Here is a 45,304-nt window from a genome sequence, read left to right as displayed (position 1 = left end):
GCTCTTCGAGCAGGGGGGACCCCCAGGGCGGCACGGGTGGGCGATGGGGGTCCCCCCTGCTCGAACGAAGTTGAGAGCTTGGGGGAGGCACCCCGCAACGCCGGGCTGCGCGACCACCCCCCGCCCAGCCCCAGCACCGTTCACCCCCCTACCCCGGCCGCTCCTCCACCGCCTCCCCCGCCGAAGCCAACGCAGTCAACGCGGCCACCTCCGCCCGAAGCCCCCGTACCTCCGCGGCCAAGGACTCGATCGCCTCGGTCTGCCGCCGCTCCTCCACATCGTCCTTCTCGAACCGCGCGATGAACCACGCGGCGATGTTCGCGGTCACCACACCCAGCAACGCGATCCCGGACAGCATCAGCCCGACCGCGATCATCCGCCCCAGCCCGGTGGTCGGCGCATGATCCCCATAGCCGACGGTCGTCATCGTCGTGAACGACCACCACACGGCGTCACCCAGCGTCCGGATGTTCCCGTTCGGCGACTCCCGCTCCACCGACAGCACGGCCAGCGACCCGAACATCAGCAACCCGACGACCGACCCCGCGACATACGTCGTCAGCCGGATCTGCGAGGCCATCCGCGCCCGCCGCCCCACCAGCAGCAGCGTCGAGACGAGCCGCAGCAGCCGCAGCGGCTGGAGGATCGGCAGTATCACCGCGCACAGGTCCAGCCAGTGCGTCCATACGAACTCCTTGCGCCCGCGCGCGAGGGCCAGCCGCATCAGATAGTCCGTGGCGAAGGAGCCCCACACCACCCACTCCACGACCGTGCACGCGGCCGTCAGGGAGTGCCCCGCCGAACTGTCCACGATCGGCACGGCATAGGCGACGGCGAAGGCCACCGCGAGCGCCAGCAGGGGCCGTTGGGTGTGCCGCTCCCATCGCGCCTGCGCCGATTGTTCCTCCATGCCCGCATCGTAAGGAAAACGCGGGGGCGGTGGAGCATCGAGCCCCACCGCCCCTCAGCAGCTCAAGAGCCGCTCAAGCCGCGCAACCGCGGCGCTACGCGTCGCCGCCGGCCGCTCCCGGGTCCGCCGCCGACACGTCGAGCAGCTGGTACCGGTCGATGGCCTGCTTCAGCACCGAACGGTCGACCTTGCCCTCCCGCGCCAGCTCGGTCAGCACCGCCACCACGATCGACTGCGCGTCGATGTGGAAGAAGCGGCGAGCCGCGCCCCGCGTGTCCGCGAAGCCGAAGCCGTCCGCACCGAGGGACTGGTACGTCCCCGGCACCCACCGGGCGATCTGGTCCGGAACCGACCGCATCCAGTCGGACACGGCCACGAACGGCCCCTCCGAGCCGCTGAGCTTGCGCGTGACGTACGGCGTGAGCTGCTCCTCCTCCGGGTGCAGCAGGTTGTGCTGCTCGCACGCCACGGCCTCGCGCCGCAGCTCGTTCCAGGAGGTCGCCGACCAGACGTCGGCCCGTACGTCCCAGTCCTCCGCGAGGATCCGCTGCGCCTCGACCGCCCACGGCACCGCCACGCCGGACGCCATGATCTGCGCCGTGACGGAGCCCGCCGTGCCCGCGCCGATCCGGTGGATGCCCTTGAGGATGCCCTCGACGTCCACGTCCGCCGGCTCGGCCGGGTGCTGGATGGGCTCGTTGTAGACGGTGAGGTAGTAGAAGACGTCCTCGCCGTGCGGGTGCTGCGCGTCGCTGCCGTACATACGGCGCAGGCCGTCCTGCACGATGTGCGCGATCTCGTACGAGTACGCCGGGTCGTAGGCGACACAGCCGGGGTTCGTGGAAGCGAGCAGCTGTGAGTGGCCGTCCGCGTGCTGCAGACCCTCACCGGTCAGCGTCGTACGGCCGGCGGTCGCGCCGAGAACGAAACCGCGCGCCAGCTGGTCGGCCATCTGCCAGAACTGGTCACCCGTGCGCTGGAAACCGAACATCGAGTAGAAGACGTACACCGGGATCAGCGGCTCGCCGTGTGTCGCGTAGGCCGAGCCGGCCGCGATCAGGGAGGCCGTGCAGCCCGCCTCGGAGATGCCGTCGTGCAGCATCTGGCCCGTCGGCGACTCCTTGTACGCGAGCAGCAGGTCGCGGTCCACCGCCTCGTACTGCTGGCCGAGCGGGTTGTAGATCTTCGCGCTCGGGAAGAAGGAGTCCATGCCGAACGTGCGGTACTCGTCCGGTGCGATCAGCACGAACCGCCTGCCCAGCTCTTTGTCCCGCATGAGGTCCTTGAGGAGCCGGACAAAGGCCATGGTCGTCGCGATCGACTGCTGACCCGAGCCCTTCTTCACACCCGCGTACGTCTTGTCGTCGGGCAGCGCGAGCGGCTTGGAGCGCACGACGCGCGTCGGGACGTACCCGCCGCACTTCTTGCGCTGGTCGTGCATGTACTGGATCTCCTCCGAGTTCCGGCCCGGGTGGTAGTACGGCGGCAGGCCGGACTCCAGCTCCTTGTCGGAGATCGGCAGGTGCAGCCGGTCGCGGAAGCCCTTGAGGTCGGTGACCGTCAGCTTCTTCATCTGGTGCGTGGCGTTGCGGCCCTCGAAGTTCGGGCCGAGCGTCCAGCCCTTGATCGTCTTGGCCAGGATCACCGTCGGCTGGCCCTTGTGCGCCTTGGCCGCCGAGAACGCCGCGAAGATCTTCCGGTGGTCGTGACCGCCACGGCCCAGGTGCAGGATCTGGTCGTCGGTCATGTGCTCGACCATCGCGCGCAGCCGGTGGTCGTCGCCGAAGAAGTGGTCGCGGATGTACGCGCCGGACTCGGTCGCATACGTCTGGAACTGGCCGTCGGGCGTGGTGTTCATCCTGTTGACCAGCACGCCGTCGCGGTCCTGGGCGAGCAGCGGGTCCCAGGTGCGGTCCCAGACCAGCTTGATCACGTTCCAGCCGGCGCCCCGGAAGACCGACTCCAGCTCCTGGATGATCTTGCCGTTGCCGCGCACCGGGCCGTCGAGCCGCTGCAGGTTGCAGTTGACCACGAAGGTGAGGTTGTCCAGGCCCTCGCGCGCCGCGATGGACAGCTGGCCGAGCGACTCCGGCTCGTCCATCTCGCCGTCGCCGAGGAACGCCCACACATGCGACTTGGAGGTGTCCGCGATGCCGCGCGCCTCCATGTAGCGGTTCATCCGGGCCTGGTAGATCGCGGCCAGCGGGCCGAGGCCCATGGAGACCGTCGGGAACTCCCAGAAGTCCGGCATGGAGCGCGGGTGCGGGTAGCTGGAGAGCCCGTTCGGGTACTTCGACTTCTCCTGGCGGAAGCCGTCCAGCTGCAGCTCGGTGAGCCGGTCGAGCAGGTAGGCGCGTGCGTAGATGCCGGGGGAGGCGTGTCCCTGGAAGAAGACCTGGTCGCCGCCGTCGCCCTCGTCCTTGCCGCGGAAGAAGTGGTTGAAGCCCACGTCGTAGAGCGAGGCGGAGGAGGCGAACGTGGCGATGTGGCCGCCGACGCCGATGCCGGGGCGCTGCGCGCGGGACACCATCACCGCGGCGTTCCAGCGGGTCGCGTTCAGGATGCGGCGCTCGATCTCCTCGTTGCCGGGGAAGAACGGCTCGTCCTTGGTCGCGATCGTGTTGACGTAGTCCGTGCTGCGCATCTCGGGTACGGCCACGCGCTTCTCGCGGGCGCGCTCGATCAGGCGGAGCATCAGATAGCGGGCCCGCTCCCGGCCGCGCTCGTCCACGGCGGCGTCGAGGGAGTCGAGCCACTCCTGGGTCTCTTCGGGATCGAAGTCAGGTACCTGACTCGGAAGGCCGCCAATGATGATCGGGTTGCGATCGGATCCGGAAGCCACGCTGTTCCTTACCTGTCAGAGGGCCGCTTCTGCTTGGGCTTTTTTCTCGGGCGTATCCCTTGTGCCAGCACCGTCCCCCATCGTGTACCTCGGGGAGGCCCACGTCATCTCTACTCGGTGGTAACCGAGACGTCCGTACGGTCTCCCTCAAGCCGTACTCGGGCGGCTCGGGCCAAAACGCAACGCTACGCCCAGCGTATGACGTGATTGGCAAAGGCGTTCGAGCGCCGCACTACCGGGTGATTCACAGAGGGTTCCTAAGCTCGCAAAGCGGGCACAAGGGTGCAGAAGAATGTGGTGTGGGTCACCCTGGGTTTGGGAGGGCTGCCAGGAGTTGCGGCGACACGGCCGGGATCGTCACCGTTTCGGCGGTCTGAACGGCCGGGTACTTGCGCGATCCGTCCCGCCCGTGTGGACTACGGCCAATGCTTCGCGCACGCGCGTGGCTGAGATAGTTACCAAGACATGATCAGGAGGCAACCCGTGAGCGCGACCGCGGACCACGCGGAGGAGCGGACGAGCCCTGCCGTCAGGCTGGGGTTCCAGCCCGAGCAGGTGGTCCAGGAGATCGGCTACGACGACGACGTCGACCAGGAGCTCCGCGAGTCCATCGAGGAAGTCATCGGCAGCGAACTCGTGGACGAGGAGTACGACGACGTCGCGGACGCCGTGGTGCTGTGGTTCCGCGACGAGGACGGCGACCTGACGGATGTGCTGGTGGACGCCACCACGTACATCGAGGAGGGCGGCGCGATCCTGCTTCTCACGCCGAAGACCGGCCGTGACGGGTACGTGGAGCCGAGCGACATCTCGGAAGCCGCCGTGACGGCGGGGCTGTCGGCCTCCAAGAGCGTCAGTGTGGGCAAGGACTGGAGCGGCTCGCGTCTGGTGACGCCGAAGGCCGCGAAGTCCAAGCGCTGATCGAGCAGTGACCGCCGTCCCTCGCCGGACGGGCTGATGTCAGCCGGGCTGGGCCGAAAGCCCAGCCCGGCGCCGCCGCGCCCCGGGGGCGGCTGCGTAGGGTGGTGCCACCCGAACAGCCCCTCCGAAGGGATGCACGACGATGGCGATCCAGGTCGGCGACAAGGCGCCCGACTTCGAACTCAAGGACAACCACGGCCGCACCGTGAAGCTCTCCGACTTCCGGGGCGAGAAGAACGTGGTGCTGCTCTTCTACCCCTTCGCCTTCACCGGCGTGTGCACCGGTGAGCTGTGCGAGCTGCGGGACAACCTGCCCAGGTTCGAGGACCGCGGCACCCAGGTGCTCGCCGTCTCCAACGACTCCGTCCCCACCCTGCGCGTCTTCGCCGAGCAGGAGGGCCTGGAGTACCCCCTGCTGAGCGATTTCTGGCCGCACGGCAACATTTCGCGCGCCTACGGCGTCTTCGCCGAGGACAAGGGTTGCGCCGTCCGCGGGACCTTCATCATCGACAAGGAAGGCGTCGTGCGGTGGACCGTGCTCAACGGCCTGCCGGACGCGCGGGACCTGAACGAGTACGTGAAGGCGCTCGACACCCTGTGATTCTTCGGGGTCAGGGCCTGCGGGCAGCGGGAACCCCTCACTAGGATCGAATCGTTGATCCGGTATCCGAAGCACCTCGGGGCTCCCCGCCCCTGGACACGACATGGAGGGACTCGTGGGAGTCAGCCTCAGCAAGGGCGGCAACGTATCCCTGACCAAGGAGGCCCCGGGTCTGACCGCGGTCCTCATCGGTCTTGGCTGGGACGTCCGCACCACGACCGGTACCGACTTCGACCTCGACGCCAGCGCCCTGCTGCTGGACACGTCGGGCAAGGTCGGCAGCGACCAGAACTTCGTCTTCTTCAACAACCTGAAGAGCCCGGACGGCTCGGTGGAGCACACCGGCGACAACCTCACCGGTGAGGGCGAGGGCGACGACGAGGTGATCAAGGTCAACCTGGCGACGGTCCCGGCCGACGTGGACAAGATCGTCTTCCCGGTGTCGATCTACGACGCCGAGAACCGTCAGCAGTCCTTCGGCCAGGTCCGCAACGCCTTCATCCGGGTCGTCAACCAGGCCGGCGGCGCCGAGATCGCCCGCTACGACCTGAGCGAGGACGCGTCCACCGAGACGGCCATGGTCTTCGGCGAGCTCTATCGGCACGGCCCGGAGTGGAAGTTCCGTGCCATCGGCCAGGGCTACGCCTCGGGCCTGCGCGGCATCGCGCAGGACTTCGGCGTCAACGTCTGAGATGTGACCGCCTCGTCCGGCGCCGCACCGTTTACGGTCGGCGCCGGACGTGCAGGACAACCGAAGAAGCACCACCTAGGGGAGGACCAGCATCATGGGCGTCACGCTCGCCAAGGGGGGCAACGTCTCCCTGTCCAAAGCCGCACCGAATCTCACGAACGTGCTGATCGGGCTCGGCTGGGACGCACGCTCCACCACCGGAGCCCCCTTCGACCTGGACGCCAGCGCGCTGCTGTGCCAGGGCCAGCGGGTGCTCGGCGATGAGTGGTTCGTCTTCTACAACCAGCTCAAGAGCCCGGACGGTTCGGTGGAGCACACCGGAGACAACCTCACTGGTGAGGGCGAGGGCGACGACGAATCGATTCTGGTCGACCTGCTGAAGGTCCCGGCCGTCTGCGACAAGATCATTTTCCCGGTCTCGATCCATATGGCGGACGAGCGCGGCCAGACCTTCGGCCAGGTCTCCAACGCCTTCATCCGGGTCGTCAACCAGGCCGACGGCCAGGAGCTCGCGCGCTACGACCTCAGCGAGGACGCCTCCACCGAGACGGCCATGATCTTCGGCGAGCTGTACCGCTACGGCGGCGAATGGAAGTTCCGGGCCGTCGGACAGGGGTACGCGTCGGGGCTGCGGGGCATCGCCCTGGACTTCGGGGTCAACGTCTCGTAGAGGGCCCCGACGGCTGGCCACACCATCTCGGACCTGTGTGTTCCGGAGCCGGGCGCCCCTCCTGGCCCCGTTTGAGGGGCAGGCCCTACACTTCGGGGTCAACAATGAGTAAAGCCGAGTACGGCGCGGGGGAGACCCGTACACACACGATTGGGTAGCCAGTGCTTCTGAAAACCTTCGGCTGGTCGTTCGCGATTACCGCGCTCGGTCTGGTCGCGGCGGTCTTCTACGGGGGGTGGGAGGCCTTCGGTATCGTGGCGATCCTCTCCGTCCTGGAGATCTCCCTGTCGTTCGACAACGCGGTGGTCAACGCCGGAATCCTGAAGAAGATGAATGCCTTCTGGCAGAAGATCTTCCTCACGGTCGGTGTGCTCATCGCGGTCTTCGGCATGCGACTGGTCTTCCCGGTCGTGATCGTCGCCATCAGCGCCAAGATGGGCCCCGTCGAGGCCGTCGACCTCGCTCTCAACAACAAGGACCGCTACCAGGAACTGGTGACCGACGCCCACCCGGCGATCGCCGCCTTCGGTGGCATGTTCCTGCTGATGATCTTCCTCGACTTCATCTTCGAGGACCGGGACATCCAGTGGCTGCGCTGGATCGAGCGGCCGCTGGCCAAGCTCGGCAAGGTCGACATGCTGTCGGTCTGCATCTCCCTGATCGTCCTGCTGATCACCTCCTTCACCTTCGCCACCCACGCCCACCAGCACGGCGGCGCGCATGTCGACAAGGCGCAGACGGTGCTGATCGCCGGTATCGCCGGTCTGATCACATACATGATCGTCGGCGGTCTCTCCGGCTACTTCGAGGACAAGCTGGAGGAAGAGGAGGAGCGGGAGCACGAGGAGGAGGAAGAGGCCGCGCGCACCGGCAAGAAACGCTCGCCCGTGGTGCTGGCCGGCCAGGCCGCGTTCTTCATGTTCCTCTACCTGGAGGTCCTGGACGCGTCCTTCTCCTTCGACGGCGTGATCGGCGCCTTCGCCATCACCAACGACATCGTCCTGATGGCGCTGGGCCTGGGCATCGGCGCGATGTACGTCCGGTCGCTCACCGTCTACCTGGTCCGCCAGGGCACCCTCGACGACTACGTCTACCTGGAGCACGGCGCCCACTACGCGATCGGCGCGCTGGCCGTGATCCTCATGGTCACCATCCAGCACCAGATCAACGAGGTCATCACCGGCCTCGTCGGCGTCGTCCTGATCGCCTGGTCCTTCTGGTCCTCCGTCCGCCGCAACCGCGCTCTGGCGGAGACCGAGGGAAAAGAGGGCTCGGACGAGAAGGCTGAGGTGTCTGTCTAGGACACGGTTCACATCCGGGGTGTCTCACGTTCAGGTGTGATCACCTTCCGGGTGAGGAACGCTCACAGCGGGGCGGCCGACGGCGGCCGCCCCGCGGTTTTGTGTCATGGGTACGCAGGCGGGCATGGGGGCGGGAATGGGTTTCTTCGACGGGCTGCTGGGCGGCCGGGCTGCCGACTTCGACTCGGGCAGTGCCGCCACCAACTCGATCCAGCTCACCAAGCGGCACCAGCAGGTGTCCCTGACCAAGCAGGACGCGGCCACCGGGCATCTGCGCGTCAATCTGACCTGGCGCATGCGCACGTCCGACTTCGGCGGCATCCAGCGCACCAGTCTGTTCCGGCACCCCTTCAAGGCGCTCAAGCCGGCGGAGGTGCTGGGCCACGGGCAGAGCATGGTCAACGTCGACCTCGACCTGGGCTGCCTGTACGAGCTCACGGACGGCACCAGGGGGGTCGTCCAGCCGCTCGGCAACTACCTCGGGGACGTCAACTCACCGCCGTACGTCAAACTCAGCGGCGACGACCGGTTCGGGTCGGCGTCCGGCGAGACGATGTACGTCAACCTGGACCACCGCGAGGAGATAAAGAGGCTGCTGGTCTTCGTCTACATCTACGACCAGACCCCGGCCTTCGACCGCACCCACGCCATCGTCACGCTCTACCCCAGCAACGGCCCGCGCATCGAGATCGGCCTGGACGAACGGCACCCCCAGGCCCGCTCCTGCGCCGTCGTGCTGATCGAGAACGTCAAGGGCGAACTGATCGTCCGCCGCGAGGTGAAGTTCGTCTACGGCTTCCAGGGCGAGCTGGACCGGCTCTACGGCTGGGGGCTGCAGTGGGGCCGGGGCTACAAGACCAAGGCGGTGGAGTGACCCTCAGCGGCCGATGAACTGCGGGCCCTGCGGGGGCAGCCTGAAGTCCGGGTTCGGGGCCGCCGTCACCGGAGGGGGATAGCCGTAGCCGGACTGGGCCGACGTGGCCGCCGCGGCCGGTGCCTGGGGATAGCCGTACGCGGGCCCGCCGGCGGGCTGCGGATAGCCGTAGGCCGGCTGGGGCTGGGCCACCTGCGAGGTCCCCTGCTGCGGATAGCCGTACGCCGACTGCGCCGCCTGCGTCGGCAGCATCGTCGGCTGCTCCGGCGGCAGGGGCAGCGACTGGGGCGGCTCCTCGGCCCCCTCGGACTCGTCCACCGAGATGCCGAAGTCGGTCGCCAGGCCCTTCAGACCGTTGGAGTAGCCCTCGCCGAGCGCCCGGAACTTCCAGCCCTCGCCGCGCCGGTACAGCTCCCCGCAGATCAGCGCGGTCTCGGCGCCGGTCTCCGGCTTGATGTCGAAGAGGGCCAGCGGCTCGCCGTCGACGGTGGACGCGTCGTACAGCACGATGCGCAGCGCGTGTACGTGCTCGAAGGTGACGCCGTCCGCCGAGGCGACCAGGAGAATACGGCTGACGCCGGTCTCGACACCGGCGAGATCCGTCTGGATCGTGTCGGTCAGGCCCTCGGCGATACGCTTCTTGCCGAGCCGCCACACCTTCCCGGAGGGGTGCCGGGGCTGGTTGTAGAAGACGAAGTCCTCGTCGGAGCGCACACGACCGTCGGGGCCGAGGAGCAGCGCGGAGGCATCGACATCCGGGACCCCCTGCCCGGGCGTCCAGCGCAGCACGGCGCGCACCGTCGTGGCTTCCAGCGGGACGTTCGACCCCTTCAACATCGCGTGCGTCATGCGGTCATCCTGCCTTCTCGGTCCTGCTCACGACAATGCGGGGTAACCACGACCGACAGAGCTGTGTTTGCCGGCGTTACCGGAAATTCATGCCTGGCGGGAACCCATGACATGGAGCCGTACGTACTATTACCGGCCACCTGTCCACCAAATCCAGTTGCTTGCCTTGCGCCACGGGGGAGTTCTATGCGTCATTTCGGGCACATCGCCCCTGAGGTGCGGCAGCGCCTCTTCCACCAGGAGCCGTGCGAGTTCACCGCCGACTCCCCGGCCCGGCTGCTCTCCGCCGCCCTGGGCGCCACGCTGTACAGCCCGGCCACCAGGCCGAGGCTCGCCGACGACATCGTCAAGCAGGCCTCACTGGGCGTGGTCTCGATGGTGCTGTGCCTGGAGGACTCGATCGGGGACGAGGACGTGCTGGAGGGCGAGCAGAACCTCGTACGCCAGTTCGCCGACCTCGACTCCCGGGCCGACGTGGACCTGCCCCTGCTCTTCATCCGGGTCCGCAACCCGGAACAGATCTCCGACCTCGTACGACGCCTGGGTGCGACCGTCCGGCTGCTGTCCGGATTCGTGTTCCCGAAGTTCACCGAGGAGCGCGGCATCCCCTTCCTGGAGGCGCTGGCCGCTGCGGAGACGGCCAGCGGGCGCCGGCTGTTCGGCATGCCGGTCCTGGAGACGCCCGAGCTGATGTACCGGGAATCGCGCGTGGACGCCCTGGAGGGCATCGCCCGCGCCGTCGACAAGTACCGCGACCGGGTGCTGGCGCTGCGCCTGGGCGTCACGGACTTCTGCTCCTCGTACGGACTGCGCCGCGCCCCCGACATGACGGCGTACGACGTCCAGATCATCGCCTCGGTGATCGCCGACGTGGTGAACATGCTGGGGCGGGCCGACGGCACCGGGTTCACGGTGACCGGTCCGGTGTGGGAGTACTTCCGGGTCCCCGAGCGCATGTTCAAGCCGATGCTGCGGCACAGCCCCTTCCTGGAGGGGCAGGCCGTCGAGCTGCGCGAGAGACTGATCGAGCACGCGATGGACGGGCTGCTGAGGGAGATCTCCCTGGACCAGGCCAACGGACTGCTCGGCAAGACCTGCATCCACCCCTCGCACGTCCTGCCGGTGCACGCACTGTCAGTGGTCAGTCACGAAGAGTTCAGTGACGCCCAGGACATTCTGCGGCCGGAACGCGGCGGCGGGGGTGTACTCAGGTCCGCCTACACGAACAAGATGAACGAAGTGAAGCCGCACCGCGCCTGGGCCGAGCGGACCATGCTGCGCGCCGAGGTGTTCGGTGTCGCCAACGAGGACGTCGGCTTCGTGGAGCTGCTCGCCGCCGGGATCCCCGGCTGACCACCGCCCAACCCAAGGAACGCATGAACAAGGCAGTGAACAACGGGGCCTGGTCCGGCAGTTGGGTCGCCGAGCGACTCGGGGTCGGACTGACGGGCGACGACACGCTGACGGGCCTGCTCGGGCTCGCGCTGCGCCGCAACCCCAAGCGCGCGCACCTGCTCGTCTCCAATGTGCTGGGCAAGCACGTGCCGCAGTCGCCGGGTGTGGTGTACGGGCACGGGTTCGCCCTGGGCCGCAGGGTGCGCGAGCTCCTCGGCGACGAGGAGGCGGCCAGGGCCGTCGTCCTGGGCTACGCGGAGACCGCCACCGGCCTCGGCCACTCGGTCGCCGACGGCCTGGGCCTCGCCCCCTATCTGCACTCCACCCGCCGCCCGGTCGCGGGTGTCGCCCGGGCGGGCGGCTTCGAGGAGTCGCACTCGCACGCCACCTCGCACCTGCTGCTCCCGGAGGACCCGGCGCTGCTGGCCGGCGACGGCCCGCTGGTCCTCGTCGACGACGAGTTCTCCACCGGCAACACGGTCCTGAACACCATCCGCGACCTGCACGAGCGCTACCCGCGCGGGCGGTACGTCGTGGTCGCCCTCGTCGACATGCGCTCACCCGCGGACGCCGGACGCCTGGCGGCCTTCGCCCGGGAGATCGGCGCCCGCGTGGACCTGGTCGCCGCCGCCTCGGGAACCGTACGACTGCCCGAGGGGGTGCTGGAGAAGGGGCAGGAGCTGGTCGCCCGCCACGAGTCCCGGGAGGCGCCCGCAGCGGGGGCCGAGGACGGCCGGATCACCCGCGTCGACCTCCACTGGCCGCGCGCTCTGCCCGACGGCGGACGGCACGGGTTCACACCCGCCCACCGGGCCCGTCTGGAGGGCGCCCTGCCCGCCATGGCCGCGCGGCTCGCCGAGGCGATACCCGCCGGCGCCCGCCGTGTCCTGGTCCTCGGCTTCGAGGAACTGATGTACGCGCCCCTGCGGCTGGCCCGCGAGCTGGAGCAGGTCGCGAACGTCGAGGTGCGCTACTCCACCACCACCCGCTCGCCCGTCCTCGCCGTCGACGACCCCGGCTACGCGATACGCACCCGCCTGGTCTTCCCGGCCCACGACGACCCGGCCGACGGCCCCGGCGAGCGCTACGCCTACAACGTCGCGGGCGCCGGTTTCGACGCCGTCGTCGCGGTGGTCGACTCGGCCGCCGACACGCCCCGACTGCACGCCCCCGACGGCCTGCTGGCCCAACTGGCCGCGCACACACCGCACGTTCTGCTCGCCGTCGTACCGTCGTACGTGCCCGAGCCCCTGTACGTACCCGAAAGGCCCGCCATGCTGCCCGAGCCCCTCCGCGGCCCCGCCTTCTCCTCGTACGCGCCCGACGAGGTCGGCTGGCTGCTGCAGGACCTCTCGGACGTGACGCTGGAGGCGCCGACCGAGGAGCGCGAGGAGGCGATCCAGAGCGGCGGCGCGCACTACGCCGAGTCGCTGCCGGTGGAGTACCAGCCGAGCGAGCAGTACCAGGAGCTGTTCCACGCGGCCCTGGAGGCCTCGGCCGAACGGATCGCCCGGGCGGTCGGCGTGGTCACGGAGGCGGTGATCGCCGAGCGGTCGCCCCGGCCGGTGCTGGTCTCCCTGGCCCGCGCGGGCACCCCGGTCGGTGTGCTGATGCGCCGCTGGGCCAGGTTCCGGCACGGGCTCGATCTGCCGCACTACGCCGTGTCCATCGTGCGCGGGCGCGGCATCGACGCCAACGCGCTGCGCTGGCTGGCCGCGCACCACGACCCGCGGGACGTCGTCTTCGTCGACGGCTGGACCGGCAAGGGCGCGATCACCCGCGAACTCGCCGACGCCATCGAGGAGTTCGAGGCGGGCGACGGGATCACCGGCTTCGACCCGGAGATCGCGGTGCTCGCCGACCCGGGCTCGTGCGTGCGGACGTACGGCACCCGCGAGGACTTCCTCATCCCGTCGGCCTGCCTCAACTCGACGGTCTCGGGCCTGATCTCACGCACCGTCCTGCGCGCCGACCTGGTCGGCCCGAACGACTTCCACGGCGCCAAGTTCTACCGCGAACTCGCCGGCGTGGACGTGTCGGTGGCCTTCCTGGACGCCGTCGCCGCGCGCTTCCCCGAGGTCGGCGACACCGTGGACACGGCGGTCAAGGAACTCCTCGCCGCCGACCGCACCCCGACCTGGGAGGGCTGGGCCGCGGTCGAGAGGATCAGCAAGGAGTACGGCATCAACGACGTGAACCTCGTCAAGCCCGGTGTCGGCGAGACCACCCGGGTGCTGCTGCGCCGGGTGCCCTGGAAGATCCTCGCCCGCGCCGGGGCGGGCCCGGACCTGGAGCATGTCCGGCTGCTGGCCGAGCAGAGAGGGGTGCCCGTCGAGGAGGTCGGCGAACTGCCGTACACCTGCGTGGGGCTGATCCACCCGCGGTACACGCGCGGCGCGACCGGCGCCGACGGCAAGGCGGTGACGGTCTGATGCCGATGCTGGTGGCGAGCGACCTCGACCGTACGCTGATCTACTCCGCCGCGGCCCTCGCGCTGACCATGCCGGACGCGCGGGCGCCCCGGCTGCTGTGCGTGGAGGTGCACGAGAGCAGGCCGCTGTCCTATATGACGGAGACCGCGGCGCAGCTGCTCGCCGACCTCGGCGACGCGGCGGTGTTCATGCCGACGACCACCCGGACCCGCAAGCAGTATCTGCGCATCAACCTGCCGGGCCCGCCGCCGAAGTACGCGATCTGTGCCAACGGCGGCCATCTGCTGGTGGACGGCGTCTCGGACCCCGACTGGCACGCGCGCGTGCAGGACCGACTGGCCGACGAGTGCGCGCCGCTGGAGGAGGTGCGCGCACATCTGGCCGAGACCGCCGACCCCGCCTGGGTGCGCAAGCACCGGATCGCCGAGGACCTCTTCGCCTATCTGGTGGTCGAGCGCGAGCTGCTGCCCGAGGAGTGGGTCAAGGAACTCGCGGTCTGGGCGGAGAACCGGGGCTGGACGGTCTCCCTGCAGGGCCGCAAGATCTACGCCGTGCCGAAGCCGCTCACCAAGAGCGCGGCGGTCCGTGAGGTCGCCCGCCGCACCGGCGCCGACCTCACGCTGGCGGCCGGCGACTCCCTGCTCGACGCCGACCTGCTGCTCGCGGCCGACCGGGGCTGGCGCCCGGCGCACGGCGAGCTGGCCGACGCCGACTGGACCGCACCGGCGATCAGCGCGCTGCCCGAGCGGGGCGTGCTGGCCGGGGAGCGGATCCTGCGGGAGTTCCTGCGGACGGTACGGCGGCCGTCCTAGGCTGCCTCACCGGGAAGCGTCAGCCGCAGCAGCCCCCGCCGCAGCAGCCGCCTCCGCCGCCGCCCGCACGGGGTGCGGGGGCGGGTGCGGAGGCCGAACCCGCCACGGCTACCGTTGACAGCAGCTTGACCGTGTCGTCGTGGCCGGCGGGGCAGGCGGCGGGGGCGGAGGACTGTGCCATGGGACGGCTCAGTTCGAACGTGTCGCCGCAGGTCCGGCAGCGGTACTCGTAGCGAGGCATAAGCACAGGTTAACCGGCGTGACAGTAATCACTACACCTCAGAATTTCATGAGTGTTCGACTCTGTCCGATACTTGTGCGGAGATTTTGAAAAGATCGCTGATAATTTAGGCAGGCCGCGAGGAGCCGTAAGACCGGGGGAACAGGGGGGCTCGTGACGCTGCGCCCACCGCGGCTGTGCCACCCGCTGAGTCTCAACCCACGCGCGCAAGACCGAGTGCGAGGGGAGACGTAGTCGTGACCGACGCATCACAGCGGACGGGCGACCCGGAGGGCGAGGATCACGCCCGGGCCGGGGCCCGTGTGCCGTTGGATCCGGACGAGACCCTTCATCTGAAGGTCGACGCCCTGCGCGCGGACGCCACCATGCAGATCCGCGTGCCGCCTCCACCGCCGCCCACCGCCTCCGGCGGCCGCGCCGACCGCCGGCGCAGCGCCCGCCCCACTCCCCGGGGCCGCCTCGTCGCCGCGCTCACCGGCCTGCGTGACACCCTGGGCCCCCGGCTCGCGCCGCTCGCCCCGTACGCCCGCCGCCTCAGACCCCGCTATCCGCGCCCCGGCCGCAGCGGCTGGCGCCGCTGGGTGCCCTCCTGGCGCCAGTGGCTGGGCGCCTGGCTGACGTCCTTCGGTCTGCTCAGCCTGTTCCTGGTCGTCGCCTACGCCGCCACGGACATACCGACCAACCTGAACACGTACGCCACCCAGCAGGACAACGTCTACTTCTGGTCCGACGGGACGCCGATGGCCCGCACCGGCTGGGTGCAGCGGCAGGCCATGCCGCTCAAGGACATACCCGAGGACGTGCGCTGGGCCGTGCTGGCGGCGGAGAACGAGAGCTTCTACTCCGACCCCGGAATCTCCGTCAAGGGCATCACCCGCGCGCTGTGGAGAACGGTCGGCCAGGGGGACACCGAGGGTGGCTCCACCATTACCCAGCAGTACGTCAAGAACGTCTATCTGAACCAGAACCAGACCATCAGCCGCAAATTCACCGAGGCGATGATCGCCCTCAAGCTCGACAACAAGATGAGCAAGGACGAGATCCTCGAGGGCTACCTCAACACCAGCTGGTTCGGCCGCGGCACGTACGGCATCCAGCGCGCGTCACAGGCCTACTACGGCAAGGACGTCAGCAAGCTCAACGCCAGCGAGGCCGCCATGCTGGCCTCCCTGCTGAAGGGCGCGGGACTCTACGACCCCACGCTCAGCGCGGCCAACCACAAGCGGGCCGAGGAGCGCTGGACCTGGATCCTCGACCGCATGGTCAAGATCGGCAAGCTGTCGCCGGCGGAGCGGGCCAAGTACCGGACGTTCCCCGAACCGCTCAAGACGGCCCGGGTCTACGACACCGGCAAGCAGAGCGACTACCTGGTGGAGCTGGCCCAGCAGTACGCCAAGAAGTCCGCGCACATCTCGGACAAGCAGTTCGACCTCGGCGGCTACCAGATCTACACGACCTTCGACCGCAAGCGGGAGTCCCGGCTCACCGACGCCGTCACCAAGGCCCGCAAGCAGGCGAAGCAGGACGACCCGAAGGGCGTGAAGACCGCGCACTACGGCGCCGCCTCGGTGGCCACCGACGGCCGGATCATCGCCGTGTACGGCGGCCCCGACCACCGTACGCAGGGCTTCAACGAGTCCAACGCGTCCACCGTCAAGGCCGGTTCGGCCTTCCTGCCGTTCGTCTACGCCGCCGGTCTGGAGCACGGCGTCCACAAGACCCGCAGCGGCCCCGCGACCCCGGTCACCCCGCAGACCCTCTACAACGGCGACAACGGCGTCCCGGTCACCACACCTGAGGGGCCGTACTGGGACCGCAGCGGCAAGCGGGTCGCCGCCCACAACGACGGCGGGCAGTCCTACGGGCAGATCAGCCTGGGCAAGGCGCTCGCCCAGTCGGTGAACACGCCGTTCATGCAGCTCGGCATGGACACCGGCCTGGCCAAGGTCCGGCAGACCGCCGAGGCGGCCGGCCTGCTCCCCTCCAGCATGGGACCGCAGGTGCCCGCGATGTCCCTGGGCAACTCCACGCCCAGCGCCATCCGGATGGCGAGCGGTTACGCCACCTTCGCCGCGCAGGGGCAGCACACCGACCCGTACTCGGTGCTCCGCATCACCCGCAACGGCTCGGTGGTCAGGATGGACACCCCCACCGAGCGCCGGGCGGTCGGCGCCAAGGTGGCCCAGGAGGTCTCCCAGGCGCTGACGGACTCCCTGCTGACCGCCCACCCCGGCGCGGCCAGCCCCGCCGCGCCGACGGCCGGGCGCACCGGCGCCGCCCTCCCGGCGGGCGGAAAGGCCGGGACCACCGAGAACGACACCGCCGCCTGGTACGCCGGGACGGCCGACTCCGTGTCGACCGCGGTCGTCGTCTACCGCATGGACCTCGCCAAGAGTCTGGAACCACTTCCGCTCAAGGGCCTGGCCGGTACAACCAATGACAGCGTTCCGTACGTCATATGGGCGAAGGCAACGGGCCTCGGTTGACCTCGATGGCCCGACGACCTCCCAACCCCGCACAGAATGAGCCGCCCATGAACAGGAAGCAGCCCTCCGGCCGTCGCCGTCGGGACCGCGCCCGCCGCCGTCCAGCCCGCCGCGCAACGCGCCCGGAAGTCATGACCCTGGCCGCCTTCCTCGTCGTGGCCTCGCTGGTCGCCGGTTTCCTGGCGCTGGTCCGCCAGGACAACACGGCACCCGCCGCGTCCGCCAAGGGCTCCAGGGCCGCCTCGCCGAAGACCGGCAAGGAGCCCAAGTGGGACGGCAAGACCAAGATCCTGGGCGACGGCTCGACCTCCTACACGGGCCCGCAGAAGGGGGAGCTGAAGGCCGTACCGCTCAAGCCGGGTGAGAAGCCGCCCCAGTTCGTCGTCTTCTCCTGGGACGGCGCGCTGCAGGGCGACGACGAGCTCTTCTCCCACTACCGGGAGCTGGCCAAGCAGTACGACGCCCATATGACCTTCTTCCTCACCGGCATCTATCTGCTGCCCAAGAGCAAGAAGGACCTGTACCACCCGCCGCAGCACAAGCCCGGCGCCGCGGCCATCGACTACCCCACCGACGAGCACATCCGCACCACCCTGGAACAGCTGCGCCTGGCGTACAACGAGGGCAACGAGATCGGCACCCACTTCAACGGCCACTTCTGCGAGACCAAGGGCAGCGGCAAGGACTGGAGCGTCGACGACTGGAAGCAGGAGATCGACCAGTTCTTCTCGCTCGTGGAGAACTGGAAGACCAACACCGGCTACACGGACATCCCCCCGCTGCCCTTCGACTTCAAGAAGGAGGTCACCGGAGGCCGCGCGCCCTGCCTGGAGGGCCAGCCGAACCTGCTGAAGGCCATCAAGGGCTACGGCTGGCGCTATGACGCCAGCTCCACCGGCGACTTCCAGATATGGCCGTCGAAGAAGAACGGCATCTGGAACTTCCCGCTGCAGCTGCTGCCGTACGGGGACAAGATCCAGGCCCTGTCGATGGACTTCAACTTCCTCTACAACCAGTCCGACGGTGAGACGAACGGCAACCCGGCGTCGTACCCGCAGTGGGAGCAGCAGACGGTCGACGCCTACATGGCCGGCTTCAACCGCGTGTACTACGGCAGCCGGGCACCGCTGTTCATCGGCAACCACTTCGAGGACTGGAACGGCGGCATCTACATGAAGGCCGTCGACCAGGTCGTCAAGAACGTCTGCACCAAGAAGGGCGTCAAGTGCGTCTCCTTCAAGGAGCTGGCCGACTGGATGGACGTGCAGAAGCCGGAGACGCTGGCGAACCTGCGCAGCCTGGATCCGGCACAGTCGCCGGGTGACTGGTCGACGGTGGTCAAGTGACGTCCGAGCACTGGTGATTCCACTTGTGCAACCCCCTTCACAACCGACACACATGCCGTGCGAAGATGCCATCCCCCGGTAGGTGTACCGGTGTAGAGGGGAACATCATTGAAATCTAGAAGATTGAGCCGTAAGGGCCGTCGTGCCGGAATAGTCTCGGTGGCCGCCGCTTCGGTCGTCGCCGGAGTGGCCCTGGTGCCCAACTGGAGCGCGGGCGCCGCTGTGGTGGACGACCCGACCGTGGACGCCGCGACCAAGGCGACCTTCCAGAAGCTGGCCGACGCGGTCTTCACCGACCGCACGGACGCCCTGGTGGACGGGGGCCACAAGAAGCGGGCCACGTCCGGTTTCTCGGGCGACGTCAAGCTGTCCGCCACGCAGTCGCGCCAGGAGAACTCGGCGCTGACCGAACTGCAGGGCCGCAAGTCCCGCCTCGCCAAGCTGGGCGAGAAGTACAGCGCGGGCAGCACCAAGGTCACGCTGGACGCGACGCGGGTGACCGGCCGCACGGCCAAGGCCGACGTCACCGAGACCACGACGCTGACCTACGCGAAGGTCAAGGGCAAGGAGCCGAAGACCACCGGCTTCCAGGCCCACCACGAGCTGACCTTCCGCGCCGACCGGCACGGCGACTGGCAGCTGACCGACGTCCGGGACACGGACAACGGATACCTCGCGGTGAACCAGGTGGCCAAGCAGCCGACCGTCGCGGTGAAGGCCAGCCCCGCCGACGACGGCCCGCCCTCGGCGCCCCGCGCGGCCACCTCGTGGCCGGGGCCCGCCAACCCGAAGAACTTCACCGCCAGCGGCTACGACTACAAGGCCATGGTGGCGTACGCGGCCAAGTACTGGAACAACTACAACCCCGACTACCCGGACTACAACGGGCAGGGCGCGGGCGGCGACTGCACCAACTTCGTCAGCCAGTCCCTGAAGGCGGGCGGCTGGAAGCACGTACCCGGCTACACGTACGACTTCCACAAGTGGTTCGGCAACTCCGAGATCCAGTCGGACTCGTTCGTCGGCGTCAACGAGTTCTCCTGGTTCGCGCTGTCCTCGAAGCGGGTCACCAGCCTCGCCAGCGTCTACCAGCTGGACCTGGGCGACGTGCTGCAGATGGACTTCAACAAGGACGGGTCCAAGGACCACTCCATGATCGTCACCTACCGCAGCCCGCAGGGCGTGCCGTACGTGTCGTACCACTCCACCAACACCTACAACCGGTCGGTGGCGAGCCTCGTCGCGTCGTACCCGACCGCCGCGTTCTACGCCTACCGCACCTGATCCGGCCGGTCCCGCTGCTCCGGCCGTACCGCGTCGGGGTGGCGGGCCCGCCAGTACGGGTTGTCGTCCGGCAGGGTGGAACCGACCCTGCCGTACATCCCGAACACCATCAGCAGGATGCCCACCACAAAGCTGAACAGCACGTTCTGCATCTTGAACGCCAGGAAGTTGTGGGGGGTGTCCAGCAGGGCGAGGTTCAGGAACCCGCTCAGCAGGAACAGGATGCCCAGGGTCATGTTCAGCGTGGACGCGAAGTTCCCGCCGATCACCATGCCCACGAAGAGCAGCAGCCCGACGCAGACGGACAGGACGCTCAGCGCGCCATTGGTGTTCAGCCCCATGGCCGTGTTCCCACCGGTGTCGAAGAAACCGATGTTGTTCGTCAGGCCGAGGATGCCGAAGGCGAGCAGGAACAGGCCCATCAGACCGGCGCCCACCCGGTAGACCTTGTTCAGCCGGTGGTCCACGGGAAGGTGCTCGTCGAACTTGATCCGCCGCCGAGTGTCCGATTGCGATGCGTGCGAGGCCATGTCCGCCTCCTTGTGCGGGTGAGTACCGGCCCAGGCCGTACGTCTCTCCCAATATCCGCCCGCCATGCCCCGGCGGCAACGGCTCAGTGCGCGGGACCCCCGCGATCCTCGCGGATCTGCGCCACCACCCGTGCCACCGTCTGCCGCACGGCCTCCGTCTCGGTCAGGAAGTGCCAGTAGTCGGGGTGGCGGCCCTCCAGACCGGCGATCGCCCGCTCCAGCCGGCCTACGGCGTCGTCGAGCGGCCGCGCGTGCCGCGGGTCGGGGGTCGTACGGCCCGTCATGGCCAGCCGCTGGGCGTCCCGGATCGCGAACCGGGTCCGGTCGATCTCCTGCTGCGGGTCCTTCTGCACGGCGTTCAGCCGGTTCAGCCGGTCACCGGCGGCCGACACGGCCTCGTCGGTGGTGTTCAGCAGCGCCCGCACCGTCGACAACAGCGAGGTGGCGTCCGGCCAGCGCTGGGCGTCCCGTGCAGCCTGCGCCTCCTTCAGCTTCAGCTCGGCCTGCCGCACGTTGTCCACGGCCTGCTGCGGCACGTGCTGGAGGTCCTGCCAGCAGGCCGCCGCGAACCGGCGCCGCAGCTCGCTCAGCACCGGGTCGACCTGGCCGGCCCGGGTGGTCAGGGCCTGCGCCCGGGTGCGCAGCGACACCAGCCGGTGGTCGATCTCGGCCGCCTTCTCCGGCAGCCGCTCCGCCTCCACCCGGACGGCCTCGGCCTCCCGCTGCACCCGTTCGGCCCGCTCCAGCGTCTGCTGCACACCGTGCTGCCCCGCGCCCTGGTTCAGCTTGGTCAGCTCGGGGGCGAGGGCCGCCAGCCGGGCCGCGAGGTCGTCCGCCGTCAGCCCCGAGCCCCGTACGGCGTCCAGGGCGTTGGACGCGGCCAGCAGCGACTGGCGGGCCCGCTCCACGGCGGGCGCGAGCCGGGCCAGCTGGGTCTCGGCCTTGCCGAGCAGCGGCCCGAGACCGCTGCCGAAGCGGTCCAGTTCCTGCTTGACCCGCACCAGCTCGTCCTTGGCCGCCGTCAGCTCGGAGCGGGCCCGGGCGGCCACGGAGGCCTCCAGGTCGTCCCGGTCGAGGTCGTGCGCGTCGATCGCCTGGATGTAGCGGTTGCTGACCTCGTCGATACGGCGGCCGAGCGCCTCGAAGTCGGTGACGGCGCGCCGGGCCGCGGGGGAGTCGTCGACGGCCGAGATGGTCTCGATCGAGATCCGCAGATCGCGCTGGGCGGTGTCGAGCTCGTAGAAGGCGGCCGCGGCGGCGTCCTTGGCGGCCTGTGCCTCGGCCCGCTGGCTCTCGGACCGGCCGCCGAACCAGCGCCGGGTACCGCCGCCGGCGAACGCGGCGGGCAGCGCGAGGGCGGCGAGCACGGGCAGCCCCATCAGGGTGAGGGCGTCCCGCAGGGCCGTGGGGCCGCGCCGGGGCCGTGCGGACGGCGAATACGGCTGCTCGGGTGTCGCCGGTGTCGCCGTCACATCCCTCTCCCGTGCTGTGGTTCGCCCTGGGTGGTGTCATTCTCCCACCCGTTGAAGACGAACACACGAGCCGGTCAGTTCGCGGTTCGCACCGTGACTTTCCCGTCGGCGGTGCGGGCGGAGACGACGTGGCGGCTGGAGTCGCTGCGGGGCACGGAGACGTCCACCGCGCCGTCGCCGGTCCTCGTCGTCACCCGGTACGTGGCCCGGGGCAGCGCGAGCGTGACGGAGCCGTCGGCGCTGGTGGCCTCCACCAGGTCGGGTACGGCGCCGAGTTCGAGGCGGACCGAGCCGTCATGAGTGGTCGCCCGCACCCGGGGCGAGGAGACCTCGGCGCGCACCGAGCCGTCGTCGGAGTGGAGCTCCAGCGGCCCCGTGGAGTCGGTGACGTGCACGGACCCGTCGTGGGTACGGATGCCGAGCGCGTCGGTGAACCCGCGGGCCCGCACGCTGCCGTCGCCGTCCTCCACCTTGACCGCGATGCCGCGCGGCACCTCGATGCGGTGCCTGGCGGAGCAGTCGGCGATGAACCCGGAGCACCTCATCCGCAGCGCCAGCCGGTCGTCCTTCATCGACCAGGTCACCTTGGGGTCCCCGCCCACGACGACCTTGCCCTTGAACCAGCGGGTGACCTCGACCGTCCCCGCCTTGTTCGAGCCGGCGGCGACGATCTCCAGCGCCGAGTCGTCGGAGTCGATGGTCAGGGTGTGCCCGTGCAGGGCGAAGGAACGGTGGTCGGGATGCTTGTCGTCCGCCGCGGAGTCACCGCAGGCGGAGAGCGCGGCGGTGAGGAGCACGGTGACGCCGAGCGCGGCGGCCGTACGGCGGACGGGGGCGGTTCGGCCGGCTCGGGCGGTGGAGGTCATGTCATCGACAGTAGGAATCGGCGGCCCGGGAGCCGATCCGGGCGGCTCCCGTATTCGAGGTGGGGACAACCCCCCGACGCAGCCCGCGCGGGCTGCACCGATACAGGTTTGCGGGACAGTGCCCCGGGCAATGTAGGCTGTCGACTCGTCCTGGGTGCGTAGCTCAGGGGTAGAGCGCCTGCCTTACAAGCAGGATGTCGGCGGTTCGAAACCGTCCGCGCCCACACAGGAAGAGACCCCGGCCGCTGACGGCCGGGGTCTTCTTGTCAGTCGCCCGCGTCCTCGCGGCGCTCGTGCGCGTGCTTCAGCGTCATCCGGGCCGCCACCCGGTCCGCCTCCGCGACCTCCGCCCAGAAGCGGTGACCGCTCACGAACACCGCGAGTTCGTGCTCCCGCTGCCTCAGCTTCTCCACCTCGGCCTGCTCGTCGGCCGTCCAGCCGGGGGAGGCGGGGCGCTCCACCTTCCGCCAGCCGCTGTCGTCGCTGAATCCGTCCAGCGGCACGACCGACCAGGGGAGGCGCTTCAGGAGGGCCGACAGCTCGGCCCGGACCTGATGCAACTCCTCCTGACCGGCGAGGAGGTCACTCGGAAAGTCATGGATCGCAGCCACGCGGCAATGCTACGCCTGTTCGATTTTGGGAGGCGAGTTCGTTCCGGAGGTTCATGCGAACGAGTGCTCACTCCGTGGGCAGGCCCGCCGAGGCCGCCAGCGATCCCAGCGTGGCATGGAGGAGTCGGCGCTGGTCGGCGGTGAGGTGGGCGGTGATCTCGGCGTCCAGGGCGCGGGCCTCGGTGGCGCAGTGGGCCAGTAGTTCGCGGCCCCGGTCGGTGAGCGTGAGGACCTGGCGGCGGCGGTCGCCGGGGTCGCGCACGCGCTCGACCGCGCCGAGCCGTTCCAGGTGGTCGGCGAGTGAGACCACCAGGCTGGGGGCCACGCCGAGGCGGCCCGCCAGGTCCTGCTGGGAGGCGAACGAGCCCTGGGTGAGGGCCGTCAGGAGGCCCACGTGCTTGGGCTTCAGGTCGTACCGCTCGATCCGCTCGGCGAACCGGTCGCCGATCACCGCGCCCAGTGTGCCGAGCCGGAAGGTGAGCGTGTGCGGCAGTCCACCGGGCCCCTTGACTTCGTTCATGCCAGGGATGGTACCTTTCAAGAACCATTCTCAATCAGAATGATTCACGGGGTGATGAAGTTGACCACGCACACCGCGCATCTGCTGACAGGCCTCCTCAACGCACTCGTGGCGCTCGTCTCGGGAGTCTCCGCGGGCGTCGGCCTGGCCCGGCCGTCCCTGGCCCTCGCCACGGGCGAGCCGCTCAACTCGGGAGTCGTCTTCTTCGCCCGCGCCTATGCCGTCCGCGCGATCCCGCTCAGCGCGGCGGTCCTGACGCTCGTCGCCCTCGGCTCCTGGGGGACCCTGGTCCCGGTGCTGATCGTCTCCGGTGCCGCCCAGCTGGGCGACGCGGCGATCGGCGCGGCCCGCCGCAACCCGGGGATGCTGGTCACGGCGGGTGCGCTAGGGGTGGTGCACCTGGTGTCGGCGTGGTGGCTGTCGACAGGGTGACGCTGCCCGTTCACGTGCCTCAGTGGCCGGAGTCCCGCAACTCCCGCACCAGGCGTGCCGTCACCGGAACGGGTACTCCGTGGCGCTCGGCCGCGCGCAGCAACGCGCCGCCGATGGCGTCGAGTTCGAGCGGACGTCCCGCCTCCGCGTCGCGCTGCATCGACGACTTCGTGCCGGGCGGGAAGGCGTCGTAGCGGGCGAGCGCCCCGGCCGGGTCCGCGGGGGCGCCGCAGGCGGTGGCGACGGCCGCGGTCTCCGCGACGAGGGCCGTCAACTCCTCGCGGTGGCGCGTGCGTACGTCACCGAGAGGCAGTTCGTATCGGGTGGTCAGCAGGGCGAACGGGGCGAGGAACGACATCTTCGCCCACAGGGCCGACGTCTCGTCCTCGCAGACCCGGGTGACCGGACCGGCGGCGCCCAGGGCCGTCGCGAGCGTGTCGAGGAGCGGGCGGGGTACCGGGTCGCCGGCCAGGTCGATCTCGGTGAAGGGACTGCCGTGCTCGATCAGCCCGGGCGCGAGGCGGGTGGACTCGACCCGGATCACGGCAGGGGCCACGCGGTCGGGACGGTGGCGGGCGCGCAGCAGCGCGGGGTGCTCCACGCCGTTCAGGAACGGTACGAGAAGGGCGTCGCCGAGAACGCCGGGCGGGACTCGGGTGAGGGCCGCGTCCAGTGCCGTGTGCTTGACCGTGACCAGGCAGGCGTCTACGGGTTCGCGGAGTTCGGTGTCGGCCTCCACGGGCGCGGTGAAGTCACCGAACTGGCCGCTGCGGACGCGGATTCCACCGGTGCGCAGGGCGTCGGCGGTCTCGTCTCCCGCCAGGCAGATCACTCGATGGCCGGCACGCGCCAGCAGGCCCGCGAGGAGGCCGCCGATGCCGCCCGGGCCCAGGACGGCCACGGTGAGTCGTTCGTTCGCCATGATGTGGTTGTTCCTCTCGTCGGGTCGGCCCCGGAACGGTGGCCGCCTTCACGGGAGATCCTTCCAGGACGCGCGGGAGTGCGTGAGACTGGGGGCATGTGCCGCAGCATCAAGACACTTCGCCCGCCTGCGCTGGCCGAGGAGGCCACGGAGGACGAAATCCGCGCCGCCGCCCTGCAGTACGTGCGAAAGGTGTCCGGCTTCCGGGCACCGGCCGCACACAACCGGGAGGCGTTCGACAGAGCGGTGGACGCCGTCGCAGAGGCCACCGCCGAGCTGCTGGAAACCCTGGAGATCCGAGGCCAGACGGCACGTACGAGCGCGTAGAACCGACCCGACGAACCGGGCCGGGCCGGGCCGCGCCGCGAAAGGCGACGGCGCCTGACGAGCGGGGCCGCGGGAGGCCTCCGGCCGAGCGTGGTCGGGGGGCGTCGGCTGGGCTTGCGGCCGTGGGGTGCCTGCTGGCTTATCGGGGTCGCAGGACACCCGCCGGTACTTGTGGGACCGTGGGCCACCCGTCGGCCGGGCGGTGCCGTGGGGAGTCCGCCGGTCGTGCGAGCCACGTGGCGCCTGCCGGCCCACGAGAGCCGACGGCGACCGCCCCCAGACACCCCCGAGCCACACGCAGCCCCTCCGGAAGGCCGGGCACGCGGGCCTGCTGCTGAGGGTGGGGCCGCGAGGCTGGGCCTCCGGCCGGCGCCGAATCAGATGCGGCGGCCGTCTCCGTACGGTCGGGCCGCGAGCAACGTCGCTGCGGCAGGCCCGCAGGCCCGCGCCCCGGGTCCCGTTGTCGGAGTCCCCCCGCCCGAAGGGCGCGCCCGACGGGTCCTTCGGCGAGTGGTGCGGTCCGCCCCCGGCGAGGAGGCCTGCGGTCGGCGTCGCGTCAGGTTCGGTGCGGCACCGCCTCCGGACGGAGCGGGGGCCACTTCCCGCGCCCTCAAGGCGGCGCGGCACCGTGCGTGGTGTCCCGTGGCGGACCGGAGTTTGGTGGCCGGCCCCAGCGGAGCGTCCCCGTCCCCGTTACGACGCCTCCGAAGTCTCCGGACGGCGGCGCATCAGGTAGGCCGCGGCCGCGCCCGCGCCGAAGAGTGCCGCGAAGGACACTGCCGTGGCCAGCCAGCTGGCGCCCAGCCACTGGCCGCCGAAGTAGCCGAGGGCGACGCTGTAGACGGCCCAGGAGAGGCCGGCCAGGGCGGACCAGGGTACGAAGTCGCGGGCCCGGCGGTGTGCCGCGCCGGCGCACAGCGAGACGATGGAGCGGCCGGCCGGGGCGAATCGGGCGAGTATCACCAGCGGACCGCCGCCCTTGGAGAGAGCCGCGCCGAGACGTTCCTGCGCGTTGGCCAGACGCCGGGAACGGGCGATCGCACGGTCCAGCCGCTCACCGCCGCGCCAGGCCAGCCGGTACGCCACCAGGTCGCCCAGCACCGAGGCGGTGGCCGCGGACAGGATCAGGGTCAGGATGTCCGGCACATGCCCCGTGGCGCCCGAACCCGCGGCCGCCGCCGTGGCCGCCGTGATCACCAGCACCCCGCTCGGCAGCACCGGCAGGAAGACGTCCAGCAGCACCGAAACGGCGACCGCGGCATAGATCCATGGGCCGACGATCAGCGTCACCACGTCTTCGAACACGACTACTCCCCGTTACTCCCCCGATAACAGCCATACAGCGTACGCCTGGGGTGTGACAGAAGGGTCACGGGGGGCTCATGTATTCGTACAGTCTGTCAACTCGGGCCCGGCCGGGCGACGGAATATCGCGACGGAACATCTCGACATCGCAGTTGTCTCTCATGAAGGCCTCATGAAGGGGTGAGGGAGGACTCCTCCACCGTCCTCAGCGACCCGTCCCCTCGCGCCCGCTCCAGCCTCAGCCGCGCCGAACGGCCGTGCAGAGTGAGGGACATGAGCTGGTTTCCGAACCAAGGGCCGCCCGTCCTGCGCCAGTCGACCGGCGGTGCGGGACAGCCGCCGTGCCGGGCGAGCCGGCGCCCCAGGAGCCGGGCCGCGGCGCTCCAGCCGAAGCGGAAACCGAGCCGCAGCGACAGGGGCACGGCGTTGTGCACGGGGGAGCAGGTGAGCTGCAGGACGCGGGCGCCGGGGCCGCCGGCCGGCCATGAGGGCTCGGCAACATAGGCGTGGTGCACGTCTCCGGACAGCACGCACACCGTCGCCGGTGCCCCGGGCCCGGCTCCGGCCTCGGCGAACAGTTCGGTCAGGGTGGTGAAGGAGGCGGGGAAGGCGGCCCAGTGCTCCAGGTCGGCCCGGCGGCGAAGGTCCTCGCCGAAGCGCGCCCAGCGTGCGCCGCGCTCGCCCCGGCACAGGGCCGCGTTCCAGGTCTCGGCGTCGTGTACCAGATGCGGCAGCAGCCAGGGCAGGGAGGTGCCGACGAGGAGATGGTCGTACGAGCCCGGGTCCCCGAGCGCCTGCTCGCGCAGCCACGCCGCCTCGCCGGGGTCGAGCATCGCGCGGCTCTCCTCGTCGAGCACCCGGGCCGCCCGGGTGTCCACCATGAGCAGCCGTACCCGGCCGAAGTCGCGCCGGTAGCTCCAGCGGACCGAGGACGGATCGGTGTCGGCCCCGGCGGCGAAGGCGCGCAGCACGTCCGTGGCGTCCGGGATCTCGCGCACCGCCGCGTACAGCGGGTCGGCGGCCAGCTCACCGGGCGAGAGATTGCCGAGGTGCTGGTAGACCCAGTACGACATCAGACCGCTCAGCAGCCGCTCCTGCCACCACGCGGTCGCGCGCATGTCGGCGAGCCAGGAGGCGGAGGTGTTCCAGTCGTCGATGACGTCATGGTCGTCGAAGATCATGCAGCTGGGCACGGTGGACAGCAGCCAGCGCACCTCGGGGTCGAGCCAGGACTCGTAGTAGAGGCGGGTGTACTCCTCGTAGTCCGCGACCTCGCCGCCGGGCGGGTCGTCCAGGTCGCGCCGGGCGGCGAGCCAGCGCCGGGTCTCCGGGGAGACCTCGTCGGCGTACACCTGGTCGCCCAGGAGGAGGAGCACGTCGGGGCGCTCGCCGCCGGGGTCGGCGGCCGTCCGCGCCGCCAGCGCGTCCAGGGCGTCAGGGCCCGCCGGATCGTTGCCGTCGCCCGGGGGCGCGGCCCAGCGGCAGGAGCCGAAGACCACACGGACCGGATCGCCCTCGGCGGGCGTGCGGATGACGGAGGGCGGGAAACGGGAGTCGGGCAGCGGCCACACCCGTGTGCCGTCGAGCAGCACCTCGTACGACGGTGATGTGCCCGGGGTGAGTCCGGTCACCGGGACCAGGGCGTAGTGGTGCCCGGCGACCTGGAAGGTGCGGGCCGTGCCACCGGCACCGTCGGCGCAGCGCACCTCGGCGCCGCACGGACGGCTCGTCTCGACCCAGACGGTCGCGGACGAGCCGTCGGCGTACCTCAACAGTGGTCCCAAAAGCAGTCCGGCCACGGCGCCCGCCCTCTATTTTGGTCCGTTCACCTTCGGGGCGCTGTCTGCCGGGGTCGAGAGGGCGATCGTGCTCAGCCCTTCGGGCCTCCGCGCTCCCCCAAGCTCTCAACTTCGTTCGAGCAGGGGGGACCCCCATCCCTCTCGACCCGGCGCGCCCCTCCGGCTCACCTCCGTCGTCGTGATCCGTACGGTATTGAACGACGGGGGAGGGTGGACAGACCTCCGCGATCAGCAGCTGGCGAGGTAGTTCGTCAGCGCGGTCTTCTCGGCCGAGTCGACCGAGAGGTCGTAGTAGTACTTCACCTGGACCCAGGCGCGCACATAGGTGCAGCGGTACGCCGTGCGCGACGGCATCCAGGTGGCCGGGTCCTGGTCGCCCTTGGCCTGGTTCACATTGTCCGTGACGGCCAGCAGCTGGGGCCGGGTGATGTCGTTGGCGAAGCCCTGGCGCTGGGCGGTGGTCCACTTGCCGGCGCCGGAGTCCCAGGCCTCGGCGAGCGGGACCAGGTGGTCGATGTCGACGTCGGAGGCGGCGGTCCAGGTGGCGCCGTCGTAGGGGGAGTACCAGCTGCCGCTGGTGGCGGTGCAGGCGGAGTCGGTGACGACGTTCGTACCGTCCCGCTTGAGGATGTACTCGCGGGTGTTGCAGGTGCCGCTGATGGTGATCCAGGTCGGGAACAGGTCCCGGTTGTAGCCGGTGCGGTTCTCGGTGGCCACGGTGAGCTGGGAGAGATAGCTGCGGGCGGTGGCGGCGCTGACCGGCGTGGGGAGGGCGGCGGAGGCGCTCGGGGAGTTGAACAGTGCGGCGGAGGCTATGAGACCGGTGAGCGTCGCGAGTATGCTGAGGCGTCGACGCGCGTAGAACTTCGGCATGCGAACTCCCTTGTGGGGTGGGGGTGTTGGAGCGCGGGCGAGGGAATGCTCCCGGCTCCGCGTTGCCGGTGGGTGAGTGTTCGGTAAGAAGTTAGTGACGCGTTCATGACACGACAAGGTTCACGGTCGAACTTTCCGTCGCGTACGATGGGTGGCGCAGAAGGGGAGTAGCTCCTCGCCGGACCGTCGACATACTGCTCAGCCAGCCTGAGCCGGCGCCCGGAGCCGGACCTCGGTCACGAGACCGGCCAGCGAGACCTTCGGCAAGCAGTGCACGCCCGTGCCCCCACGTCACGGGTGCAGTGTGCTGCCATGCCGAGGTGTCTCCGTGTGACGCACAGCACTCTCGGTGGGGCAGCCCCGACCGATTGAGGAACTTTGATCAGCATCACCGTGACGGCGCTCGTCTTCGGCGTCATCTTTCTCGCCGAACTGCCGGACAAGACCGCGCTGACCGGCCTCGTCCTCGGCACCCGCTACCGGGCCTCGTACGTCTTCGCGGGTATCGCCGCCGCCTTCCTGCTGCACGTGGCGCTCGCCGTCGCGGCCGGCAGCGTGCTGACGCTGCTGCCCCAGCAGATCGTGCACGCGCTGACCGGCGTCCTCTTCCTCGGCGGCGGCGCGATGCTGCTGAAGAAGGACGACGACGAGGAGGAGATCAAGAAGCCCGCCGACCAGTCCTTCTGGAAGGTCGCCGGTACCGGTTTCATGCTCATCCTGGTCGCCGAGTTCGGTGACCTCACGCAGATCATGACCGCGAACCTCGCCGCCCGCTACGACGCCCCGCTCTCCGTCGGCCTCGGCGCGGTGCTCGCCCTGTGGGCGGTCGCCGGACTCGGCATCGTCGGTGGAAAGGCCCTGATGAAGCGGGTGCCGCTGCGGCTCATCACGAAGATCGCGGCGCTGCTGATGCTGACGCTCGGCGTGTGGAGCCTGTGGGAGGCCGTGGCGGGCTGAGCTGAACGTCAGGTGAATGCTCGCCGGGGGAGGTGGCGGGATCCCGCCGGGTTTTGTACCGTAGAGGAACAAAGTGGTTCCCGCCCGTTTTCCCTGACCGGCGGGCGGGGCCGCCTTGTCTTGTCCTTCTCTCCGCGCATTGTCCTTCCCTCCGCGCCTTGGAGCTGCCGATGACGGCCACGGCCACGTCCACCGCCACGCCCACCGTCCTCACCGCCCGCGCCCTCCTGCTCGACATGGACGGCACCCTCGTCAACTCGGACGCCGTCGTGGAGCGGATCTGGCGGCGCTGGGCCGAGCGGCACGGGCTGGACGCGGACGAGGTGATGAAGGTCGTGCACGGGCGCCAAGGACACGCCTCCATGGCGGTCCTGCTGCCGGACCGGCCCGTCGAGCAGAACCTCGCCGACAACGCGCGCATGCTCGCGGAGGAGACCGCGGACGTGGAGGGCGTCGTCGCGATCCCCGGCGCGCCCGAGTTCCTGGCCTCCCTGCGCCTGCTTCCGCACGCGTTGGTGACCTCCGCCGACGTGGCCCTGTCGACGGCCCGCATGGCCGCCGCGGGGCTCGGCCTCCCGGACGTCCGCGTCACCGCCGAGTCGGTCGGCGCGAGCAAGCCCGACCCCGAGGGCTTCCTGAAGGGGGCCGCGGAACTGGGCGTCGACCCCGCCGACTGCATCGTGTTCGAGGACTCCGGCGCGGGCATCGCGGCCGGCCGGGCCGCCGGGATGCGGGTCGTGGGGGTGGGAGCACGGGCCCGGTTCCACGGGCCGGACGTGGTCGTGGAGGACCTGACACGGGTCAGGGCCGAGTCCGCGGGGGACGGGACGATCCGGCTGCACGTCGGCTAGTGCATCGACCGGAAGGTTTGCCGGAAGCTCGCGGCGTCCGGCGTCCGGCGTCCGGCATCCGGCGTCCGGCATCCGGCATGGACGGGCCCGCCGGACGCTGCAGCCTTGAGGGCGCGAGTACCTCGCAGCCTATCCCCGCCAGCGAAAGCGCCCGGGCCGGGCCGAACCCGGTCGGGCCGGCTTCGTAGGCCACCGCGGCTGGACCGGGCAGGCGACTGATCCACCCGAGGACGTCAGCATGCTGCGGCGTGAGCCGACAGCGGATCAACTCCCCGGTCACCGCTGCGGGCATGCACATCCAACCCGACGCTCGTACGCTCAGAAAACACTGGGCCTCCCGCAAATGTAGGCACTACCGGCCAGGCTGCGCCCGGCCGGCAACCCACGACAACTTGCGAGCGAGGCCCGGGCCCACGACCGGCGCCTACATACCGTCTAGCGCGGCACGTGGCTCAACGCCGACGCCGCCTCGGAAACAGTGCACTGAGCGTCCCGCAGACAATCGCTCCGAGCAGCAACCATGCCCACGGCGCCCCGCCCGGCCGATGCGAGACCAACGCGTAGGCGAAGAAGCCGAGGCTGCCGCCCACCAGGAAGAACGCAAAGCCGCGAAGCCCGAACCACCACCTGGGGCGGTCTGTCTCTGAAGTCACGCCGGGCATTATCCACGCCCGCCGCCGGCAGTCGGGTTCCAGGCCCCGGCGTCTCGACAAGCTCGCACAGGCCGGTACGGCGCTACGGCTCCGGGGTCTCCTTCTCCAGTTGCGCCCGCGTGGCCGCCCCGTACACGCCGGGCTCGTCGGAGTCGATGCCGCGGGCCCACTGGAAGGTGCGCACGGCGTCCTCGACCTGGCCGCTGTAGCTGCCGTTGGCATCGCCGAGGTAGAGGTTCAGTCGGCGCAGCCTGAGCTGGAGCTCGGTGACCTCCGGGCCGTGGTCACCGCGGCGCAGCACCGGCGCGGACGTGGGCCGCGGGGAGTTCTCCGTGCCGGTGACCGTCGCCGTCTGGGTCGGTGTCGCCGAGCGGGACGGGGTCGCGGACGGAGTCGCTTTCGAGGGCGTGGGCGAGGGGCTCGGACTCGCGGACACCGTTGCCGACGGCGAGGCCGACGCCGAGGTCGGGGGCGCGGACGCCGCCGCCGTGGACGCCCGCTCCGACGCCGCTCCGGTCGTGGCCTCGGGCACGCTCTCCCGTACCTCCCGGGGTGCGGCCCCGTCCCGCGACGGAGTCTCGTACGAGAACAGCCCGCTCGCGAAACCGGCCGCCGCGACGACCGTGACCACGGCTCCGGCGGCGGAGAGCACCAGGGCACGGCGGGACCGGCGGGACCGGCGCGGCCGCCGCTCCTCCTCCGGCCCGACGCCCGGCTCGCCCGGCTCGTCCCGCCCCGGCTCGAACATCCGCAGGTCAGTGCCGCTCGGCCCGGTCACGGTCACCGGGTGCAGCGGCACGGTGACCTCGGGGGCGGGGACCGGCTGGGTGACTCCCTCGCTCTCGGCGGATCCCGCAGACGAGGATCCCTCCGACACAGGCCCCTCCGACGCAGGCCCCTCCGACGCAGGCCCTTCCGACGCAGGCCCCTCCGTCGCTGGCCCCTCTATCTCGACGTACGGCCGTATCCGCAGCGGATTGAAGTCCTCCGCCGCAGCCGCCTCCGCCGTACGCGTGTCGCGCAGGGCGTCGGACGCCCGCTGTGCGCAGTCGCACGACGGAGTGTTGCCCGGCCCCTTCGGCGCCCCGCACTCCGGGCACTGGAGGCCCTTCGCTTCAGTCACGTAGTCGTCCCTCCCCTCACGAACTCCCGAGAATATGCAGAGGTCCCTCACATCGTGATGCGGCTCAACGGGCCATAACGGGTGACACCGATCACGATGGAAGGAGTCGCGAGAGCCCCGGGAGGTCTCATGACGCTGGACACGCACGTCACGGCGCAGGAACCGAAGGACACGGGGCACGTCCCCGGCAATGTCCTCGTCCCGATGGGCGCCCTGCTGCTCGGTCTGCTGCTCGCCGCGCTCGACCAGACGATCGTGTCGACGGCGCTGCCGACCATCGTCAGTGACCTCGGCGGTCTGGAGCACCTGTCGTGGGTGGTCACCGCGTATCTGCTGGCCTCGACCGCCGCGACCCCGCTGTGGGGCAAGCTCGGCGACCAGTACGGGCGCAAGAAGCTGTTCCAGATCGCGATCGTGATCTTCCTGATCGGCTCGGCGCTGTGCGGCATGGCCCAGAACATGGGCGAGTTGATCGGCTTCCGGGCGCTGCAGGGGCTGGGCGGCGGCGGGCTGATCGTGCTGTCGATGGCGATCGTCGGGGATCTTGTGCCGCCCCGTGAACGCGGGCGCTACCAGGGGCTGTTCGGCGCGGTCTTCGGGACGACCAGCGTGCTCGGCCCGCTGCTGGGCGGGCTGTTCACCGAACACATCGGCTGGCGCTGGGTCTTCTACATCAACCTGCCCGTCGGCGTCGTCGCGCTCGCCGTGATCGCCACCGCGCTGCGCATCCCGCGCAAGTCCGCCCAGCACGTCATCGACTACCTCGGCACCTTCCTGATCGCCGCGGTCGCCACCTGTCTGGTCCTGGTCGCCTCGCTCGGCGGCACCACCTGGGCCTGGGGATCGGCGCAGATCATCGGTCTCTCGGTGCTCGGCGTCGTACTCGCCGTGCTGTTCGTCGCCGTGGAGCGCAGGGCCACCGAACCCGTGCTCCCCCTCAAGCTGTTCGGCATCCGCACCTTCACCCTCTCCGCGGTGATCAGCTTCATCGTGGGCCTCGCCATGTTCGGCGCGATGACCTATCTGCCGACCTTCCTCCAGATCGTGCACGGTGTGTCGCCGACCATGTCGGGTGTGCACATGCTGCCCATGGTGGTGGGCATGCTGCTGTCCTCGACCGGCTCCGGGCAGATAGTCAGCCGGACCGGGCGCTGGAAGGTGTTCCCCATCGCGGGCACCGGCGTCACCACGCTCGGTCTGCTCCTGCTCCACCAGCTGGACCAGAACAGCTCGACTGCCGAGATGAGCACGTACTTCTTCGTGTTCGGATTCGGCCTGGGCCTGGTGATGCAGGTCCTGGTCCTCATCGTGCAGAACGCCGTGTCGTACGAGGATCTCGGCGTCGCCACCTCGGGAGCGACCTTCTTCCGGTCGATCGGGGCCTCGTTCGGGGTCGCCGTCTTCGGCACGATCTTCGCGAGCCGTCTCGGCGAGCAACTGACCGCCGCCTTCCGGGGTGTAAGTCTCCCCGCGGGCCTGTCGGCGAGCACGCTGCAGGCGGACCCGCGCGGCATCGCCGCCCTGCCGCCCGCACTGCGCCCGGCGGCCCTGCACGCCTTCTCGGTCTCCATCACCGACGTCTTCCTGTACGCCGCTCCGGTCGCCCTCCTCGGCTTCGTACTGGCGTGGTTCCTGAAGGAGGACACGCTGCGCGGCTCGGTCACCGCGCCCGATGTGACGGAGACCCTCGCCACCAACCCGGTCCAGCGGTCCTCGTACGACGAGGTGTGCCGCGCGCTGTCGGTGCTCGGCACCCGTGAGGGGCAGCGGGAGATCTACCGGAAGATCACCGCGCGGGCGGGCTACGACCTGCTGCCCGCGGCGAGCTGGCTGCTGCTGCGGATGCGGAAGTACGGCTCGGTGGAGCCGGGCGTGCTCGCCGGGAGCTGTGCCGTCCCGCTGAGCGTGATCCTCGACGCCGAGCGCCAGGTCGAGGAGCGCCGGCTCGCCCTGCGCGAGGGCCTCGACCTCAGCCTGACCGACGAGGGACGCGAGGTGGCCGACCGGCTGGCACGGGCCCGTGAGGAGTCGCTGGCCGAACTGCTCGGCGACTGGTGGGGGCCCGGCCGGCCCACCGACCTGGACCGCCTGGTCAAGGAGCTGACCGACCAGATGTGCGGCTCGCAGCGGGAGCAGCCGCAGGGCGGGGCTGCGGCCGGGATCAGCTGAGTTCCTTGCGGAACCAGTGCTCCGCGTACGGGTCGGTGTTGTGCGGCTCCGTCTCCGTGTAGCCGAGCCGGGCGTACAGGGCGCGGGCCTCCACCAGGTCGCCCCGGGTGTCCAGGACGATCCGGGTGGCGCCGAGGGCACGGGCGGCGTCCTCGGCGGCCGCCACGAGCAGGGCCGCGCCGCCCTTGCCGCGCAGTTCCCCGCGCACGAAGACCCGGGTGAGTTCGGCGGTGGCCGGGTCCAGGAGCCGTACGCCTGCGGAACCGCCCGGTGCGCCGTCGTACCGCCCCACCAGCAACTGCCCGTCCGGCGGGGTCAGTTCGGCGCCGGTGGCGGCGGCGATCTCCCGCTCCAGCTCGCCGGGCTCGGTCCGGTGCCCCTCGTGCAGCAGGTACCAGCGGTCGCTGACCTCCGTGTAGTACGCCCGCCAGAGCGCGGCGGCGACGGGGGAGTCGAAGGGCTCGGGATCGATGGTCCAGGTCACGAAGGACATTGTCAGGCGGACGGGCCGACCCTGCGCAACCGGATATGCGCGACCTCTGACGGGGCCGCGCCGTTTCGCGGACCGAGCTACACCCCGTCCGTGCCCGCCGCCCCGTTCTCCCGCCGCTCGCGCCACTCCCGTACGACCTCTTCGACGTCGTACGGCTTCTTGCCCAGCGGGGGACCGGGCGGCGGCTTGAACATCATGTCGCGGATCTTGACATTGACATCGGTGATGATCTTGCGCGCGATCCGCTCCGAGGGCGCCGCATACGCCGCCGCGAGCGCGTCCTCGGCCTCCTTGCGCAGGGCCAGGGCCGGGGGCAGGAGCGCCAGACCCTCCCTGGCCATCTTGCGCTTGACCCACCACAGTTCGTCGTACGTCGTGTCGGTGCCGGGCGGCAACGGCTGACCCGCGCCCGGAAGTTGCTCGAACTCGCCGCGCCCCTGCGCATCGTGGATCTGTTTGTCGACCCAGGACTCGAACGGGACGCCCGGTGGCTTTCGCTCGGTCATGAGTCCATTGTGCCGGACGCGGTGGGGCCGGGCGATTTATCATGCGGCGGCTGTAGAGGCACACTTGGAAACAGGTCAAGCGCACTTCAGGGGGAACACACGTGCTCGAACTCACCATGGCCACCGTCTCCGCGGCGGACGCGGGCGCCACGGCCGGCATGCTCATGGCCGACGCGCCCAGCGAACCGGGCGCCGTGCTGAGGGTCGGCCGGGACGGGTCCGTGTGCCGTCTGGCCACACCCGACGACTGGCTGTTCGTCTCGCGGGTCCACCTGGAGTTCCTGTGCGGGCCCGACGGGGGCTGGCAGGTGAGGTGGCTGCACGGCTCGCAGCCCGACCCGTCGTCCGTGGTGCGACTGGTGGTCGGGGAGTACGCCCAGTCCGTCGCCTACGGCGGGACCGTGCCGCTGCCCCGGGGCGGCTCCGGCGAGATCATCATCCAGGACCGCACCGGGCCGCGCAGCGTCAACGTGGGCTTTTACCACGAGGTGTAGAGCACGGGCCGGAAGCCCGGCGGATCCGTCGGCCGGGGGGTGTAGTCCGGCTCAGGCCAGCACCCGGGCCAGTGCGAACCCGTCGTGGCCCTTGCTGCCCACCGTCTGGATCGCCGTGCCGGTGAGCCGGGGGTGGGCGCCGATCAGCTCGATGGCCGCGCGGTTGCCGCGGACGTCCGGGTCGTCGTAGCTCGCCGCGTCGACCACCCGGCCGCCGCGCACCACGTTGTCGATGATGATCAGGCTGCCCGCGCGGGTGAGCTTCAGCGCCCACTCCACGTAGTTCGCGTTGTTGACCTTGTCGGCGTCGATGAAGACCAGGTCGAAGGGGGCCGGGTTCTCGTCGGCCAGCTGGGGCAGCGAGTCCAGGGCCGCGCCCACCCGCACCTCGACGACCTTCTCCAGGCCGGCGCGGGCGATGTTGCGGACGGCGACCTCGGCGTGCCTGGGGCTGTACTCCAGGGAGATCAGCCGGCCGTCCGCCGGGAGGGCGCGGCCGAGCCAGATCGTGCTGTAGCCGCCGAGCGTGCCGATCTCCAGGATGTTGTGGGCGTCCTGGATCTGGGCAAGCAGCTGGAGAAACTTGCCCTGGTTCGCCGTGACGTTGACGTGCGGGAGTCCGGCGGCCTCGCTGTCGCGCAGCGCCGCCTGGAGCGCCTCGTCGTCCGGCGCGAGGTGGCTGGAGAAGTAGAAGTCGACGTCGTCCCAGAGCTGCGACCCGCTCATGCACCTACTGCCTTTCGTGTCTAGTTAGAGTTTCTAACTAGCTGCCCTAACGAAGGTAGTCGCGCACCGGTTCCGTGTCAGCGAATCTCCGGAGCCCCCGTTCCTTGTCAGCCGATCGGCGCAGGGGGGTGCACCGGCGGCGGGGGTACGACGGGCCGCCGCGAATGCCGGACCGCGATCAAGACGGCGACGGCGCCGGCCAGGACCAGGGAGCCCCCGATCGTCAGCAGCCACACTGGCATCCCTGCCACCTTCAGCAGCCGGTCCTGGTAGATCACCTGCTGGTACGGCGTGTCCGAGGCGGTCCGGCGCAGCACGTGGTCGGCGGAGATACGGGAGGGCTGCGGGAACTCCTGGGCCACGGCGGTCAGATAGGGGGTGCCCGAGGCGAGGCGGCCGAGCGGGCCCGTGGTCGTGGCAGGACGCCCGGCGAAGAGGACCCGTGGCGGTTCGCCACCGATCGCGCCGCGCGGCTCCATGCGGTGCGCGGCCAGGATGTACAGGCCGAGCGACTGCGGGGTGCGGGCGAGCCGGGACAGGCGCATCGGATAGACCGGCTCGTCGGCGGCGAAGATCAGGTGGATCGGGTCGAGGGCGCCGTTCAGGGAGGCGTCGGCGGCTTCCGGGGCCAGCTTGACCGCCACGTACTCCCAGCGCCGGTCGACATACGGCTGAAGGGCGTCGCTCAGCCGGGTCGGGAAGGTGAAGCCGTTGGTGCGCAGCCAGCCGTCCAGGGCGTCGGGATCGGTGGCGGTGAGCCGGGCGACATCGAAGGGCCCGAGCCGCTGACGGTCGACGACACCGACACGCGGCGGGGCGGCGCCCACGGCGGGCGGCGCCCCGGCGCTGTCGTCGCCCGCGCCGTCGAGCGGCCAGTCCCCCTCCTGGGGCCAGAAGTGATACCGGGTGCGGTGCACGGGGGCGGTGGCGGCCTCCAACTGGTCGAAGAGCGCCGGGTCGCCGAGGTCCACGTCCGCCCGGTGCGGCACCGGCATGATCCATGCGGCCCGGTCCGTGTCGCCCTGCACGGTCAGCCGCATCTCGATCTGCTCCTGCCGCCCGTCCCAACGCAGCACGGACGTCTCACGGGAAACACTGATCTGCCGCTGCGCCTCCGGCACCATCGCCCCACACCCACAGGCGTAGGCCGGGGCGACGACCCACCCGACCTGAATCCCCAGCAAGGCCGACAACACAGCCAGCCCCCGCCGCCACCACAGCCCCTCACCCACGCCCGACGCCTTCCCCCACGACCGACTCTCCCACTGGACAGGGCTTCAGACGGCGGGACGGGGCTCACGGGTTCCAGCCGCTCTCCAGCGGGCCCCGCCGGCCCGCCACGCCGCCCCTTGTCCCGCAGATAAGTGGGCCCGCTGTCGCGCCCCTTTTCGGACAACTTGATGTGATCCTTGTCGCGTTCGCGGGAAGCAACCGAACCCCCCTCGCACTATCGTCATCCGGACAAAAGGAGGGCGGCCGTCAGGTGAAGCGGGGGTAGCCTGCGTCTCACTCCGGGGGTGGTGCGAACCTGAGGGTTCGCAAAGGGAAGCCGGTGCGTGACACGCATCGGACGAACGGGGCGGGAGGCCGACGAGGCGTGGCGAACGCGAACGTGGAGCACGGCGGACGATCAGCGGATGCCTTCGGGGGCACGGTGGCGGGCCAACGCCTGAGGGCAGCCCGGCTGGGACTGTGGGCGATAGCCACGATCCTCGCGATACGGCAGCTGACCGTCGTCCTCACCACCCCGAGCGGAGAACGGCTGACGGCCCTGGAGACCTGGGTCGGCCCCAACGGCGTTCTGCACGTGAAGGGTTCGCTGTACGACTCGACGCAGTTCACCGGCACCCCCTTCGCCGGACTGGTCCTCAAACCGCTGACCCGCGCCGCCGAACAGGCCCTCGGCTGGGCCTGGACCTTCGGCAGCCTGCTCCTCGTCGTCGCGCTCGGCCTGATCGCCGCCCGCGCCCTGCCCAAGCCCGTCGGCCGCCGCACCTCACTGCTCGCCGCACCGGTCGCGATCAGCCTGCTGATGCTGTCCCTGCCGGTGCGCAACACCCTCTGGCTGGGCCAGACCAGCATCATCCCCGTCCTGCTCGTGCTGCTCGGCTGCTTCGTCGTACGCGGGGAACGGGCCGGCGGTCTGTGCATAGGCGTGGCGGCCGCGCTCCAGCCGACCGTGCTCCTGTTCGCACCGTTGCTGTGGTTCACCGAGCGCCGCCGGGCCGCCACCTCCGCCGGTGTCACCTTCGCCACCGGCACCGCGCTCGCCTGGGCCGCGATGCCGCACGACTCGTACACCTACTGGGTCCACCACATGGCGGGCGCGGGACTCGGCGGCAAGGCCGACGCCCTCGCCAACCAGTCCCTGCACGGCGCCCTGCTCCGCCTCGGCCTGTCCGGCCCGCTGGAGATAGGCCTCTTCTTCCTGCTGGGCGCGGGCGTCGCCGCCCTCGGCCTGCACCGGGCGGTGCGCTACGCCCGCGACGGGCAGCTGCTGCTCGCCGTCGCCGTCACCGGCTGCGCCGCGATAGCCGTGTCGCCCACCACCTGGCAGCACCAGCTGCTGTGGGTGCTGCTCGCGGTCGTCGGCCGGGTCGGCAAGCGGGCCTCGGACCGGTACGTGTGGCCGATCGCCGTCGTCCTGGTCACCACGCTCCCGGCCAAGATGATGCTGCCGAACATGTCGGTGGTGTACCCCCTGCGGGACAACATCGTGCTGCTCGCGGCCCTGGCCGCCGCCACCGTCGTACCGTTCCTGTCCCGCACGTCGCCGTACTACCAGACGCCGGTCCCGACGGAGTACGCCGCACAGGTCCCGGCCCGCTTCAGGAACATCCCGCTCCTCCCCTTCCTCCGCCGGGTCCTCACCCGCCCGAACCTCCTCCTCGAACTCCTGCTGATCCGCGTCACCTACGCGGCCTACCAGCAGGTCCGCCTCGCGGCGACCGGAGGCAGCAACTCCGAGGGCCGGGTGACGGCCGAGCACCACGGCCACCTCATCCTCGACATCGAGCGTTTCCTGCACATCGACATCGAGCACGCGGTCAACCACGCGGTGGCAAAGGTCGACTGGCTCCGAGACTTTTTCAACTTCTACTACGAGTCCTTCCACTTCGTCGTCCCGCTGACCATCCTGGGCGTCCTCTACTGGCGCCGCCCGGTCGACTACCGCTGGGCCCGCTCGGCCCTCGGCTTCACCACCCTCCTCGCCCTGGTCGGCTTCTGGCTCTTCCCGCTGGCCCCGCCGCGCCTGATGCCGACCCTGGGCATGATCGACACGGTCCACGGCGTCCAGGACTTCTCCAAGCCGGACTACGGCACCCTCACCGCCCTCACCAACCAGTACGCGGCGATGCCCTCACTGCACTTCGGCTGGTCACTGTGGTGCGGTGTCGTGATCGCGGTCATCGCCCCCAAGTGGTGGATGAAGGCACTGGGCCTGCTGCACCCGTTCTTCACGGTCTCGGCGATCGTCGCGACCGGCAACCACTGGGTACTGGACGCGGTGGGCGGCGCGGTCGTAGTGGCGGCGGGGTTCGGGCTGGCGTACCTGTTCCAGGGCCCGAGGGCACGAACAGTGAAGGCGGTGACAGCCGCCCAAGAGGCAGGCAGAGTGCCCGTCGGCAGCACGTGACCGTTGGGGCCACTCGCCAAGAAGCGAGTGGCCCCAACGGTCACTTGTCTCCGCACTCGAACCAGACCGTCTTGCCACCCTCGGCCCACGGAGTAACGCCCCACTTGCCGACCACGACATCGAGCAGCGCCAGTCCGCGTCCGCTCTCCGACTCCGGGTCCAACTCACTCGGCATCAACGGCAGTTGGGAATGACAGTCGGTCACCTCCACCCGTACTCCGGCCGTCTGCCGCAGCACCAGCAGTGAGCAGCGGCGGTCCGGGACATGCCGTACGACGTTGGTGACCAGCTCGCTCACGCCCAGCTCCAGGGCGTCGGTGAGATGCGTGAGTTCCCAGTCGTCCAGCAGCGAGCGGACGATGCGGCGGATGTGCCGTACCGAGTGGTCGCTGACGGTGAGACTCATGCGGTAGTGGGGGAAGTGGTAGTTCACGGTACGAGACTGACGTCGCGCGACTACGCTGGGCTACGGAATGGATACAACGTCCCGCCGTGGGCCGAGTTGCGCGAGAGGGGACCGTGCGTGACCCACATCAACGTCCTCGACCCGGGCGCCTCGCCGCTCGACTACTACGGCTTCGAGCTGCGCCGGCACCGGGAGGCGGCGGGGCTGACACAGAAACAGCTCGGCGACATCATCAACTACACGGGGTCGCTTGTCGGCCAGATCGAGACGGCCCGGAAACTGCCGACGCCGGAGTTCAGCGAGCGGGCGGATGCGGCGCTGGGGACGGGCGGGTTGCTGTCCCGGCTCGTCACGTTGGTGATGCGCAGCCAACTTCCGGCGTGGTTTCAGCAGGTGGCGGAGTTGGAGTCGCGGGCCACCGAGATCAGTACCTTTCAAATGGGCATGGTTCACGGCCTGTTGCAGGACAGGGAGTACGTGAGGGCCACGCTCGGCACGATCGACGAGACCAACCTCGACGACCGGACCGCAGTACGGCTTGCCCGTCAGCGCATCTTCGAGAAGGAGGAGCCGCCGGTCTTCTGGATGGTCCTCAGCGAGGCCGCGCTGTACCAGGAAATCGGCGGTGCCGAAACCATGCGCGGCCAACTGGCCCACCTGTTGTCCTTCGAGGGCAACCCCCGGATCAACGTCCAGATCCTGCCGTTCTCGGCCGGGGCGCACGCGGGACTTACAGGCTCGTTCAACGTCTACCGCTTCGCGGGTGACCCGACCATCGTCTATACGGAGGGTTACGGCAGCGGGCATCCCACCGCCAATCCGAACACCGTCAAGGACTGCTCGCTCCGATACGATCATCTCCAAGCCGCCGCTCTGTCCCTCCGGGACTCGGCGGAGTTGATCCGGCGCGTGATGGAGGACCGCTATGGAGAGCAACGCGATTCGGTGGCGTAAGTCCAGCTACAGCAGCGACCAGGGCGGCGATTGCGTCGAATGCGCCCCCATCGGCGCCCTGGCCTGGCGTAAGGCGTCGTACAGCGGCGACCAAGGCGGCGAATGCGTAGAGATCGCCGAAGCCTCCTGCGCCACCGTAGCCGTAAGAGACTCCAAGACCCCCACCGGCCCGGTGCTCACCCTCGCACCCGCCACCTTCACCGCATTCCTGACCTGGACCGCTACAGCCGCTGAATAATCGTCCCGGTCGCCAGCCCACCCCCCGCGCACATCGTGATGAGCGCGAACTCCTTGTCCCGGCGCTCCAGTTCGTGCAGGGCTGTCGTGATCAGTCGGGCCCCGGTCGCCCCGACCGGGTGCCCGAGGGCGATTCCACCGCCGTTGACGTTGACCTTCGTCAGGTCCTGCTCGAAGACCTGGGCCCAGCTCAACACCACGGAGGCGAAGGCCTCGTTGATCTCGACGAGGTCGATGTCCTTCAGGGACATCCCGGCCTTGCCCAGCACGGCCTTCGTCGCGTCGATCGGGCCGTCCAGGTGGAAGTGCGGGTTGGCTCCGACCAGCGCCTGGGCGACGATCCTTGCCCTCGGCCGGAGCTTCAGCGCCCGCGCCATCCGCTTGGACGCCCACATGATCGCGGCCGCTCCGTCGGAGATCTGCGACGAGTTGCCCGCCGTATGCACGGCCGTCGGCATGACCGGCTTCAGCCCGGCCAGCGCCTCCATCGACGTGTCCCGGAGTCCCTCGTCCTTGTCGACGAGCCGCCACATGCCCTGCCCGGCGTGCTGTTCCTCTTCCGTGGTGGGCACCTGGACGGCGAACGTCTCCTTCTTGAAGCGCTCCTCGGACCAGGCGACGGCCGCCCGCTCCTGCGAGAGGAGGCCGAGGGAGTCGACGTTCTCGCGGGTGAGGCCCCGGTGCCGGGCGATGCGCTCGGCCGCCTCGAACTGGTTGGGGAGGTCGACGTTCCACTCGTCGGGGAACGGCTTGCCCGGCCCGTGCTTGGAGCCGGAGCCGAGTGGCACCCGGGACATCGCCTCGACACCGCAGCTGATCCCGACGTCGATGACTCCACCCGCGACCATGTTGGCGACCATGTGCGAGGCCTGCTGCGAGGACCCGCACTGGCAGTCGACGGTCGTCGCGGCGGTCTCGTACGGCAGCCCCATGGTCAGCCAGGCCGTACGGGCGGGGTTCATGGACTGCTCGCCGGCATGGGTCACCGTGCCGCCGACGATCTGCTCGACGCAGTCGGCGGGGATGCCGGTGCGGCCGAGGAGTTCACGGTAGGTCTCGCCCAGGAGGTAGGCGGGATGGAGGTTGGCGAGCGCGCCGCCGCGCTTGCCGATGGGGGTGCGTACGGCTTCGACGATCACGGGTTCCGCGGCCATGGGGGAGGTCCTTCCTCGGTCAACCCGCGCGGCGCAGGGGCGTCCCGGCCCGGCCCGCCACGCAGAACTAGTACGCGTTCTAGTTCTGCTTGAAGTCTGCTGACAGAGCGTCCGTCGCCGCAAGGGTCGTGCACCCTCCGAAGTTGCGATCTGCACGACTCCTGCACGCAATTGGGTGCGCCGGATGTCTTGCGACTTGTAGAACCCGTTACTACCTTCGCGGCAACCCTCAATTCCTGATGGACCGTCAGAATGACGGGAGTCGCCGATGCCCTCCTGCCCCGCGCTGCCCGACGGGTTCGACTTCACCGACCCCGACCTGCTGCACCACCGCGTGCCCTTCCCGGAGTTCGCCGAGCTGCGCCGGGCGGAACCGGTCCGCTGGATCCCGCAGCCGCACGGCCTGGCCGGGTTCGCGGACGACGGCTACTGGGCCGTGACCCGGCACGCGGACGTCAAGTACGTCTCCACGCACCCGGAGATCTTCTCCTCCTACCTCAACACCGCGATCATCCGCTTCGGTGAGCACATCGAGCGCGACGCGATCGACGCGCAGCGGCTGATCCTGCTCAACATGGACCCGCCCGAGCACACCAGGGTCCGCCAGATCGTGCAGCGCGGCTTCACGCCACGGGCCATCCGGGCCCTGGAGGAGCGCCTGCGCTCCCGCGCCCATGCGATAGTCCAGGGCGCCCTCGCCCAGTCCGGGCCCTTCGATTTCGTCACCCAGGTCGCCTGCGAACTGCCGCTCCAGGCCATCGCCGAGCTGATCGGCGTGCCGCAGGAGGACCGGGCCAAGATCTTCGACTGGTCCAACAAGATGATCTCGTACGACGATCCCGAGTACGCGATCACCGAGGAGGTCGGCGCGGAGTCGGCCACCGAGATCATCGCCTACGCGATGAACATGGCCGCCGAGCGCAAGCAGTGCCCGGCCCATGACATCGTCTCGACGCTGGTGGCGGCCGAGGACGAGGGCAACCTCAACTCGGACGAGTTCGGCTTCTTCGTGCTGATGCTGGCGGTCGCGGGCAACGAGACCACCCGCAACGCCACCACCCACGGCATGCACGCCTTCCTCACCCACCCCGAGCAGTGGGAGCTCTACAAGCGCGAGCGCCCGTCGACCACCGCCGAGGAGATCGTCCGCTGGGGAACCCCGGTCAACTCCTTCCAGCGCACGGCCGCTCAGGACACGGAGCTGGGCGGCAAGCTGATCCGCAAGGGCGACCGCGTCGGCCTCTTCTACGCCTCCGCCAACCACGACCCCGAGGTCTTCGCCGACCCCGACGCCTTCGACATCACCCGTGATCCCAACCCCCACCTCGGCTTCGGTGGAGGCGGCCCGCACTACTGCCTGGGCAAGTCCCTGGCCGTCCTGGAAATCGACTTGATCTTCAACGCGATAGCCGACGCCATGCCGGGTCTCCGCCTGGCTGGAGACCCCCGCCGCCTGCGCTCCGCGTGGATCAACGGCGTCAAGGAACTCCAGGTCACCGCGGACTGACCCCTGAACTCGGGCCGACGGCTCCCGGCGCCGCCGGCCCGTCCCGAGGGAGGCAGGTGCACCCCTTTCCCTACGCCCCGGCCCCTGCCTCCCCCGCGATCACTCCCTCCCGGAAGCCACCACCG

The 45,304-nt window shown here is 70.1% G+C and carries 43 protein-coding genes and 1 tRNA gene (1 of these 44 only partly in view); 23 read left to right on the top strand and 21 right to left on the bottom strand.

Annotated features, from left to right (window positions below; genetic code table 11):
- Nucleotides 1-148: 148 nt before the first annotated feature.
- Entirely contained in the window at nucleotides 149-910 is a 762-nt protein-coding gene (locus AB0I54_RS28315) for a potassium channel family protein (RefSeq protein ID WP_363298966.1), read from the bottom strand.
- Nucleotides 911-1,004: 94 nt separating this feature from the next.
- Entirely contained in the window at nucleotides 1,005-3,752 is a 2,748-nt protein-coding gene (gene aceE, locus AB0I54_RS28310) for a pyruvate dehydrogenase (acetyl-transferring), homodimeric type (protein ID WP_363298965.1), read from the bottom strand.
- 483 nt (nucleotides 3,753-4,235) lie between these two features.
- Between aceE and AB0I54_RS28305 the strand changes: the two genes are divergently transcribed.
- The 6 genes from AB0I54_RS28305 to AB0I54_RS28280 all read left to right on the top strand — a co-directional run bounded on the left by AB0I54_RS28305 (nucleotide 4,236) and on the right by AB0I54_RS28280 (nucleotide 8,810).
- Entirely contained in the window at nucleotides 4,236-4,673 is a 438-nt protein-coding gene (locus tag AB0I54_RS28305; RefSeq protein ID WP_263208317.1) for a DUF3052 domain-containing protein, read from the top strand.
- A 142-nt stretch (nucleotides 4,674-4,815) separates the two neighbouring features.
- On the top strand, nucleotides 4,816-5,274 hold the full coding sequence (locus AB0I54_RS28300; RefSeq protein ID WP_363298964.1) for a peroxiredoxin: 459 nt from the start codon (nucleotides 4,816-4,818) through the stop codon (nucleotides 5,272-5,274).
- Between the two features lie 115 nt (nucleotides 5,275-5,389).
- Nucleotides 5,390-5,965: a TerD family protein gene (locus AB0I54_RS28295; RefSeq protein ID WP_363298963.1), complete on the top strand. Its 576-nt coding sequence runs from the start codon at nucleotides 5,390-5,392 to the stop codon at nucleotides 5,963-5,965.
- A gap of 94 nt (nucleotides 5,966-6,059) precedes the next feature.
- On the top strand, nucleotides 6,060-6,635 hold the full coding sequence (locus AB0I54_RS28290) for a TerD family protein (protein ID WP_316757284.1): 576 nt from the start codon (nucleotides 6,060-6,062) through the stop codon (nucleotides 6,633-6,635).
- A 161-nt stretch (nucleotides 6,636-6,796) separates the two neighbouring features.
- Entirely contained in the window at nucleotides 6,797-7,936 is a 1,140-nt protein-coding gene (locus AB0I54_RS28285; RefSeq protein ID WP_363298962.1) for a DUF475 domain-containing protein, read from the top strand.
- 136 nt (nucleotides 7,937-8,072) lie between these two features.
- Nucleotides 8,073-8,810: a Tellurium resistance gene (locus tag AB0I54_RS28280; RefSeq protein ID WP_363298980.1), complete on the top strand. Its 738-nt coding sequence runs from the start codon at nucleotides 8,073-8,075 to the stop codon at nucleotides 8,808-8,810.
- Nucleotides 8,811-8,813: 3 nt separating this feature from the next.
- Here AB0I54_RS28280 and AB0I54_RS28275 read toward each other — a convergent pair whose 3' ends face one another.
- Nucleotides 8,814-9,659 carry a TerD family protein gene (locus AB0I54_RS28275; protein WP_363298961.1) on the bottom strand — a complete coding sequence of 282 codons (846 nt, stop codon included), beginning with the start codon at nucleotides 9,657-9,659 and terminating at the stop codon, nucleotides 8,814-8,816.
- A gap of 186 nt (nucleotides 9,660-9,845) precedes the next feature.
- Between AB0I54_RS28275 and AB0I54_RS28270 the strand changes: the two genes are divergently transcribed.
- The 3 genes from AB0I54_RS28270 to AB0I54_RS28260 are packed head-to-tail and all read left to right on the top strand — an operon-like array spanning nucleotide 9,846 to nucleotide 14,298.
- On the top strand, nucleotides 9,846-11,012 hold the full coding sequence (locus AB0I54_RS28270) for an HpcH/HpaI aldolase/citrate lyase family protein (protein WP_363298960.1): 1,167 nt from the start codon (nucleotides 9,846-9,848) through the stop codon (nucleotides 11,010-11,012).
- 23 nt (nucleotides 11,013-11,035) lie between these two features.
- Nucleotides 11,036-13,486 carry a phosphoribosyltransferase gene (locus AB0I54_RS28265; RefSeq protein ID WP_363298959.1) on the top strand — a complete coding sequence of 817 codons (2,451 nt, stop codon included), beginning with the start codon at nucleotides 11,036-11,038 and terminating at the stop codon, nucleotides 13,484-13,486.
- On the top strand, nucleotides 13,486-14,298 hold the full coding sequence (locus AB0I54_RS28260) for an HAD family hydrolase (protein ID WP_363298958.1): 813 nt from the start codon (nucleotides 13,486-13,488) through the stop codon (nucleotides 14,296-14,298). The genes AB0I54_RS28265 and AB0I54_RS28260 overlap by 1 nt, the downstream gene beginning before the upstream one ends.
- A gap of 19 nt (nucleotides 14,299-14,317) precedes the next feature.
- Here the strand turns inward: AB0I54_RS28260 and AB0I54_RS28255 are convergent, their stop codons facing one another.
- Nucleotides 14,318-14,539, bottom strand: coding sequence for a zinc ribbon domain-containing protein (locus AB0I54_RS28255; protein WP_363298957.1), 222 nt, complete (start codon nucleotides 14,537-14,539; stop codon nucleotides 14,318-14,320).
- Between the two features lie 365 nt (nucleotides 14,540-14,904).
- Between AB0I54_RS28255 and AB0I54_RS28250 the strand changes: the two genes are divergently transcribed.
- From AB0I54_RS28250 to AB0I54_RS28240, 3 genes are all read left to right on the top strand, one after another.
- Nucleotides 14,905-17,025: a transglycosylase domain-containing protein gene (locus tag AB0I54_RS28250; RefSeq protein WP_363298979.1), complete on the top strand. Its 2,121-nt coding sequence runs from the start codon at nucleotides 14,905-14,907 to the stop codon at nucleotides 17,023-17,025.
- 47 nt (nucleotides 17,026-17,072) lie between these two features.
- Complete coding sequence (locus AB0I54_RS28245) at nucleotides 17,073-18,371, top strand: hypothetical protein (RefSeq protein ID WP_363298956.1); 1,299 nt, start codon at nucleotides 17,073-17,075, stop codon at nucleotides 18,369-18,371.
- A 159-nt stretch (nucleotides 18,372-18,530) separates the two neighbouring features.
- Nucleotides 18,531-19,655 (top strand): amidase domain-containing protein, encoded by a 1,125-nt coding sequence (locus AB0I54_RS28240; protein WP_363298955.1) that lies wholly within the window; start codon nucleotides 18,531-18,533, stop codon nucleotides 19,653-19,655.
- Here AB0I54_RS28240 and AB0I54_RS28235 read toward each other — a convergent pair.
- The 3 genes from AB0I54_RS28235 to AB0I54_RS28225 form a co-directional block, all read right to left on the bottom strand.
- Entirely contained in the window at nucleotides 19,643-20,185 is a 543-nt protein-coding gene (locus AB0I54_RS28235; RefSeq protein ID WP_363298954.1) for a DUF4383 domain-containing protein, read from the bottom strand. The two genes, AB0I54_RS28240 and AB0I54_RS28235, sit on opposite strands and share 13 nt — an antisense overlap.
- An 83-nt stretch (nucleotides 20,186-20,268) precedes the next feature.
- Nucleotides 20,269-21,657 (bottom strand): hypothetical protein, encoded by a 1,389-nt coding sequence (locus tag AB0I54_RS28230; RefSeq protein WP_363298953.1) that lies wholly within the window; start codon nucleotides 21,655-21,657, stop codon nucleotides 20,269-20,271.
- Between the two features lie 74 nt (nucleotides 21,658-21,731).
- Complete coding sequence (locus AB0I54_RS28225; protein ID WP_363298952.1) at nucleotides 21,732-22,523, bottom strand: DUF4097 family beta strand repeat-containing protein; 792 nt, start codon at nucleotides 22,521-22,523, stop codon at nucleotides 21,732-21,734.
- A 152-nt stretch (nucleotides 22,524-22,675) separates the two neighbouring features.
- On the opposite strand from AB0I54_RS28225, the gene AB0I54_RS28220 reads away from it, so the two are divergent.
- Nucleotides 22,676-22,747: transfer RNA gene (locus AB0I54_RS28220), tRNA-Val, on the top strand.
- 42 nt (nucleotides 22,748-22,789) lie between these two features.
- Here AB0I54_RS28220 and AB0I54_RS28215 read toward each other — a convergent pair.
- Nucleotides 22,790-23,134, bottom strand: coding sequence for a hypothetical protein (locus AB0I54_RS28215; RefSeq protein WP_363298951.1), 345 nt, complete (start codon nucleotides 23,132-23,134; stop codon nucleotides 22,790-22,792).
- A gap of 67 nt (nucleotides 23,135-23,201) precedes the next feature.
- Complete coding sequence (locus AB0I54_RS28210) at nucleotides 23,202-23,654, bottom strand: MarR family winged helix-turn-helix transcriptional regulator (protein WP_363298950.1); 453 nt, start codon at nucleotides 23,652-23,654, stop codon at nucleotides 23,202-23,204.
- A 51-nt stretch (nucleotides 23,655-23,705) separates the two neighbouring features.
- On the opposite strand from AB0I54_RS28210, the gene AB0I54_RS28205 reads away from it, so the two are divergent.
- Nucleotides 23,706-24,086 carry a hypothetical protein gene (locus tag AB0I54_RS28205; protein WP_363298949.1) on the top strand — a complete coding sequence of 127 codons (381 nt, stop codon included), beginning with the start codon at nucleotides 23,706-23,708 and terminating at the stop codon, nucleotides 24,084-24,086.
- A 19-nt stretch (nucleotides 24,087-24,105) separates the two neighbouring features.
- On the opposite strand, the gene AB0I54_RS28200 is transcribed toward AB0I54_RS28205, so the two are convergent.
- Nucleotides 24,106-25,008 (bottom strand): 2-dehydropantoate 2-reductase, encoded by a 903-nt coding sequence (locus tag AB0I54_RS28200; RefSeq protein ID WP_363298948.1) that lies wholly within the window; start codon nucleotides 25,006-25,008, stop codon nucleotides 24,106-24,108.
- Nucleotides 25,009-25,104: 96 nt separating this feature from the next.
- On the opposite strand from AB0I54_RS28200, the gene AB0I54_RS28195 reads away from it, so the two are divergent.
- Nucleotides 25,105-25,335 carry a DUF2277 domain-containing protein gene (locus AB0I54_RS28195; RefSeq protein ID WP_363298947.1) on the top strand — a complete coding sequence of 77 codons (231 nt, stop codon included), beginning with the start codon at nucleotides 25,105-25,107 and terminating at the stop codon, nucleotides 25,333-25,335.
- A gap of 693 nt (nucleotides 25,336-26,028) precedes the next feature.
- On the opposite strand, the gene AB0I54_RS28190 is transcribed toward AB0I54_RS28195, so the two are convergent.
- From AB0I54_RS28190 to AB0I54_RS28180, 3 genes are all read right to left on the bottom strand, one after another.
- Nucleotides 26,029-26,640, bottom strand: coding sequence for a VTT domain-containing protein (locus AB0I54_RS28190; RefSeq protein WP_363298946.1), 612 nt, complete (start codon nucleotides 26,638-26,640; stop codon nucleotides 26,029-26,031).
- Nucleotides 26,641-26,810: 170 nt separating this feature from the next.
- Nucleotides 26,811-28,439, bottom strand: a complete 1,629-nt coding sequence (locus tag AB0I54_RS28185; protein ID WP_363298945.1) for an alkaline phosphatase D family protein — start codon at nucleotides 28,437-28,439, stop codon at nucleotides 26,811-26,813.
- Nucleotides 28,440-28,667: 228 nt separating this feature from the next.
- Entirely contained in the window at nucleotides 28,668-29,312 is a 645-nt protein-coding gene (locus AB0I54_RS28180) for an HNH endonuclease family protein (RefSeq protein ID WP_363298944.1), read from the bottom strand.
- A 378-nt stretch (nucleotides 29,313-29,690) separates the two neighbouring features.
- On the opposite strand from AB0I54_RS28180, the gene AB0I54_RS28175 reads away from it, so the two are divergent.
- Nucleotides 29,691-30,269 (top strand): TMEM165/GDT1 family protein, encoded by a 579-nt coding sequence (locus tag AB0I54_RS28175; protein ID WP_363298943.1) that lies wholly within the window; start codon nucleotides 29,691-29,693, stop codon nucleotides 30,267-30,269.
- Nucleotides 30,270-30,439: 170 nt separating this feature from the next.
- On the top strand, nucleotides 30,440-31,120 hold the full coding sequence (locus AB0I54_RS28170; protein ID WP_363298942.1) for an HAD-IA family hydrolase: 681 nt from the start codon (nucleotides 30,440-30,442) through the stop codon (nucleotides 31,118-31,120).
- A gap of 735 nt (nucleotides 31,121-31,855) precedes the next feature.
- Here the strand turns inward: AB0I54_RS28170 and AB0I54_RS28165 are convergent.
- A complete protein-coding gene (locus tag AB0I54_RS28165) occupies nucleotides 31,856-32,650 on the bottom strand; it encodes a peptidoglycan-binding domain-containing protein (protein WP_363298941.1) in 795 nt (264 codons plus the stop codon).
- A 375-nt stretch (nucleotides 32,651-33,025) separates the two neighbouring features.
- Between AB0I54_RS28165 and AB0I54_RS28160 the strand changes: the two genes are divergently transcribed.
- A complete protein-coding gene (locus AB0I54_RS28160; RefSeq protein ID WP_363298940.1) occupies nucleotides 33,026-35,065 on the top strand; it encodes an MDR family MFS transporter in 2,040 nt (679 codons plus the stop codon).
- Here AB0I54_RS28160 and AB0I54_RS28155 read toward each other — a convergent pair.
- Both AB0I54_RS28155 and AB0I54_RS28150 read right to left on the bottom strand, forming a co-directional pair.
- Nucleotides 35,058-35,558, bottom strand: a complete 501-nt coding sequence (locus AB0I54_RS28155) for a GNAT family N-acetyltransferase (RefSeq protein ID WP_363298939.1) — start codon at nucleotides 35,556-35,558, stop codon at nucleotides 35,058-35,060. The genes AB0I54_RS28160 and AB0I54_RS28155 overlap by 8 nt on opposite strands.
- Nucleotides 35,559-35,635: 77 nt before the next feature.
- Entirely contained in the window at nucleotides 35,636-36,064 is a 429-nt protein-coding gene (locus tag AB0I54_RS28150; RefSeq protein WP_363298938.1) for a DUF1992 domain-containing protein, read from the bottom strand.
- 101 nt (nucleotides 36,065-36,165) lie between these two features.
- On the opposite strand from AB0I54_RS28150, the gene AB0I54_RS28145 reads away from it, so the two are divergent.
- Nucleotides 36,166-36,558, top strand: coding sequence for a hypothetical protein (locus AB0I54_RS28145; RefSeq protein WP_363298937.1), 393 nt, complete (start codon nucleotides 36,166-36,168; stop codon nucleotides 36,556-36,558).
- Nucleotides 36,559-36,609: 51 nt separating this feature from the next.
- On the opposite strand, the gene AB0I54_RS28140 is transcribed toward AB0I54_RS28145, so the two are convergent.
- Entirely contained in the window at nucleotides 36,610-37,284 is a 675-nt protein-coding gene (locus tag AB0I54_RS28140) for an O-methyltransferase (protein WP_363298936.1), read from the bottom strand.
- A 107-nt stretch (nucleotides 37,285-37,391) separates the two neighbouring features.
- Complete coding sequence (locus tag AB0I54_RS28135; protein ID WP_363298978.1) at nucleotides 37,392-38,480, bottom strand: DUF2330 domain-containing protein; 1,089 nt, start codon at nucleotides 38,478-38,480, stop codon at nucleotides 37,392-37,394.
- A gap of 401 nt (nucleotides 38,481-38,881) precedes the next feature.
- Here AB0I54_RS28135 and AB0I54_RS28130 point away from each other — a divergent pair, with 401 nt between their 5' ends.
- On the top strand, nucleotides 38,882-40,921 hold the full coding sequence (locus AB0I54_RS28130; protein WP_363298935.1) for a bifunctional glycosyltransferase 87/phosphatase PAP2 family protein: 2,040 nt from the start codon (nucleotides 38,882-38,884) through the stop codon (nucleotides 40,919-40,921).
- A 40-nt stretch (nucleotides 40,922-40,961) separates the two neighbouring features.
- Here the strand turns inward: AB0I54_RS28130 and AB0I54_RS28125 are convergent, their stop codons facing one another.
- Nucleotides 40,962-41,327 (bottom strand): ATP-binding protein, encoded by a 366-nt coding sequence (locus tag AB0I54_RS28125; RefSeq protein ID WP_363298977.1) that lies wholly within the window; start codon nucleotides 41,325-41,327, stop codon nucleotides 40,962-40,964.
- Nucleotides 41,328-41,444: 117 nt separating this feature from the next.
- On the opposite strand from AB0I54_RS28125, the gene AB0I54_RS28120 reads away from it, so the two are divergent.
- The gene (locus tag AB0I54_RS28120) at nucleotides 41,445-42,281 is read left to right on the top strand and encodes a helix-turn-helix transcriptional regulator (RefSeq protein ID WP_363298934.1); all 837 of its coding nucleotides are present in this window, start codon (nucleotides 41,445-41,447) and stop codon (nucleotides 42,279-42,281) included.
- Nucleotides 42,253-42,519 carry a DUF397 domain-containing protein gene (locus AB0I54_RS28115; RefSeq protein ID WP_363298932.1) on the top strand — a complete coding sequence of 89 codons (267 nt, stop codon included), beginning with the start codon at nucleotides 42,253-42,255 and terminating at the stop codon, nucleotides 42,517-42,519. The genes AB0I54_RS28120 and AB0I54_RS28115 overlap by 29 nt, the downstream gene beginning before the upstream one ends.
- Here AB0I54_RS28115 and AB0I54_RS28110 read toward each other — a convergent pair.
- Nucleotides 42,503-43,672 (bottom strand): steroid 3-ketoacyl-CoA thiolase, encoded by a 1,170-nt coding sequence (locus tag AB0I54_RS28110; RefSeq protein ID WP_363298931.1) that lies wholly within the window; start codon nucleotides 43,670-43,672, stop codon nucleotides 42,503-42,505. The two genes, AB0I54_RS28115 and AB0I54_RS28110, sit on opposite strands and share 17 nt — an antisense overlap.
- A 268-nt stretch (nucleotides 43,673-43,940) precedes the next feature.
- Between AB0I54_RS28110 and AB0I54_RS28105 the strand changes: the two genes are divergently transcribed.
- A complete protein-coding gene (locus AB0I54_RS28105) occupies nucleotides 43,941-45,179 on the top strand; it encodes a cytochrome P450 (RefSeq protein WP_363298930.1) in 1,239 nt (412 codons plus the stop codon).
- A 99-nt stretch (nucleotides 45,180-45,278) separates the two neighbouring features.
- On the opposite strand, the gene AB0I54_RS28100 is transcribed toward AB0I54_RS28105, so the two are convergent.
- Nucleotides 45,279-45,304, bottom strand: the 3' portion of a protein-coding gene (locus AB0I54_RS28100; RefSeq protein ID WP_363298929.1) for a YoaK family protein. Its footprint extends 664 nt past the window's final position; 26 of the gene's 690 nt are visible here — the last part of the coding sequence; the start codon falls outside the window, past its right edge; it ends in the stop codon at nucleotides 45,279-45,281.

The sequence above is a fragment of the Streptomyces sp. NPDC050625 genome, assembly GCF_040654755.1.
In the GTDB taxonomy this organism is placed as follows: domain Bacteria; phylum Actinomycetota; class Actinomycetes; order Streptomycetales; family Streptomycetaceae; genus Streptomyces.
The sequence above is the reverse complement of the archived record's forward strand: the minus strand, read 5'-3'. Positions and strand labels throughout refer to the sequence as shown.

What these genes read in the sequence shown, in the direction of transcription:
- AB0I54_RS28315 (WP_363298966.1), bottom strand. Translation starts at nt 910, where the DNA reads ATGGAGGAACAATCGGCGCAGGCGCGATGGGAGCGGCACACCCAACGG.
- AB0I54_RS28300 (WP_363298964.1), top strand. Translation starts at nt 4,816, where the DNA reads ATGGCGATCCAGGTCGGCGACAAGGCGCCCGACTTCGAACTCAAGGAC.
- AB0I54_RS28290 (WP_316757284.1), top strand. Translation starts at nt 6,060, where the DNA reads ATGGGCGTCACGCTCGCCAAGGGGGGCAACGTCTCCCTGTCCAAAGCC.
- AB0I54_RS28280 (WP_363298980.1), top strand. Translation starts at nt 8,073, where the DNA reads ATGGGTTTCTTCGACGGGCTGCTGGGCGGCCGGGCTGCCGACTTCGAC.
- AB0I54_RS28275 (WP_363298961.1), bottom strand. Translation starts at nt 9,659, where the DNA reads ATGACGCACGCGATGTTGAAGGGGTCGAACGTCCCGCTGGAAGCCACG.
- AB0I54_RS28270 (WP_363298960.1), top strand. Translation starts at nt 9,846, where the DNA reads ATGCGTCATTTCGGGCACATCGCCCCTGAGGTGCGGCAGCGCCTCTTC.
- AB0I54_RS28265 (WP_363298959.1), top strand. Translation starts at nt 11,036, where the DNA reads ATGAACAAGGCAGTGAACAACGGGGCCTGGTCCGGCAGTTGGGTCGCC.
- AB0I54_RS28260 (WP_363298958.1), top strand. Translation starts at nt 13,486, where the DNA reads ATGCCGATGCTGGTGGCGAGCGACCTCGACCGTACGCTGATCTACTCC.
- AB0I54_RS28255 (WP_363298957.1), bottom strand. Translation starts at nt 14,539, where the DNA reads ATGCCTCGCTACGAGTACCGCTGCCGGACCTGCGGCGACACGTTCGAA.
- AB0I54_RS28250 (WP_363298979.1), top strand. Translation starts at nt 14,905, where the DNA reads ATGCAGATCCGCGTGCCGCCTCCACCGCCGCCCACCGCCTCCGGCGGC.
- AB0I54_RS28245 (WP_363298956.1), top strand. Translation starts at nt 17,073, where the DNA reads ATGAACAGGAAGCAGCCCTCCGGCCGTCGCCGTCGGGACCGCGCCCGC.
- AB0I54_RS28235 (WP_363298954.1), bottom strand. Translation starts at nt 20,185, where the DNA reads ATGGCCTCGCACGCATCGCAATCGGACACTCGGCGGCGGATCAAGTTC.
- AB0I54_RS28225 (WP_363298952.1), bottom strand. Translation starts at nt 22,523, where the DNA reads ATGACCTCCACCGCCCGAGCCGGCCGAACCGCCCCCGTCCGCCGTACG.
- AB0I54_RS28210 (WP_363298950.1), bottom strand. Translation starts at nt 23,654, where the DNA reads ATGAACGAAGTCAAGGGGCCCGGTGGACTGCCGCACACGCTCACCTTC.
- AB0I54_RS28200 (WP_363298948.1), bottom strand. Translation starts at nt 25,008, where the DNA reads ATGGCGAACGAACGACTCACCGTGGCCGTCCTGGGCCCGGGCGGCATC.
- AB0I54_RS28195 (WP_363298947.1), top strand. Translation starts at nt 25,105, where the DNA reads ATGTGCCGCAGCATCAAGACACTTCGCCCGCCTGCGCTGGCCGAGGAG.
- AB0I54_RS28180 (WP_363298944.1), bottom strand. Translation starts at nt 29,312, where the DNA reads ATGCCGAAGTTCTACGCGCGTCGACGCCTCAGCATACTCGCGACGCTC.
- AB0I54_RS28170 (WP_363298942.1), top strand. Translation starts at nt 30,440, where the DNA reads ATGACGGCCACGGCCACGTCCACCGCCACGCCCACCGTCCTCACCGCC.
- AB0I54_RS28160 (WP_363298940.1), top strand. Translation starts at nt 33,026, where the DNA reads ATGACGCTGGACACGCACGTCACGGCGCAGGAACCGAAGGACACGGGG.
- AB0I54_RS28155 (WP_363298939.1), bottom strand. Translation starts at nt 35,558, where the DNA reads ATGTCCTTCGTGACCTGGACCATCGATCCCGAGCCCTTCGACTCCCCC.
- AB0I54_RS28150 (WP_363298938.1), bottom strand. Translation starts at nt 36,064, where the DNA reads ATGACCGAGCGAAAGCCACCGGGCGTCCCGTTCGAGTCCTGGGTCGAC.
- AB0I54_RS28140 (WP_363298936.1), bottom strand. Translation starts at nt 37,284, where the DNA reads ATGAGCGGGTCGCAGCTCTGGGACGACGTCGACTTCTACTTCTCCAGC.
- AB0I54_RS28125 (WP_363298977.1), bottom strand. Translation starts at nt 41,327, where the DNA reads ATGAGTCTCACCGTCAGCGACCACTCGGTACGGCACATCCGCCGCATC.
- AB0I54_RS28115 (WP_363298932.1), top strand. Translation starts at nt 42,253, where the DNA reads ATGGAGAGCAACGCGATTCGGTGGCGTAAGTCCAGCTACAGCAGCGAC.
- AB0I54_RS28110 (WP_363298931.1), bottom strand. Translation starts at nt 43,672, where the DNA reads ATGGCCGCGGAACCCGTGATCGTCGAAGCCGTACGCACCCCCATCGGC.
- AB0I54_RS28105 (WP_363298930.1), top strand. Translation starts at nt 43,941, where the DNA reads ATGCCCTCCTGCCCCGCGCTGCCCGACGGGTTCGACTTCACCGACCCC.